The following is a 55,121-nucleotide window of genomic DNA, read 5'->3' on the forward strand; positions in this document are numbered from 1 at the left end:
CCGAGGTCGACGCGCGCTCGATCGGCTACGACCTCATGCGCGGCACCGCCGTGTTCACCCGGAGCCGGCGGCAGGTGGTCGTGGCCGACGACGGTGAGGACCCGCTGGACCACATCCGCTCCGAGCAGCGGGCCAACGCCGCCCATGACGTCATCGTCGATCCGTCCACCGGCGAGGTCTTCACCGTCAGTCAGTTGCGCGGAGCCGAGGACCGGCCCGGAGCCGACGACCGGCCCGGTGACGGGCAACGGGCAGGCGAGTCGGGTGGAGTCGGAGTCGGAGTCGGAGCCGCGGCGGGTGGGCCGGAGAGTGCCGGCGGGACACTCGGCATGAGCACCGACGGCGCCCGCTCCGGTGCCGTCGGCGCAGTGGGGTCGGGCGGTCCCGCCGGGTCAGGTGAGCCCGCGGGGTCGGGTGAGCCCGTGGGGCCGATCCGGTCAGCGGGCGCGGCCGGGAGGGCGGCATCGGGCGGGCCGGCGTCCGGCGCGTCGGCCAGCCATGATGGGGCGCCGGACGCCGAGCCCGCCGCAAGGCGGCCCAGAACGACCCGCGCTTCGGCGCGAGCCAAGGAGCCGACCGGCGTGGCGGGCTGAAAACCCGAATTCAGCAGCCACCGTCCCATGATCATCGGCGATCGGCACCACCATGGCGGGGTGGATCGCCGATGATCACGGGAGGCTCAGGTCAGCGGATGTCGAGACCGCGTACACGGGCCCGCCGGCGACGCAGTGCGCCCCGTCGGCGGCGCCCGCCCGGGTGGCAGTTCGCCCCTCATCGCAACCGACGTAGGCTCCGGCGGGGCATGCGCAGGAACGACAGTCGGCAGGTGGTCGTCGGCATGGTCGCCGAGGCCGTACTCTTGGAGGCGTTATGGCGGACTTCATTTACTCCATGCGTAAGGCGCGTAAGGCGCACGGCGACAAGGTCATCCTCGACGACGTCACGCTGTACTTCCTCCCCGGGGCGAAGATCGGTGTCGTCGGGCCGAACGGCGCCGGCAAGTCGAGCATCCTGAAGATCATGGCCGGCGAGGACCAGCCGTCCAACGGCGATGCTCAGCTCGCGCCCGGCGCCACGGTTGGCTACCTGGCGCAGGAGCCTGCGCTCAACGAGGACAAGACCGTGCTGGGCAACGTCCAGGAGGGCGTCGCCGAGACCATCGAGATGCTCGAGCGGTTCAACGAGATCACCGAGAAGATGGCCGTCGACTACTCCGACGAGCTTCTCGAGGAGATGGGCAAGCTGCAGGAGCAGCTCGACCATCGCAACGCGTGGGAGCTGGACTCCCAACTCGAGCAGGCCATGGACGCGCTGCGCTGTCCGCCTCCGGACGCCGACGTCAAGGTGCTCTCCGGTGGTGAGCGCCGCCGCGTCGCGCTGTGCAGGTTGCTGCTGCAGCAGCCTGACCTGCTGTTGCTGGACGAGCCCACCAACCACCTGGACGCCGAGAGCGTGCTCTGGCTGGAGCAGCACCTCGAGAAGTACCCGGGCGCCATCATCGCCGTCACACACGACCGTTATTTCCTCGACCACGTGGCGCAGTGGATCGCCGAGGTCGACCGTGGGCGCGTCCACGGCTACGAGGGCAACTACACCACGTACCTCGAGACCAAGGAGGCTCGCCTCAAGGTCGAGGGGCAGAAGGACGCCAAGCGGCAGCGCCGGCTGCGCGAGGAGCTGGAATGGGTCCGCTCCAACGCCAAGGGCCGCCAGACCAAGCAGCGCGCCCGCCTCGAGCGGTACGAGGAGATGGCTTCGGAGGCGGAGAAGACCCGCAAGCTCGACTTCGAGGAAATCCAGATCCCGCCGGGTCCGCGCCTGGGCAACCTGGTGGTCGAGGCCCAGAAGGTCACCAAGGGTTTCGGCGACCGCGTGCTGATGCGCGATCTGTCGTTCACGCTGCCCCGCAACGGCATCGTCGGTGTCATCGGCCCGAACGGTGTCGGTAAGACCACGCTGTTCAAGATGATCGTCGGGCAGGAGACGCCGGACTCCGGCGAGTTCCGCATCGGCGACACCGTCAGGCTGTCCTACGTCGACCAGACGCGTGGCGGCATCGATCCGAAGAAGAACGTCTGGCAGGTCGTCTCCGACGAGCTCGACCACATCAAGGTCGGCCAGGTGGAGATGCCCAGCCGCGCCTACGTGTCGGCGTTCGGCTTCAAGGGTCCGGACCAGCAGAAGCCGGCCGGGGTGCTCTCCGGAGGCGAGCGCAACCGCCTCAACCTGGCATTGACGCTGAAGCTGGGCGGCAACCTGATCCTGCTGGACGAGCCGACCAACGACCTCGATGTCGAGACGTTGCAGTCGCTGGAGAACGCTCTGCTGGAGTTCCCTGGTTGCGCGGTCATCACCTCGCACGACAGGTGGTTCCTCGACCGCGTCGCCACCCACATCCTGGCGTGGGAGGGTGACGAGGAAGACCCGGCCAAGTGGTTCTGGTTCGAGGGCAACTTCGAGAGCTATGAGAAGAACAAGGTGGAGCGGCTCGGAGCCGAGGCCGCGCGCCCGCACCGGGTCACCTACCGCAAGCTCAGCCGCGACTAGGCATCGCGGTGCCCAGACACGTCACGCTCGTCCCCCTGCGCTGGGCGGACATGGACGCGTACGGCCACGTGAACAACGTCGTCTATCTGCGCTATCTGCAGGAGGCGCGCGTGGACATGCTGTTCGTGCACGCGCCGAAGCAGGGGGCCGAGCAGTTGGCGGAGGGCGTCGTGGTCGCCCGCCACGAGATCAGCTACCACGCTCCACTGCGTTTCCGGGCCGCGCCGGTCCAGGTCGAGACGTGGGTGCGGCGGGTCGGCAACTCGTCATTCGAGCTGGGTTACGAGATCCTGGACGTCGACGGCGATGCTGGCCGGACGGTGTACGCGGTGGCGTCCACGGTCCTGGTCCCGTACGACCTCGACGACGCCCGCCCGCGCCGGGTCGCCGCCGAGGAGCGCGCGGTGCTGGAGTCGTTCGTCGAGCTCGACGGCCCGGTTCCGGGGAAGGCGGCCGCATGAGGCACGTCTACGAGTGCTCCGTGCGCTTCGACGACCTCGACGCGTTCGGCCACGTCAACAACGTGACGTTCGCCGAGTACCTGCAGGAGGCGCGGGTCGACTTCGCTCACCGCCACCTCGTCACCGGCGACGCCCCGCACGAAGGATCCGTCGTCGTCCACCAGAGCATCGAGTACCTCGCGCCGGTTCCGTTCCGTACCGAACCGCTGCAGGTCCACGTGTGGGTCACCCGCATCGGCACGTCGTCGTTCGAGGTCGCCTACGAGGTCAGCGACGCCTCGACGCTCTTCGCGCGAGCCACGGGTGTGTTGGTCGCGTACGACGTCAAGGGCGACCGGCCGCGCCCGGTCAGCGCGGCGGAACGCGATATCCTCGAACGTTTCCTGGAGCCGGCCGCATGACGTCGTTCGTTCCTGCGCATCCGGCCGCCGCGGCCGACCTGGCCCTGTTCGCCCGCCGGGTGTCGAAGTTCGAGGCAGACGCCGTGGTGCGGGTCGTCGGTTACGGAGCCGTCGCCGGCTGCTTCGCCGAGACACCGTTCGACGCACTGGCCTTGCGTGCGGTGGCGTTGGCCGAACCGGCCGAGTTCGACGTCGTCGTCGAGGCCGGAACCCTAGCCGCCAGGGCGGTCGGCGCGGCCGGCGAGTTCGAACTGCCTCCGGCGCTGCCCGCGCTGCGTTGGGCCAGCAGCCTGCCGCCCCGCTCGGGGTGGACCGAGTTGGCGCGGCTGAAGCTCACCGAGGTGGTCGCCGACGTCGACCGCGGCGTCGAGGAGTTCCGCCAGCGCGCGGCGTCCGTCGCCGACGGTCAGACGCTACGGGCCGGCCGGGCCGCCCTCGAAGGTCTGGCGGCGGAGATCTGGGACCGCGAACTCGCCGCCGGGGTGCCGTTGCGGTTGGCGCACGCGGCCTCGTCGTATGGCTTCCTCAGCGCCCCCGACGACACCGGCGAGGTCGTGCTGCGCTCCGTCGGTGCCTGGTGGCGCCTCGACGCTCCCAACGGCACCATGCTCGCCCGCACCGGTCTGGCCCTCTTCGCCCTCTGAACCGCGGCGATATTGTTCCGGCGGTCACATCAGGGGCCGAAGCTGTCACGAACGCGATGCCTGCTCAGTCGTAGGGGGTGAGAGCACAAGGAGGCAGCGATGCGCAGGATCCTGATCGTGGGCGGCGGGTACGCCGGGTTCTACACCGCGTGGCGGTTGGAGAAGAAGCTCCGCCGGCGCGAAGCGGAGGTGACACTCGTCGACCCGCGGCCGTACATGACGTATCAGCCGTTCTTGCCCGAGGTCACCGCCGGCTCCGTCGAGGCCAGGCATGTCGCGGTGTCGTTGCGCCGGAACCTGCGCCGCACCCACCTGATCGCGGGCAGCGTCGTTCACATCGACCACGCCAGCCGGACCGCGACCGTCCGGCCGCCCGACGGTCCCGAGCGCGAGCTCCATTACGACACCATCGTGATCACGGCGGGAGCGGTGACCCGTACCTTCCCGATCCCGGGCGTCGCCGACGAGGCGATCGGGCTCAAACACGTCGAGGAGGCCGTGGCCATCCGCGACCGGCTGCTGACCGCGTTCGAGCGTGCGGCCGCCCTGCCACCTGGACCGGAGCGGCGCAGGCTGCTGACGGTGACTTTCGTCGGCGGCGGGTTCACCGGCGTCGAGGGATTCGGCGAGCTGCTGTCGCTGGCCACCGCCCTGCTGAAGTACTACCCGGAACTCAGCGCCGGCGATCTCTGGTTCCACCTGGTCGAAGCGCGCGACCGAATCCTGCCCGAGGTCACAGACGAGCCGGGACGGTGGGTGGTGCGGCACCTGGAGGAGCGCGGCGCGCACGTCCACCTCGGCACCAAGCTGGTCTCGGCCGACGACGGCCACATCGTGCTGTCGGACGGGGCGGAGTACGACAACCACCTGCTGGTCTGGACTGCCGGCAACCAGAGCAACCCGGTCGTCGCCCGGCACACGGACCTGCCGGTGGACGAAAGCGGCCTGTTCCGGGTCCGAGCGGACCTGCGTATCGGGACGGGCGACGCCCCGGTGCCGGACGCGTGGGCGGCCGGCGACAACGCCGCTGTCCCCGACCTCGCGTCGGACCTCCCGGGTGCGCTCACCGTCCCGAACGCCCAGAACGCCGTCCGGCAGGGCAAGCGGCTGGCCGCCAACCTCGTCGCCGACCTACGCGGGCGGAAGGCGAAGCCGTACGTGCACCACAGCCTCGGCACGGTGGCGACCCTGGGGCTGGGCAAGGGGATCTTCCAGTACCGGCGGATCGTCGTCACGGGCCTGCTCGCCTGGCTGATGCACCGCGGCTACCACGTGCTGGCTGTCCCGACGTGGGAACGGAAGGTCCGCGTGCTGCTCGTCTGGATCGCCGCCTTGATCCACGGGCGCGACATCGTGTCGCTGCAGTCGGTGCAGCATCCGCGGGAGGCGTTCGTCGCGGCCACGCTCGGGGCACGCGATCGCCGTGGCACCACCGCAGGGGCACCGGAGTGATCGACAGGGAGCCGCTACCGCTCCAGGGGTAGCGGCTCCCTGTCGATCATCGGTACGCGCCTAGATCGCCAGCCAGGCGGCCGTGTCGGTGGGCAACGCCCCGTCCTCGGTCAGCGGCCCGCTGGTCAGCAGTACTTCCCGGTGCGCCGGCAGCGTGGCGGGCGCCTCACCGAAGTTCACGACGCAGGCGAAGCTGCCGCCGCGCTGGAACGCCAGCACCTCGGCGTCGGTGTCGACCCAGCTCAGCGGCTCGACGGCCGGGATGGACCGGCGTAGCCGCAGGGCGGTCCGGTACAGCGCGAGCATGGAGTCCGGGTCCGCCTCGGCTGCCTCGACCGACCGCGAACCCCAACCGGCCGGCTGCGGCAGCCACGACCCGTTCGACCCGAAGCCGTTCGAGGACCCGTCGACGGTCCACGGCAGCGGCACCCGGCAGCCGTCGCGGCCCCGCTCGGTGTGACCGGAACGTTCCCACACCGGGTCCTGCAGCGACTCCTCCGGCAGGTCCAGTACCTCGGGCAGGCCCAGCTCCTGGCCCTGGTAGATGTAGGCGCCGCCGGGAAGCGACAGCATGAGCAGCGCGGCGGCGCGCGCCCGGTGCGTGCCCAGGTCCAGGTCGGTGGGGCCGATGGCGATACGGGTGGAGCCGGTGCCGGCGCCGGTGTTGTCGCGGCCGTACCGGGTGACGACCCGTTCCACGTCGTGGTTCTCGAGCACCCAGGTGGCCGGGGCGCCGACCGAGGCCAGCACGGTGATGGAGCTGTCGATCGAGCGGCGCAGCTCGGCGGCGGACCAGGCGGACTTCAAGTACTCGAAGTTGAACGCGCTGTGCAGTTCGTCGTCGCGCAGGTAGCGGGCCAGCCGCTCGGCCGGCTCGACCCACGCCTCGGCGACGTAGAGCCTCGGCGGGTCGTAGGAGTCGGCGATCTCGCGCCAGCCGCGGTAGATGTCGTGTACGCCGTCGCGGTCGAAGAAGGGGTGATCGGCGATGCTCGGGCGGTCGAGCAGGCCGGAGTCCTCATACGGCAGGTCGGGCCCGTCCATGTCCTTGACCATGCCGTGCGCGACGTCGATGCGGAACCCGTCGACGCCGAGGTCGAACCAGAACCGCAAGATGTCCAGGAACTCGGTCCTGACCTCGGGGTTCTCCCAGTCGAAGTCGGGCTGGGAGACGTCGAAGATGTGGAAGTACCACTGGCCGGGGGAGCCGTCGGGCTCGGTCACCCGCTCCCACGCCGGCCCGCCGAACACGCTGCGCCAGTTGTTCGGCGGCTGGCTGCCGTCGGGGCCGGTGCCGTCGCGGAAGATGTAGCGCTGCCGCTCGGGCGACCCCGGCCCGGCCGCGAGGGCATCCTTGAACCACTGGTGGTCCCACGAGCTGTGGTTGGGCACGATGTCCAGCAGGATCTTCAGGCCCAGCCCGTGTGCCTCGTCGAGCAGCGACTTGGCCTGGGCCAGGTCGCCGAAGCGCGGGTCGATGTCGCGGAAGTCGGCGACGTCGTAGCCACCGTCGTTGAGCGGCGACGGGTACCACGGGTTGATCCACAGCGCGTCGACGCCGAGGTCACGTAGGTAGGGGAGCCGGTCACGGAGACCGGCGATGTCGCCTTCGCCGTCGCCGGTGCCGTCTGCGAAGGAGCGGATGTAGACCTGGTAGATGATGGCGTCTCTCCACCAGTCACGGGAAGCCTGAGTCACGGAACACCACCCTAGAACAGCTTCCCGGCCATTCGTGAAGTCCGCTGCGCCTGCGGCGTCCAGCCGCAGCACGTGCGGTGGGTGTGGTGTCATGGCCAGGACGCACACCATCACCCACGGAGGAGCAACCCACGTGAGAGCTTCTGACGTGCTCGTCGACGGCTTCGGCCGGATCCGGGAACGGGTTCACGACGTGGTCGGCGGGCTGACGCCGGACGAGCTGGCATTCCGGGTCGACGACGACGCCAACTCCATTGCCTGGCTGGTCTGGCACCTGACCCGCGTCCAGGACGACCACGTGGCCGAGGCCGCCGGCCACGAGCAGCGGTGGACGGCCGGCGGCTGGGCGGAGCGGTTCGGGCTGCCGTTCCCGCCGGGGGCGACCGGCTACGGGCACCGCAGCCAGGACGTCGCCGCCGTGACAGTGTCCGACCCGGCGCTGCTGACCGACTACCACGACGCGGTGCACGAGGCCACCGTCGCCTATGTGCGGCAGCTCACGGACGCCGACCTCGACCGGATCGTCGACGAACGCTGGGACCCACCGGTGAGCCTCGGCGTCCGGCTGGTCAGCGTCATCGACGACGACGCGCAGCATGTCGGCCAGGCGGCGTTCATCCGCGGCGTCGTCACCCGCGGCCGCTAGCCGCGTCGGCCCGCCCCAGGCGTTCTCCCACTCTGATGGGCAAGCATGCCTGGTGAAGCGAACACACCCATGCCGAACGTGATCATTTGGGGGTGGCGGGGGGAGGTGCCGCGTCGGCCGGCACGTACGCGCCCACCACCGTCACCGGGACGGGGGTGTCGTCGCCGGTGAGAGGACGTAGCTCCAGAGTGTCGCCGACGGCGATGCCCAACGCCTCCAGCGCGGAACGGTACACCGCCGCCTCGACGACCGGAGCGCCGTCGTCCGGCCACCGCCCGTCGGCCAGGTCGGCGTGCGCGCCGGAGTCCTCGACGTAGGCCACCGCGAGCCGTTGGTCGTCGGGAAGCCCGGGCGCGGAGTAGGCGGTGCTGGTGCCGGTGGCGACAACGGATCCGACGACGCCGGACTCCGTGGCCGCCGCGCGGATTCGCTCGTCCAAGCCGGCCCACTCGTCGTCCATGCCGGTGGACGCGGTCAGCTGGCCCTCGTCGGTGTCAGCGGCGGCCAGGGTACGCTCGAGCGCGCTCTCCGCGTCGCCCGGCGCCAGCACCGTCGCCGACACCAGCAGGACCCCGGTGACGAGCGCCGTCAGCAGGACGCCGACGTGCCGGACGGCACGCCGGCGCACGAGCGGGGCATTTCCGAGCAATGCGGACCCTTTCCGGAGGGTCCGTAGACCTTACTCGAACGTATTCACCATGGAATGTGCGGCGCGCTCCAGGTAATCCCACAGCGTGGCCCGGTAGACCGGCGGCAGGTCCAGCTCGTCGACGGCGACCTTCATGTGGTGCAGCCAGCGGTCGCGAGCGTCCGGATTGACCGTGAAGGGCGCGTGCCGCATCCGCAACCGTGGGTGGCCGCGCTGCTCGGAATAGGTGGTGGGACCGCCCCAGTACTGCTCCAGGAACAGCAGCAAGCGTTCCTCGGCGGGTCCGAGATCCTCCTCGGGATACATCGGGCGGAGCAGGGGGTCATCGGCGACGCCCTCGTAGAAGCGGTGCACGAGGCGCGCGAACGTCTCGCGGCCTCCGACGGCGTCGTAGAAGTTGTCCAGGCGCGTGGTCACGTCTTCCATAGTCGTCGCGCCGGGGTGTGTCGTGCAAAGCGGCCTTCGTCACCCGGCCGGTCGCGGTGCGGCGTCGTACCGGAGCAGGGCGAGCTCGGAATCGTCCAGCCGCCGCGCCTCCAGCAGCCGTAGCGCCGCCCGCGGGTGCCCCTCGAACACCGGTACACCGTCACCCAGCAGCGCCGAGCCGACCAACAGGTGCAGCTCGTCGACCAGCCCGGCGGCGAGCAGGCCGTTCCACATCACGTGACTGCCGAAGACGAGGACGTCGGCGCCGTCGCCGCTCTTGAGCTGCTTCACCTGGGCGTGGGCGTCGGCGCGCCGGACGATGCGGGTGTCGGTCCACGGCGCGGTCTGGTCCGGCGCCAGCGAGTCGGAGATCACGACCTTCTCCGTCGACGTCAGCTGGCGCGAGACCTCCCGCTCGACCGGCCGCGCGCTGCCGTCGTCGGCGACCTGTGGCCAGAAGGCCCTGAAACCCTCGAACGAGCGCCGCCCGAGCAGCACGGTGTCCGCGGCCCGGAGCCGTTCGGCGTTGTAGTCGTCGAAGACGGCGTCGAACGGCATGGCCATGACGTCGTCGCCGGGACCGGCGTAACGGCCGTCCGGAGTGACGATGTTGGTGACGACGAGCGTGCGCATGGGTGGCTCCTTCGGTCGCAGGGCCTCGGCCCGAGCCTACGACCAGCTCAGACGATCACGTCGAGCATGGCCCACCCATCTCACGACACCTGCTCGAATCGTGAGGCGAGGGAACGCCTGGTGAACTCCGGTGGGGCGGCCTGATCACGGCGGGCCGGGCAGGAGAGGATAGGGCCGGACTCGGAAACGTCACACCACGAGAGGACAGGTCATGGCAGCGACCCGCACCGCCACCACGCACTGGGAGGGCTCCCTGTTCGAGGGCGCCGGCCGCGTCACGCTGGAATCGTCGGGCCTCGGCACGTACGACGTCAGCTGGCCGGCCCGCACGGAGGCACCCAACGGCAAGACCTCGCCGGAAGAGCTGATCGCGGCCGCACACTCGGCCTGCTTCTCGATGGCCTTCTCCAACGGTCTGGCCAAGGCCGGCACCCCGCCGACCTCGCTGGAGACCTCGGCCGACGTGACGTTCCAGCCGGGCGAGGGCATCACCGGCATCAAGATCACGGTGCGCGGCGTGGTTCCGGGCATGTCGGCCGAGGACTTCGTCGCCGCGGCCGAGGAAGCGAAGGTCAACTGTCCGGTGAGCCAGGCGCTGACCGGCACCACCATCACCCTGGACGCCGCGCTCGCCTGAGGCGGCGATTCGGCCGTGCGGTGGGCCGGTCGCGGCAGGCCGGCATCCGGCAGGGCGGCATCCGGCAGACCGGCGACGGCGGGGCCAGCGTGATCAGGCGCCCCCCGCCTCGCCGGCCGGCGGACGTTGCGCCTTGCGTTCCTGCTCGTCGTGTGAATCGGCCGTCCGTACCGACGGTGCCGGCGCTGTCGCGCTCGCGCCGTCCTTGATCCACAGCGACCGTTGCGGGAACGGGATCTCGATGCCTTCGGCGTCGAACCGCCGTTTGATCCGTTCGCGCAGCTCGCGGCCGACCTTCCACTGCTCCAGCGGCCGGGTCTTCACGACCAGCCTGATGACGATGCTGTCTGCGGCGAGCTGCTCGACGCCCCACACCTCCGGCTGTTCCAGGATGAGGTCGCTCCACTCGTCCTCCTCCGCGAGGTGCGTCGCGATCTCCTCGAGCAACCGCCGGACCGCCGTGGTGTCGGAGTCGTAGGCGACGCTCACGTCGACCACCGCACGCGCCCAGTCCTGGCTGGAGTTGCCCAGCCGCATCACCTCGCCGTTGCGGACGTACCAGACTGTGCCGTCCACGGAGCGCAGCCGGGTGACGCGCAGGCTCACCGCTTCGACGACGCCGGAGGCCTCGCCCATGTCGACCACGTCTCCCACGCCGAACTGGTCCTCGAGCAGCATGGAGGCGCCGGCGAGGAAGTCCTTCACCAGGTTCTGGGCGCCGAAGCCCAGCGCGACGCCGGCGATCCCGGCCGAGGCGAGCAGCGGCCCCACCGAGTAGCCCAGGATCTCCAGGGCCATGACGACGGCGATGCTCCCGATGACCACCGTGGTGATGCTGCGCAGGACGGAGCCGAGTGTCTCGGCCCGCAGCGCCCGCCGCTCGGAGTAGGCGCCCGTTCCGCCGAAGACGATCTTGGCCGCGCGGGCGGAGCCGAGGACGGCCGCCGGCGGCGTACGCTCGACCGATCGTCGCACCATGCGGGTGATGACCTTGTGCAGGACATAGCGCAGGATCACCGCCCCCATGAAGAGCACGACCAGGCGCAGCGGCACGTCGAGCAGGACGTCGGCCCACCATTCACCGGAGAATCGATCCGCGTCGGTGACGTCGGTGGCAGACAGCGCCGCGGCTGGAACAACCGCAGCCGCGGCGATCACGGCGGGAGGGATCATCCGGCCTCCATACCCAGCTGGGCGGCCAGAAAGCTCAGCTGGTCGGCGCTGAGGTCGACGGTGCGCGAGACGGCCCGGGCGCCGTGCCCGACGTTGCCCTCGGCGCGCAGCAGGATGGGTCGCTCGGCGGGGTCGCCGGCCGTGGCGGCCTGCAGCGCTGCGGCCATCTTGCGGGCGTGCAGGGTGTCGACGCGGCTGTCGCCGTCGAACACGGTGAACAGCACCGACGGGTAGACGGTGCCGTCATGGACGTGGTGGTACGGCGAGTAGCCGAGCAGCCAGCGCAGCTCTTCGGGGTCGGCGGCGGTGCCGTACTCGTCGTTCCACGTCGCGCCGAGGCCGAACTTCTCGTAGCGCACCATGTCCAGCAGCGGCGCGGAGCAGACGACCGCTCGGAAGAGCTCGGGCCGTTGGGTCAGCGCGGCGCCGACCAGCAGGCCGCCGTTGGAGCCGCCGCTGATGCCCAGCTGCTCCGGCGTGGTCCAGCCCTGCGCGACCAGGTACTCGGCGGCCGCGGTGAAGTCGTCGAACACGTTCTGCTTGTTCGCACGCATGCCCGCGCGATGCCACTGTTCGCCCTCCTCGGAGCCGCCGCGCAGGTTGGCGACCGCCCAGACGCCGCCGGCCTCGACCCAGGCGAGGATGCTGGCCGAGTAGGCCGGGGTGAGCGCGATGTTGAAGCCGCCGTAGCCGTACAGGACGGTGGGGCGCGGGCCGGTGTGTGCGTCGGACGGAGACACGATGACCATGCGGACCTCGGTGCCGTCCTTGGACCGGTAGGTCACCTGCTTCGAGGTGATGGCCCGTACGTCGATCTTGCCCGGCGCGTCCGCCCACGTGGTGACGGCCCGGTTGCGGGCGTCGTAGTGCAGCACCCGTACCGCGACGGTGTGATCGGTATAGCCGAACCAGGCCTCGTGGCCGCCCTCGGGGCGCTCGGAGATGCCGCCGACGCTGCCGATGCCGGGCAGTTCCAGCGTGTGCAGGGCCTGGCCGGTGCCGAGATCGTGCGCGGTGACCTCGGACACGGCGTGCCGGGTGCGCGCGGCGAGCAGCACCGGCCGGTCGAGCTCGGGGCCGTCGAGCAGCGCGAAGTCCTCGAGGACCGCCTCCGGGTCCTCTGGCAGCAGGTCACGCCAGTGCTCGGGTTCCGGGGTGGTGGGGTCGGTGACGGCGAGCCGGCCGCGCGGGGCGTCGAGGTCGGTGAAGACGTAGAGCCGGCCGTCCCGGCCGACGTGCAGGCCGGTCTTGGCGTCGGCGCCGACGATGACGGGGCGCAGCAGCGGCGCAGCCGGGTCGGCGCCGTCCGCGGCGAGGTCTGCGATCCAGACGTCGTTGCGCGGAGCGGTGCCCTGGGCGGCGCTGATGACCAGCCACCGGCCATCGCGGCTGACCGAGACGCCGTAGTAGTTGGTCTTGTGCTTGCCGGCGCCGAAGACCTCGACGTCGTCGGCCGGATCGGTGCCGAGCCGGTGCAGGTAGACGCGGCGGTGGAACTGGTCCTCGTCGGGCGGGACGGAGCCCGCGGGCAGCCGGCGCACGTAGTAGAACGCCGTGCCGCCGGGCAGCCACGCGACCGGGGAGTAGCGGGCTCGGTCGATCGGCCCGTCGACCACCTCACCGGTGACGACGTCGAGCACCCGCAGGACCGACTCCTCGGTGCCGCCCTCGGAGACCTGGTAGGCCAGCAGGTCGCCCTCCTTGGACGGCTGCCAGGCGTCCAGCGTGGTCGCGCCGGTGGGGTCGAGTGCGACCGGGTCGACGAGCACTCGCTCGGCACCGTCGGCACCCGTGGCGAGCAGGACCGCGTGCTCCTGGTCGGGGGCGCGACGGGTGTGGAAGCGCCGCTCGCCGCGCCACACCGGAGAGCCGACGGAGCCCGAACGCAGCAGCTCGCCCAGCCGGGCGTGGAAGCGTTCGCGCTGACCCCAGCGGGCGCGGTGCTCGTCGAGCAGGACGGCCTGCGCCTTGGACCACGCCTGCGTCGCCGGGTCGGCCTCGTCTTCGAGCGTGCGGTACGGATCGGGCACCGTGATGCCGTGCAGGACGTCGGCGTCGTCACCGCGCGGCGCGGGCGGATAGGTCGAGATGTCGGAAGCCACGTGTTCGACCTTAACCGGGGGAACTGACGGGCTCGCGCCACATGGCGGTCAGGGTGGGGCCGCCGGGCAACACGATGTCGCGGGTGGGCCGGAAGCCGAACCGCTCGTAGATGGGGACGTTGGCCGGCGACGACGACTCCAGGTACGTCGGCAGTCCGTCGGCGTCGGCCCGGGCCAGGCCGTGGCGCAGCAACGCGCCGCCGACGCCGCGGCCGGGCACCGCGGCGCCGAGAGTCTGCAGATACCAGTGCCGTGGCGACTTCGGGTGGGCGGACTCGATGACCTGCAGCCCCCGGTATGCGGCCGGAAGCGCCCGGCCGAACGCGCGGAGCAGCAACGGACTGTGCCGCAGCGTCGCCAGCAGCCCCGGCTTGTGGCCCGGGAGGCCCCACAGCGCGGCGCCGGCGATGGCCCCGTCGGCGACGGCCACCCACGACCCGCGCGGGGCGAGCAGCGTCTCGAAGGCGAACAGCGACGTCACCCGGCGGCGATAGTCCTGAGCGGGAACCATGTGACGGGTGACGGGGTCCGCATCGAACGCCGTAGCCAAGGCGCCGGCGACGGCGCCGACCTCGGAGCGCAGCGGGCGGCGGATCTCGAGCGTCGGTGCCTGCATCTACCGATGATGCGGCATCGACGACGGTGGACGGGCCACGGGCTGTCGGTCACCACTGGTCCGGCCCGGTCGAGGGGCAGTGGCTCGGCGCGTGATCATCGACGATCGAGGACATCACCAGCTGTTCTACCGCTTCACCATGCGTCATTCCTGGTGGCCCGCGCACGGGCCGCCCTTTCGTGTACCTGTCGGCCGCGTGCAGGTTTGAGGGCGTGTGCGCGTTCAGTTCGTGGGCGCTCGTGATCGGCCGGTCACATGCTGGTGACCAGGTTCGATGCCGAGGTGGGTCCGAGGGGCGCGGGCGGCGGGCGGGTGCGGCTCGCGGGCGGGCCGAGCGTTCGGGCGCAGCTCGGTGCGCGCCGGGTTCGTCGGCAGCGCGATCGCTGAGGGCGCGCCTGCTCTCAAACCTGCACGCGGCCGGCCGGTACCTCTCAGTGCCCGCCGCCGGCGGGAGCGGCGACAGGAGCGTCGTCCCGCGTGTCGATCGGGGTTGGCCGTTCGAGCGGGCGTGTCCGGCGCGGCGGCGCCGTGCTCGCCCGGCACCGTGCTCGCCCGGCACCGTGTCGCGGGGGTGCACCTGGTCATTCCGGGCGCCACACCCGTCTGGCCGTACGCCTACGCGGTGCATCCCGAGCTGGTCCGAACCAGCGCACTTGGCTTGACATCTTCGAACGCGCGTTCGACCATGAGCGAGTGATGAATCGGGGGCGTGAACAGGCCGAGGCGGCGCTGGCGAACGCGGGTCTCGCGGTCGAGCCGGTCGACCACATCTCGGTGCTGCCCGCCTTGCACAAGGTTCTCACCGGATTGCGTCGCGGTCAGGTGGTCACCGTGGACGGCGCCGGCATGTTGCCGTTGGCGCTCCTGGCGGGGGCGTCGGCGGCCGGCGCATGGTGCGCGGTGGTCGGGATGCTCGATGTGGGTGTGCTGGCCGCGGTGGACATGGGGGCCGATCTGGACCGGGTCGTGGTGGTCGCCGATCCGGGTGAGCAGTGGGCCGACGCGGTCGCTGTGTTGCTGACCGCGGTCGAGGTGGTCATGGTGCGCCCGCCGGTCCAGGTGTCGGGTCATCTGGCCCGCAGGCTCGTGGCTCTGGCTCGCCGGCACGGGGCGGTGCTGATCGTGCTCGGCGAGTGGGAGGGGGCGCAGACCCGGTTGCGGGTGGCCTCGTCGTTGTGGGTGGGGGTCGGCCAGGGCGGCGGTCATCTGCGTGGCCGGCGGGTGAAGGTCGAGGCGTCCGGGCGCGGTGCCAGCGCTCGTCCACGGTCGGCGTGGTTGTGGCTTCCCGGGCCGGACGGGTCGGTGTCGGGGGCCGAGCTGGAAGCGCTGGAGGTGGCCGGGTGAGCGAGGGCCGCAAGCGCCGGGTGCTGGTGGTGTGGTGTCCGGACTGGCCGGTGGTGGCGGCGATGGCCGAGGAAGGCATCCGGACGGAGCAGCCGGTCGCCGTGCTCGCGCACAACACGGTCGTGGCCTGCAACGAGGCGGCTCGACACGAAGGCGTACGCCGGGCTATGCGGCGCCGAGACGCCCAGTCGCGCTGCCCCGAGCTCATCCTCGTCGACGACAACCCCGACCGCGACGCGCGCGTGTTCGAGCCCGTGCTGGTGGCGGTGGAGGAGCTGCGGCCGGGAGTCGCGCCGCTACGGCCAGGTTTGCTGGCGGTCCACGCGCCGGGGCGTTTCTACGGTGGCGAGCTCGCCGCGGGGGCGATGATCGCCGAACGGCTGGTCGAGTCGGGCGTGTGGGACTGCCGGATCGGCGTGGCCGACGACCTGTTCACCGCCGAGCAGGCGGCCAGACGAGCCGAACCCCAGGACACCCACGTGGTCGATACCGGCGGGTCGGCGGCGTTCCTGCGTGACCTCCCGATCGGGGTCATCGACGACGCCGACGTGGCCGGCCTGCTGCGCCGGCTGGGGCTGCGCACTCTCGGTGACTTCGCCCAGGTGCCCGGCCGTGACGTCCAGGCTCGGTTCGGCAGGTACGGCGCCAAGATCCACAGCCTCGCCCGTGGCGACGACACCTCACTCCTCGGCTCCCGCACCCCGCCACCCGACCTTGCCTGCCAGGTCCGCTTCGAACCCGCGCTGACCACGGTCGAGGCCGTGTGCTTCAGCGTGCGTCAGACCGCGGAGCGGTTCGCCGCCCAGCTGGCCGACCGAGGGCTGGTCTGCACCGAGGTGCGGATCGAAGCCGAGTGCGACCACGACGTGACCTCCGCGCGCTGCTGGGCGCATTCGCGGTGGTTCGGCGCCGCCGATCTGGTCGACCGCGTGCACTGGCAGCTGCGTGGGCAGCTCCAGGGCATGCCGGGCGGGCCAGGAGTCAGCGCGCCGGTCGAACTGGTGCGCTTCGTTCCCGAGACCGTCGAGCCCACGGCCGCTCACGCCGATGGGTTGTGGGGCGGTGGCACCGACGAACGCGTCGAGCGGGCGGTGGCGCGGGTACAGGGCATGTTGGGTCATCAAGCCGTGGCCGTGCCGGCGGTGCAGGGTGGCCGGGCGCCGGCCGATCGGCAAGCACTGGTCCCGTGGGGCGAACGGCCGCTCGGGCTCCGCTCGGCGGAGCTGCCGTGGCCCGGGAGTCTGCCGCCACCGGAGCCGGCCCGGGTCTTCACCGATCCGCTGCCGGTCACCGTCGTGGACGACGCCGGGCGCACCGTGTGGGTCACCGCTCGGGGCGCGGTGAGTGGGCCGCCGGCCCGGTTCCGGCCGGTCACCGCCGGTCCGGGTGGCCCGTCCAGCCCCCGCCGGCCGGCTCGGCGAGGCGTTGGGGGAGCCGAGGAGTGGCAGCCGATCACGGCCTGGGCGGGTCCATGGCCGGTGGAGGAGTTGTGGTGGGAAGAACCCGCGCGCTGGGTGGCTCGGTTCCAGATCGTCGGCCTGGACGGGCGTGCCTGGTTGATGAGATACGCCGACGGCAGCTGGTGTATCGAGGCGGGCTATGACTAGGCCCGGGTCCAGCACGGGTGACATCGACGACGTCGAACCGTCCGGAGGGTGAACCATGGGGTGGACCAACCCGCCGATGCCGTGGCGGGAACTGGAGAGCCGGTTGTCCGACCGGCCGTCGGTGCCGCCGGAGCAGGGGCCGATCTCGCGGAAGAAGAAGACCCACCGCCTCAAGGCCGGGGTGCGTCGCCCGGGCGACCCGATCACGCCGTACGCGGAGTTGCACTGTCACAGCAATTTCAGCTTCCTCGACGGGGCGAGCGGGCCGGACCGGTTGGTGGAGAAGGCCATCGAACTGGGGCTGTACGGGGTGGCGCTGACCGACCACGACGGCTTCTATGGTGCGCCGCTGTTCGCGGAGGTCGCGCAGCAGTACGCCGCCGCGAACCTGAAGACCATCTACGGGGCCGAGCTGTCCCTGGGGCTGGACGGCCCGCAGAACGGCGTGCCCGATCCGCAGGGCAGGCACCTGCTGGTGCTGGCGCGTGGCGTCGAGGGCTACCACCGGCTGGCCGCGGCGATGACCGAGGCGCATCTGCGCGGAGACGAGAAGGGCAAGCCCGACTACCGACTCGATGAGCTCGTGGAGCTGGGTCGCGGACACTGGGTGGTGCTCACCGGGTGCCGCAAGGGCCCGGTCCGGGCCGCTCTCGCCGAGGGCGGCCACGCGTCCGCCGCGGCGGAGCTGGACCGGCTGGTGGAACTGTTCGGGCATGACCACGTGGTGGTCGAGCTGATCGACCACGGCCACCCACTCGACGACGACACCAACCAGGCACTGGCCGGGCTGGCTGCCGACCGCGGCCTGCCCGTCGTGGCCACCAACAACGTGCACTACGCCGATCCGGACGAGTACCGGCTGGCCACGGCGATGGCGGCCATCCGGGCGCGGCGCAGCCTGGCGGAGATGAACGGCTGGCTGCCGGCGTGGTCCGCGGCCTGCCTGCGGACGGGGGAGGAGATGACCGCCCGGTTCGCCGGCTACCCCGGCGCGGTCGCCCGGACGGTCGAGTTGGCCGACGAGCTCGCCTTCGACCTGCACAAGGCCAGCCCGCGCTTGCCCAAACACCGCATCCCGGCAGGGCACACGGCGATGAGCTGGCTGCGGGTCCTGGTGGAGGAGGGCTTCGAGCGGTACTACCGCGGCCGGCCGCACGAAAAGGAGGCCAGGGAGCGCATCGAGCGGGAACTGCGGATCATCGGTGAGAAGGACTTCGCGGGCTACTTCGTCATCGTCCACGACATCGTCGACTACGCCCGCTCCAAGGGCATCCTCTGCCAGGGCCGGGGCTCGGCGGCCAGTTCGGCGGTCTGCTACGCCCTCGGGGTCACCGTGATCGACTCGGTCTTCTACGGCCTGCCGTTCGAACGGTTCATCTCGGCCAACCGCGACGAGGAACCCGACATCGACGTCGACTTCGACTCCGACCGGCGCGAGGACGTCATCCAGTGGGTGTACGAGCAATATGGCCGGCGCAACGCCGCCCAGGTCGCCAACGTCATCAGCTACCGCCCCAAGATGGCCATCCGCGACGCGGCCAAGGCGCTGGGCTTTTCGCCTGGCCAGCAGGACGCCTGGTCCAAGCAGACCGACAGCTGGGCATCGGTCGCCCAGGACGACACCGCCGGCCATGAGATCCCCACCCCGGTGGTCGACCTGGCCAACCAGCTGATGCGGGCACCACGTCATCTGGGTATCCACTCCGGCGGCATGGTCCTCACCGAGCGGCCCATCGGCGAGGTGTGCCCGATCGAGCGGGCTCGCATGGACAAACGCACCGTGCTGCAGTGGGACAAGGACGCTTGCGAGTCGATGGGACTGGTCAAGTTCGACCTGCTCGGCCTGGGCATGTTGAGTGCGCTCAACCACGTGTTCACCATGGTGGCCGGGCACCTCGGCGAGCCCTGGGAGCTGCAGAGCGTCCCGAAGGAGGAACCCGCCGTCTACGACATGCTCTGCCGGGGCGACTCCATCGGGGTGTTCCAGGTGGAGAGCCGCGCCCAGATCGGCACCCTGCCCAGGCTGCGGCCGCGGAGGTTCTACGACCTCGCCATCGAGATCGCGCTCATCCGCCCCGGCCCGATCCAGGGCGGCGCCGTCCACCCGTACATCCGCCGTGCCACCCGCCAGGAGAAGGTCACGTACCCGCATCCCGACCTCGAGCCGGTGTTGGAACGCACGCTGGGCGTGCCGCTGTTCCAGGAGCAGCTCATGCAGATGGCCATCGCGGTGGGGGACTGCACCCCCGACGACGCCGACCTGCTGCGTCGCGCCATGGGCTCCAAACGCGGCATCGAACGCATCGAGAGCATCAAGGACAAGCTCTACGTCGGCATGGCCAAACGCGGCATCACCGGGGCCGACGCCGACCAGCTGTATACGAAGATCCTCTCGTTCGCCAACTTCGGGTTCGCCGAGAGCCACGCGCTCAGCTTCGCCAAGCTCGTCTACGTCAGCTCCTGGTTCAAGCTGCACTACCCGGCCGCCTTCCTCGCCGCTCTGCTGCGCGCCCAGCCGATGGGGTTCTACTCCTCGCAGTCCTTGGTCGGCGACGCCCGCCGGCACGGCGTGCGCGTTCTGCGCCCCGACATCACGGCGTCCGGTGCCGTGGCCGACCTCGAGCTGGACGGCTCACCCGGGCCGACCGGACGCGACGACTGCCTGAAACCGTCGCACGAGCCCAGCGCATGGGTGCCCGGCACGCCCGATCCCACCCCCGAGCACCGCCGCGACACCGGGTACGCGGTCCGGCTGGGCCTGGACTCCGTCCGTGGCATCGGCACCGACGTCGCCGCCGCCATCGTCGCCGCACGTGAGGAGCGGCCGTTCAGCGACATGGCCGACCTGTCCCGCCGGGCCGGCCTGGACCCCCGCCAGATGGAGGCCCTGGCGACCGCGGGGGCCTTCGACGGCTTCGGTTTCACCCGCCGGGAGGCGCTGTGGAACGCCGGCTACACCGAGGCCGCCGGCCAGCTCGAAGCGGTCACGGCATCTCCCGCGCCGCCGCCGCTGCCCGGGATGAGTGACGTGGAGCTGACCCTGGCCGACCTGTGGGCCACCTCGATCTCACCGGACGACCACCCGCTCACCCACCTGCGCCCGCTCCTGCGCCGGGAGGGAGTGCTGTCCATCGACGACCTCGCCCTCGCCGAGCCGGGCCGCCGGCTCTCCGTCGCCGGCATGGTCACGCATCGGCAACGTCCCGGCACCGCCGGTGGCGTCACCTTTCTCAACCTCGAGGACGAGACCGGGATGCTCAACGTCGTCTGCGGGTCCGGGCTCTGGCAACGGCACCGCCGCGTCGCCCGCACGGCGTCCTGCATGGTCGTGCGGGGGGTGCTCGAGCGCCAGGACGGCGTCACCAACCTCGTCGCGGACAAGCTGGCATCGCTTGACGAGCTGCACCCCGAGGCCGCTCGTGCCCTCAACGCCCGGCACCAGTCCCGCGACTTCCACTGACTCAGCCCATCAGCCGGGATCGGTGACCCACCAGACGACGGGGTGTTCGCCGAGCCCGGACGGTGGGTCGCTGACCACGGCGACCAAGGCTTTGTGGAGCTTGTTCAGGCCAGCCCGGGTCCGAAGGAAGCGGGCGTGATGACAATAGAGGACACCGACGTGCGCCGGTACCGCGGCGATGGCGGCGCCGAACGTGGTGACATCCTCGGTCACGACGACCCGGTGCTCGGCGACGGCGACTTCGAGTACCCGGGTGTCATCGACGCCCCGTAAGTGGGGCCGGTGTGCGATCAGCGCCACGGTGTCGATGCCGTCCGCGGTCAAGTTCTCCGCGAGCCAGGCCGGATAGTGCTCGTCCAGGAGGAACTGGATCACCGGCCGGTCAGATGGCATCGAGCGTCCGCCGTCGCTCCCACATCGCGAGTGCCTCGTCCTGGGCGGCATGCTCGCGTTCGATCAGCTCATCGATCTCATCGCGGTAGTCGGCCCAGTACGCCAACGCGGTTTCGACATCGGCCACGGCCAGCCCGAGCGCGTCAGCGACGACCGCGGCGGAGCGCTCCTCTCGGTCGTGTTGGAGCCACGACTCAGCGACCGTCCAGACCTGCGGCCCCGACGCCAGAGCCGCCCGGCGTTCGCCGGTGACCGTCGTGACGAAGACGATGCCCGGATGGCTCTCCATGCGAAGCCACTCCCGCACCGCGCCGACCACCACCGTCGACTTCTTCGAACCCGACCTGCGGGCGTAGTCGGTCAGGCTGCGGTCCACCTGAGCGGGGAAGCGAACATTCGTGGGCGACGTCATGCACTACAGCGTAGCAACGGTTGCCCGATGTGGTCTGTCTCACTCGGCGCCACGCCAGCTCTCGCGTACCGTCAGCACGGGATGAAGCGCCGGGCCGAGGACGACGGCGGCGCTGACCGGGTAACGTCGTGCCTCGTGCGTCTCGTCATCGCCACCTGCAGTGTGGACTACGCCGGCCGGCTGACCGCTCACCTGCCCCTCGCCACGCGGCTCATCATGGTCAAGGCGGACGGCAGCGTGCTGGTGCACTCCGACGGCGGCTCGTACAAGCCGCTGAACTGGATGAGCCCGCCGTGCACGCTCACCGTCGCCGAGCCAGACGACGCCGCAAGGGACGAGGGCGTCACGGCCGTGTGGACGGTGCAGAACAGCAAGAGCGACGACCGCCTCGTCGTGCGGCTGCACGAGGTGCTGCATAATTCCAGTCACGACCTCGGGGTCGACCCCGGGCTGGTGAAGGACGGCGTCGAGGCGCACCTGCAGGTGCTGCTCGCCGAGCAGATCGAGACGTTCGGGGCCGGTTGGCGGCTGGTGCGACGCGAGTACCCGACCCCCATCGGACCGGTGGACCTGCTGTGCCGGGACGACCAGGGCGTCGCCGTCGCCGTCGAGGTGAAGCGGCGCGGGGAGATCGACGGCGTCGAACAGCTCACCCGCTACCTCGAACTGCTCAACCGCGACCCGTTGCTGGCGCCGGTGCGCGGCATCTTCGCCGCGCAGGAGATCAAGCCGCAAGCCCGCACCCTCGCCGTCGACCGCGGGATCACCTGTCTGACCGTCGACTACGACGCCCTGCGCGGCGTCGACGACCCGAGCGCCCGGCTGTTCTGAGTGGCGGGCTGAGGCGCACGATGGTCGTCCTTCCGTTCGTCGGCGTGGCCGCGCTGCTGCTGACGGTGCCGGCCGACGACGGTGTCGCACTCCACGTGGTGTGCTACGCCGTCGCGGCGGTGTCGTTCGCCGCGTGCTTCTTCGGCGACCAGAACCGCCTGGTCTTCCTCGGGCGCCGCTGGAGCATGCAGGGCGAGCCGCAGCTGTCCGAGGCGGGCTACACGGCCGCGCGGGCCGGCTGGCTGGTGCTGGCGACGCTGGCCGCGATCCTCGGCGCGGTCGACGTGTCGTCGCTGCGCTGAGCGTGCCCTGGCCCAGCCGAGCGAGCCGGCGTCAGCCCAGGCAGGTGCTGAAGGCGTCGACGGCGACGGTGACGGTGTCGCCGGCCGCGGCGGCGTGCACCATCAGCGTCATCGTGTAGCCGTCGCGCACGATCTCGCGCACTTCGTAGAACGACGCGTCCTGATCGCTCTGGTCGGTCAGAGCCTCGCCGGCCAGGTTCATGCCCTCGCGTACGTCGAGGTCGGGGTACTCGGCCACGAAGTCGACGTAGACCCGCCGGGCCGCCTCGACGCTGCCGTCGGCCTCGGCGGGCAGGTCGAAGGTCACCTGATGCTGGGCCCGCTGGGCGTCGTCGGTGCAGCCGATGTCTGTCACACCGTCGCGGCGCACGTCACCGGGGCCGCCCGCGACGCCGGCGTACTCGTCCAGCAGTGGCGTCACGGCGGCGACGATGTCGTCCTGGGCGGTGTCCGGGTCGGTGTCGGACGAGGACTCGGTGCAGCCGGCGACGAGCACCGCCACGCACACGGCAGCGAGGCCCAGGCCGGGCCGGAGCGCACCGGCGGCTCGGGTGCTCACCGCATCGCCCCGACGAACGTGTCGACGCCGTGCGAGCCGTCGTTCCAGCCACTCTGCGCGGCGTCCGACGGGTCGTTGAGGCCGGGCGTCTCGTTGACCCAGTCGTAGAAGTCCTGCCGCAGTTGTTCGTCGGCGAAGATCTCGTCCATGGGCCGCAGTTCGCCGTCGACGAAGAGGCCGGGAGGAGCGCTGGAGATGGACTCCTCGGCCACACCGTTCGCGAGCATCGCCTGGACGGTCATGTACCAGCGCATCGACTGCGCGTCCGCGTTCTCGGACACGACCTGGTCCTCCATGCCGGGGCCGCCGCTCACCCAGTCGCTGAGCTTGTCGTTGGCGACGACCTGGAAGCCCCAGTACGCGTAGTGCCCCGCGCCCGGTACCGGGATGATGGCCATGCCGCTGCTGTAGAACTGCGCGACACCAGCGCGGCGGGCCTCTTCCTGAGCGTCGAAGTCCGCGGCGTACTCGCGGCGAGCGAGGTAGTGCATCTGCGACATCCCGCCGAACAGCGCCATCACCTGCTGGGTGCGGTTGCCCCCGCCCTCGCCGGCGTTATCGGCCTGGATGGCGGCGTCGAGTTGCTCGCTCAGCAGCGTACCCATCGCCTCGTCGAACGGCTGGGACAGATGGAGCTCGTCCTGGAAGCTGCCGATGAACTGGTAGGTCACCTCGGGGCTGAGGTAGAAGGACGGGTTCAACCCCGTGCCCCCGGGGAAGTCGTTCGGTACGGCGTCCATCGACGAGACACGGTCGCCCGGCAGCTCGCCGTCGTCGACGTAGGAGCCCGCGACCATCTCGTGGACGTAGGCCGCCGCGATGTTGCCAAGCGAGTCCTTGATCATGTACGGGACGTCGTCGTGGCCGGCCGAGGCGTTGATGAACTCGAAGGCGAAGGCCGACTCCTCCTCGGTGTGCTCGGTGGGCGGCGGGTCGCCCTGGGAGCCGGTCCCGGCCTCGATGGCCACGCCGAACGCGTCGACCAGGCCATGCCGGTCGTGCGGGTAGTCGCCGGCTTCGTAGACGCGGTCGACGAAATCGGACAGCGGGAAGTCCTCGTAGCCGCTGAGCGCCTGCCGGGACGCCTCCGGATTGTTGCCCAGCGCCAGGAACCCCATCTCGCTGATGTTCGACGGAAGGTCGACCGGCATCTGGTGCTCGTGCGGGTGCAGGCCCATGTTCGAGATGTTCTGCGGGTCGGCCCAGTCGTCCTGCACGAACGCGTCCAGTGCCGTTCCTTCGACGGTCATCTGGACGAACAGCTGCGAGTCGGAGAAGTCGCCGTACTGCAGCAGCGCCAGCCGGCCCCAGGCGACCATGGGATCGTCGGTCGCGTCCCAGAAGTCGTTCATGTCGTACCAGTCGCCCGGACGGGTCTCGTCCTTCATCGCGGTGCCGAGGCCGATGCTCATCAGCTCGAGATAGCGCTGGGAGTTGTCGCCGGCGTTATTGCCGGGGTAGCCGAGGTTCGCGGCGAACCGGGCCGCCAGCTCCGGGCCGAGCTCGGAATAGAAGCCCGACATGGCGTCGGGGTCGTTGGCCAGCTCCTCGAAGTCCTCCATGAGGTCGTCGAAGCCGTCGTTGACGCCGCCGAGCTCCTCGAACCGCTCGGCCAGCTCGCGGCCGCGCGACTCCGCTTCTTCAGAGCTCATCGCGTCGACGAGGTCCTCGTCGACGCGGACGAGGGCGGAGTCCGGCGACTGCTGCTGCAGGCCACGGGCCAGGTTGAGGCGCCGCCGCAGCTCCGGGAGCGACTCGTCGTGGATCCAGTTCTGGATGGTGGTCAGCGTCCGCATGGCGTCGGAGGAGACGCCCAGCTCGTTCATGTCGTCCTTGATCGAGCTGTAGCCGAGCTGACCGGTGAACGAGTCGATGGTCATCATGGCGGACTGCATCTTGGAGACGAGATCCTCCAGGCCTTCCACCGACACGTGGGAGTACGTGCCCATGTCAGCCGCCGCTCTCGTCGGAGGCGGGCTCGGCCGCTACCGCGTCGTCGATGTCGCCCATCAGCGTGTCCGCGGCGGTCTGGAGGTCGGTACGGCGGTAACCGATGTCCTCACCGAACGTGTCGGCCCTGGTCCCTTGCCACGCGTCACCGTCGGACATGACCGTGCGCGGGCCGTCGAGGGCTTCCTTCAGATCATCGAGCTTGCCGGAGACCCGACTCTGCAGCATCTCCAGCTGTTCCCGGCGGTCGCTCACCCCGAAATGCCTCTCGTCGCTGTTGCCATGCCCGCCGGGACATTCTAGGGGGAGGACCGCCTGCCGGGTGTGCGCGGACTGGGCCACGGGACACCCCCTAGGCTGTGCATCATGAGTGCGCACTTCGATGTCGTCGTCCTGGGCGCCGGTCCCGGCGGGTACACCGCGGCCGTACGGGCAGCCCAGCTGGGCAAGTCGGTGGCCGTCGTCGAGGCCAAGTACTGGGGTGGCGTCTGCCTCAACGTGGGCTGCATCCCGAGCAAGGCGCTGCTGCGCAACGCCGAGCTGGCCCACATCATCAAGAACGAGGCCCAGAAGACCTTCGGCATCACGATCGAGGGCGAGGTCACGGCCGACTACTCGAAGGCGTACGAGCGCAGCCGCAGCGTCGCCGACGGCCGGGTCAAGGGAATCCACTATCTGATGAAGAAGAACGGCATCACCGAGATCGACGGGTGGGGCACGTTCACCGACGCCAAGACCCTCGACGTCAAGCTGAACGACGGCGGTAGCGAGACGGTCACCTTCGAGCACTGCATCATCGCCGCCGGCGCCACGACGCGGCTGCTGCCGGGCACGCAGCTCAGCGAACGTGTCGTCACCTACGAGGAGCAGATCCTCGAGAGCGAGCTGCCGGGCAGCATCATCATCGCCGGCGCGGGCGCCATCGGCGTCGAGTTCGCCTACGTGCTGGCGAACTACGGCGTCGACGTCACCATCGTCGAGTTCCTCGACCGGATGCTCCCGCTGGAAGACCCGGACGTCTCCAAGGAGCTGGCCCGCCAGTACAAGAAGCTCGGCGTCGACGTGCGCACCTCGACCCGGGTCGACGCCATCGACGATTCCGGCGACAAGGTTCGCGTGACCGTGACGTCGGGGGACAAGCAGGAGGTCCTCGAGGCCGACAAGGTCCTGCAGGCCATCGGCTTCGCCCCGCGGGTCGAGGGCTACGGTCTGGACAAGGCCGGCGTCAACCTCACCGAGCGCGGCGCCATCGAGGTCGACGAATACCTGCGCACCAGCGTGCCCAGCATCTACGCCATCGGCGACGTCACCGGCAAGCTCCTGCTGGCCCACGCGGCCGAGGCCATGGCCGTCGTCGCCGCCGAGACCATCGCGGGCGCGGACACCATGGCCATCGACTACGACATGATCCCGCGCGCCACCTACTGCCAGCCGCAGGTGGCCAGCTTCGGCTATACCGAGGAGCAGGCGAAGAAGCTCGGCCACGAGGTCAAGGTCTCGAAGTTCCCGTTCATGGCCAACGGCAAGGCGCACGGCCTCGGCGAACCGGTCGGCTTCGTCAAGATCGTCGCCGACGCCGCCCACAACGAGCTCCTCGGGGCCCACCTGATCGGCCCGGACGTCACCGAGCTGCTGCCGGAGCTCACGCTGGCGCAGCAGTGGGACCTGACGGCGGACGAGGTCGGCCGCAACATCCACGCCCACCCGACTCTGTCCGAGGCCGTCAAGGAAGCCGTCCACGGCATCTCCGGCCACATGATCAACATGTAGGTCCCGACATGACCAGCAGGTTCACCGACCTTGCGATCGACTGTGCCGATCCCCACGGTCTCGCCCGGTTCTGGTGCTCGGTCCTCGGCTACGAGGTGCAGGACGTCGAGGACGGCCTTGTCACCATCGGCTCCGGTACGGCCCCTGAAGGCGAGAACCGTCGCGGCCCAGCGCCGCCGACGTTGACGTTCGCGCGCGTGCCCGAGGGCAAGACCGTCAAGAACCGGCTCCACGTGGACCTCAACCCGACCGACCGGGGGCAGGACGAAGAGGTCCGTCGCCTGCTCGACCTGGGTGCTCGACACGCCGACGTCGGTCAGGGCGATGAGAGCTGGGTCGTACTCGCCGACCCCGAGGGGAACGAGTTCTGCGTCCTGGCCGACCGCCGCCCCTGACCGGGGGCCGCAGCCCCACGTGACGCGAGCGCGTCAGTCGTCGGTGTCGGTGCGGATCTCCGGCTCGACGGCGCCGTCGACGCAGCGCAGCCGGACCTCGATCTCGGTCCGGTCGTTCTCGAACTTCACCGAGGGGTGGTCGTCGTCATCGTCGTCGGCGTCGACGTCGTAGCCCTGGGCGGGGGCCGCGGACTGGATCTCGACCAGGCCGCCGGAGACGCAGCGGGCGACCACCGTGCCGGCGCCGGTGTCGATCACGCGGGACTCGCCGGCCGTGGGGGTGGCGGTCGGCGTCGGCGTCGGTGTATCGGTCGGCGACGGCCGGTTCGGCGGCGGCTCGGACGAGGACGGAGGGGGAGACGACGGCGGGGTGGTTCCGGTGGGTTCCGGGGTGGCCAGCCGCTGTTCGACCTCGGCCTGGGTGAGCGGTTCCTGGCTGGAGCCGAAGATGTCGCTGCCGATCATCCCGACGGCGGCCATGCCGACGGCCGTGGCACCGGCCGCGGCGGCGAGCCACAGCAGCGCCACCGTCCCGATACGCACCCACCGCGACCTGGTCATGTGCGGCAGTATGCCCGTGGTCCGGGTTAAGACGCCCCTAACGCGGCCCTATGCGAGCCCGTCGCGCGCCGACAGGGCGCTGCGGTGCCCTATCGTTCCCGGCATGGCGCAGGTACTCGTCGTGGAGGACGACGCGACCATCCGCTCGGCGCTGATCCGCGGCCTGACCGAGCGGGGGCACGCGGTGCGGTCGGCGCCGACGGCGATGTCCGGGCTGGAGCAGGCGGTCGGTGAGCGTCCCGACGTCGTCGTGCTCGATCTTGGACTGCCCGATCTCGACGGGACGGCGATGCTGCGGATGCTGCGCGGCGTCAGCGACGTGCCGGTGATCGTGGCGACGGCACGCGACGACGAGAGCGAGGTCGTCGCCGTCCTGGACGCCGGCGCCGACGACTACGTGACCAAGCCGTTCGGCGTCGCTCAGCTGGACGCCCGCATCCGGGCCGTCCTGCGCCGCGGCGGCGAGGAGCAGCGGGAGCAGGCCGTCAGCGTCGGCGGGCTGCGGGTCGACCCGCGCAGCAGGGAGGCGACGCTGGACGGCGCGCTGCTGGAGCTGACCCCGCGCGAGTTCGACCTGCTGCACTACCTGGCCGCCCGGGCCGGCGAGGTGGTGAGCAAGCGCGACCTGCTCACCGAGGTCTGGCAGCTGCCCTACGGCGGGGCGGACAAGACCGTCGACGTCCATCTGTCCTGGCTGCGCCGCAAGCTCGGCGAGACCGCGCAGGAGCCCCGCTACCTGCATGCCGTTCGCGGCGTCGGGGTCCGGCTCAGCCCACCGGTGGAGTGACGGCCCGTGCGCCGCCGGCTGCTCGTCCTCGTCACCGCCACCACGCTGCTCGTGCTGGTGGCGTTCCTGGTGCCGCTGGCACTGCTGGTGCGCGGCGTCGCGGCCGACCGGGCGGTGCAGGCGGCGACCGTCGAGGCGCAGACGCTGACCTCGCTGGTCGCGACGATGGATCGGGCGTCGCTCGGTCTCGTGGTGGAGCAGCTCGACGCGACGTCTCGGTTCGACGTGACGGTGTTCCTGCCCGGCGGCGACCCGCTCGGCGCCCCGGCGGACCGGTCGTCGCTGGTGGAGCTGGCGGAGCGGGGGACCAGCGCGTCGGCGCAGGCGCCCGGTGGCCGGGAGATCGTGTTCGCCGTCGACGGGCCGGCCGGCAGCGTCGGCGTCATCCGCACGTTCGTCCCCGACGACGAGCTGAACCGTGGCGTCGGCCGCGCGTGGCTGCTGCTGGCTGGGCTGGGGGTGGCTCTGCTGCTGGTGAGCCTCGTGGTGGCGGACCGGCTGGCCCGGCGGTTGGTCCGGTCGGCGACGGAGCTCGCGGCGGTCTCGCACCGGCTGGGCCGTGGCGAGCTGGACGCCCGGGCCGACACGTCCGCGCCGGGCGAACTGGGTGTGGTGGCCGGTGCGCTGAACGGGCTGGCGCGGCGCATCACCGGCCTGCTGCGCGAGGAGCGCGAGACCATCGCCGACCTGTCGCACCGGGTGCGCACCCCGTTGACGACGCTGCGGATGGACGCCGAGGCCGTGCCGGACCCCGACCAGTCCGAACGGCTCGTCGCCGGCGTCGACGCGGTGAACCGGGCCGTGACGGAGGCGATCCAGCAGGCCCGCACCCGTGGCTCGGACGCAGCGGCCGCGGACGCCGCCGACGTGGTACGGGAACGGGTCGCGTTCTGGTCCGTGCTGGCCGAGGACACCGAGCGGGACCTGACGGTGGACGTGGCACCCGGACCGCTGCCGGTGGCGCTGAACCGCGTCGACCTCGAGGCCTGCGTCGACGCACTGCTCGGCAACGTCTTCGCGCACACCCCGCACGGCACGGCCTTCACGGTCCGGCTGCGCGCCGGGGACACGGGCGGTGCCACGCTCGTCGTCGCCGACCAGGGTCCCGGCCTGCCCGACGGACCCACGACCGGCGTGCTGCGCCGCGGCGTCAGCGGTTCCGGCTCCAGCGGACTCGGCGTCGACATCGTGCGCCGGACCGCGGAGCGCAGCGGCGGCACGCTCCGCCTGGAGCCGACGCCCGGCGGCGGCCTCACCGTCGTCGTCGACCTCGGCCAGCGCTCCATGCCCGACTGAGCGCCGCGCCCCGGCAGCGACGACGAATCAGCCCAGATCCAGAGGCGGATGCGCCTGGGATCCCGGTATGCCGCGCCCAGGTCCGTGCGCTGGGGTGTGCCACCTGATCGTCGTTGTGTCACCTGATCGTCGCGGCGTGGACGATCAGGTGTTCCGCGCGGTGGGCACGAGCGCCTGTGGTGCACCTGATCGTCGCCAGCAGGTGGACACGAAACGATCAGGCGACGTCGACGCGCTGATGAGGGCCGGGACGTCACCTGATCACCAGGTCATGGCCGCATCGCCGGTCCGGTCGTGACCCATTCCGCGCGGGCCTTAGCCGCGCCTTAACCACCGGGCAGCGCGGCGCTAGGCCGATCGGCGCGAACGTGGTGGTCATTCGAGAGAAACGATTCGAGGGAGACCATCATGACCAGGAACCGTATGCTCGCCGCCGCGGCCGCCGCCGGTGCGCTGGTGATCACCGCCGGCACCGCGTTCGCGCTGAACGACGACGATACGGGCCCGGCGGGTTCGCCGGCCGCCGTGACCGCGACGCCGGACGACTCGCCCAGCCCGAGCGCCTCCGGCACGCCGGACGACACGCCGTCGCAGCCGCCGAGCACCATGCCGAGCGAACCCGACACCACGGCCATCAGCAGCGACGACGCCGCGCAGATCGCCGTCGGCCACGTCGGTGGCGGTGACGTCCACGAGATCGAGCGGGAGATGGAGCACGGCCGGCTGGAGTGGAAGGTCGAGGTCGTGCTCGACGGGGTCGAGCACGACGTCCGAGTCGACGCCGGAACGGGTGAGATCACCCGGGTCGACGTGGACGACGACAACGACGACCGGCGCGACGACGACGACGATCACGACGACCGGCGCGACGACGACGATCACGACGACCGGCATGACGACGACCGGCATGACGACGACCACGACGACCGGGACGACGACGATCACGACGATCACGACGACAAGTGAGGCGATACCAGGGCGAACCGGCGGTCTCTTCCGGCCCGGCGGAAGAGACCGCCGGTGGCTGACATAGTGAAGCCACTCTGACGCGTCTGTGAGGGAGGACGTCACCACCGGAGGAGAGGACGAGTGTGGATTCTCGAGCAGAGCGCGAGTTCAGGGAGTTCGTGGACTCCCGCTCGCTGGCCCTGCGCCGTACCGCGTACGCCCTGACCGGCGACCTGGACACGGCGGAGGACCTGGTTCAGGGCGCACTGGTCAAGCTGGTCCGGCGGTGGCACAAGGTCGACAACCCCGAGGCCTACGTGCGGCGCACCATCTACAACGACCGGGCCAGCCGGTGGCGTCGGCGTTCGGTGATCCGTGAGGACTCCGTGGAGGTCACGCCTGACCGGCCGGTCGCGGACACGGCTGGTGACGTCGACGCCCGGCTCGACCTGCGGCAGGCGTTGTTGCGGTTGGCGCCGCGGCAACGGGCCGTCGTGGTCCTGCGGTTCTACGAGGACCTGGGCGAGCGCGAGGTCGCCGAGCTCCTGGGCTGTTCGGTGGGCACGGTGCGCAGTCAGACCGCCCGGGCACTGGCCCGGCTGCGGCTCGTCGCACCGGAGCTGGCCGCCGACGCCGCTCTTCCCACTCCCGAGGAGGCATCAGCATGACCATCGAGGACCAGCTGCGCGACGCGCTGGACGACTACACCGCTCGGGTGCGGCCGCGTGCGGGTCTCGCCGACGAGGTGTTGCGGCAGGCCAAGCGGCGCCGGACGGTGACGGGGCTGGCGACGGCTGGCGGCACCGCCGTGGCGGTCGCGGCCGGCACGCTGTTCGTCGTCGCCGACCCGCTCGCCACCGACTCCCCGGATCTGGGTTCGGTCGGCCCGGCGGCCGGTGGCGAGGATGCTGGTGAGACCACGCCGCAGGAGCCGGCCGGTGAGGTGACGGTGCCGCTGGACCCGGGCGCGCTGCCGGCCGGAACGGTGCCGGCGGTGCCGTACTACGACGGCGGAGTGGTGCACGTCGGCGACTGGGAGGTCCCGTTCGGGGACGTCTACGCGTTCCGCGTGCTGACGGAGGTGGCCGGCGGGCTGGTCGGCCTTGCCGACCCCGTGCCCGTGGAGGGCGCCGAGGAGCAGGGTGACCACGTGCTCTGGCTGGCCGCGCGCGACGGCGAGCCGATGGAGCTGGGCTCGGGCCAGATCTACGACATCGGGGTCTCCGCCGACGGAACCCAGGTGGCGTGGGCCGAGCACGACTGGTCCACCGAGACCGAGGACGCCGGGCCGGGTCGCACGGTGGTCTACGTGGCCGACACCCGGACCGGTGCGGTGCTGCACGAGCTGGAGCAGACCGGTGCCGACGGTCCCGTCGGCACCGTGAAGGGCTTCCTGGCCGACGGCCGGGTGGTCCTGGACAGCGCCACCAACGCGCCGGGCGGGATCCACCTGTGGGATCCGGCGGCGGGCACGGTCACACCGTGGACCGATTTCGGATTCGTCAACGCGCTGGCACCAGGAGGTGACGTGGCGGTGCTCCACCCGGGGGGCGTGGAGGACCGCCCGGCGGTCGTCGACACCGTCACCGGTGAGGCCGTACGGGAGCTCGGCGTTCGCGAGCACGCCGGCCGGGATGCGTTCTCTCCGGACGGCCGTCATCTGGCGCTGATCGTCGCGAACCCGGACACCCCCGAGCTCGGGGTGGTCACGCCGAGCGACCCGACCGGTGCCGACGGGGGCGGGGCGGCCGCGCTGCCCGGCACGCTCGTCGTCTCGGATGTCCATACCGGCGAACCGGTCCTGACTCTGGACGGCGGCGACCCGGGCAGCGTCGTCTGGGAGCCCGACGGCAGCCTGCTGGTCGAGATGTGGGCCGACAACCGCACCCGTGCCAGCGTGGTGCGCTGCGATCTCGCCGGGCAGTGCGAGGCGGCCCTGCCCGAGGACGAGGCGCGCGACACCGGTTACCCGCTGCTGTACACGGGCCGCTGACGCATCAGAAGACCGGCTTGCCCCCGGTGACGCCCAGCACGGTCCCCGAGACGTAGCTGGCGTCGCCGGGGGAGGCCAGGAACACGAAGGCCGGCGCCACCTCGGCCGGCTGCCCGGCTCGGCCGAGCGGGGTGTCCTGGCCGAACTTCTGCACCTTCTCCTCCGGCTGGGTGGCCGGCTGGAGCGGCGTCCAGATGGGTCCCGGCGCGACGGCGTTGACGCGGATGCCGCGGGGGCCGAGCTCGGCCGCCAGGTTGACGGTGGCGTTGTTGATCGCGGCCTTGGTGGCGGCGTAGTCCAGCAGCGACACCGACGGGTCGTAGGCCTGGATCGAGGAGTTGTTGATGACGCAGCTGCCGGCCTTCAGGTGCGGCAGCGCCGCCTGGGTCATCCAGAACAGCGCGTACAGGTTGGTCTTCATGACCCGGTCGAGCCGCTCCGGGCTGATGCTCTCGATGCCGCCCTCGCGGGCCATCTGGTAGCCGGCGTTGTTCACCAGCACATCGAGGCCACCCAGCTCGGACGCGGCGCGGTTCACCACGTCCTGGCAGGCGTCCTGGGTGCGCAGGTCGGCGTCGTACGCCACGCCCTTGCGGCCGGCGTCGGTGACCAGCGCGACGGTGGCGTCGGCGTCGTCGGCCTCCTCCGGCAGGTGCGTGATGGCGACGTCGGCGCCTTCGCGGGCGAAGGCGATGGCCACGGCGCGACCGATGCCGGAGTCGCCTCCGGTGATCAGCGTGCGCAACCCGGTCATCCGGCCGGAGCCGCGGTAGGTCTCCTCGCCGTGGTCGGGCGTCGGTGTCATCGCCGCGGTGGAGCCGGGCGGCTCCTGTTGTTGCGGCGGGAACTCGCTGGGGCGTTCAGCACGATCCGTAGACATGCCGGTCATCTACCCGGCAGCCGTGACCGCAAACGCCCATGATCATCAACGATTAGGCGCGGCATCACCCGCCGAACCGTTGATGATCATGGCGGAGAGGGGTCAGTCGACCAGGCGGGTCAGCACGAAGACCGGGATCACCCGGCTGGTCTTTGTCTGGTAGTCCGCGTAGTCGGGCCAGAGCTCGACGGCCCGCTGCCACCACAGGTCGCGCTCCTCGCCGTGGACCTCGCGGGCGAGGTAGTCGTGCTTCTCCGGACCGTCCTGCAGTTCGACGTGCGGGTCGGCGACGAGGTTGTGGTACCAGACCGGGTGCTTCGGCGCGCCACCGAGTGAGGCTACGACGGCGTACTCGCCCTCGTGCTCCACCCGCATGAGCGCCGTCTTGCGCAGCTTGCCGGTCCTGGCGCCGACCGAGGTCAGGATGACGACGGGCTTGCCGCGCAGAGTGGTGGCGGTGATGCCGCCGGACTCCTCGTACTTCTCGGCCTGGTCGCGGGCCCAGTCAGACGTGCTCGGTTCGTACTCTCCGGTGAGGGGCATGCCCACGCCAACCCCACCTGCGGCGCGGGCTATTCCCCGTCGCGCGGCTGCGGTAGAGCAGCCAGACGAAGTACGGCGCGCCGACGATCGCGGTGACCAGGCCGGCCGGCAGCTGGGCCGGCGCGATCACCGTCCGGCCGAGGGTGTCGGCGGCACAGACCAGAGTGGCGCCGAGCAGCGCCGCCACGGGCAGGGCCCGGGTGTGCCGCCGCCCGACCAGAGCGCGGGCGGCGTGCGGGGCGACCAGGCCGACGAAGCCGATGACGCCGACGCCGGCGACCGACGCCCCGGTCAGGACGACAGCGCAGGCCAGCAGCACCAGGCGGGTCCGCGGCACGTGGACGCCGAGCACCCGGGGCGTGTGGTCGTCGACGGAGACCAGGTCCAGCGAGTGCCGCAACCAGAACAGCACCGGGACGACGGCCAGCAGCGCCAGCGTCATCGGCACCAAGTGCTCGAAGGACCGCCCGTAGGTGGAGCCGGCCAGCCAGGTCAGCGCCTTGGCCTCGTTCCACGGGTCGGTGAGCGTGATGACGACGACGATCAGCGCCTGGGTGCCTGCCGACACCGCGACACCGATGAGCACCAGCCGGTCGCTGGCGAACCCGCCCTTCGCCGCCAGTGCGAACACCAGCGCCGCGGCGAGCGCGGCCCCGACGCCGGCCATACCGGCCATCGCCCAGAATCCGGCGAGCGGCACCAACGTGATGGTGAGGACGGCACCGAGCCCCGCGCCGCCGGCCACGCCGATGATGCCCGGCTCGGCCAGGGGGTTGCGGCTGACGGCCTGGATGACGGCGCCGGCCAGCGCCAGCGAGGCGCCGGCGAGCAGCGCCGCGGCGACCCGGGGGAGCCGGGTGTCCATGACGTTGCTGACGATCGGCCCGGCCTGCCCGGACAGCCAGTTCGCGATGTCACCGAGCAGCAGCTGCGTGTCGCCGAGGAGGGTCCCGCCCACCGTCGCGGCGAGCGTCACGACGATCAATGTGGTCAGCAGGACGGCGTAGCGGCGCGGGGTGACCCCGCCGCGCACTCCGGCGGCGGGAGGTTCGCGGACTGCGTCGGACACCCGGATCCGTCGGGCCAGCGCGACCAGGAAGATCGCCCCGAAGATGGTGGTGACCACGCCGGTGGGGACCTCGAGCGCGCCCTGCGCACCGATGACCGCGCGCAGCACGACATCGGAGGCGAGCAGCAGGAACACGCCGGTGCCCGCCGCCACCGGGAGCAGGACGGCGTGCTTGTGCAGGCCCGGGACGGCGGAGGTGGCCAGCCGCACCAACGCGGGGGCGGCCAGGCCCACGAAGCCGATCGGCCCGGCGAGGGTGACGGCGGCCGCGGACAGCATCACCGCGAGCACGACGGCGCCGGCGCGGACCCGCCGTACGTTGACACCGAGCATGCGGGCGTGGTCGTCGCCGAGGTAGACCAGGTCGAGCTTGCGGCTCAGCACCATCAATGCGGCGAACGTGACGGCGGCGAGCAGGCCGAGTGTGCGCACCCCGCCGAGACCGTTCTGTCCCAGCGAGCCGGAGCCCCAGGCGAACAGGCCCCGGGTCTCCTCGGCGAACAGGATGATCAGCGTGCTGGTCATCGCTTGGAACGCCAGTGCGATGGCGGAACCGGCGAGCACCAGCCGGACCGCGCCGGTCCCGCCGACACCGGACAGCGCGAGCACCAGGGCCGCGGCGCCGAGGCCGCCGGCGAACGCCACCCCGGCCGCGCCCAGCAGCGGCAGCGCGACCCCGACCGTCGCGCCGGTGACCAGCGCCAGGTGCGCACCGGCATTGACCGCGAGGGTGTCGGGGGAGGCCATCAGGTTGCGCGACACCGACTGCATGGCAGCGCCCGCGGCGCCCAGCGCGGCGCCGACCACGATGGCGGCGAGCAGCCGGGGCAGCCGCGAGGCCAGCACCACCGCGCTGGCGTCGTCGTCGCCGCGCCCGAGCGCCCACCGCAGCACGTCGCCGGCGCCGACCGGGGCGGTGCCCTGGGTAAGATGCACCACCGCGGCCACGCCGACGAGCACCGTGAGACCGGTGACCACGAGTGCCAGCCGGCCGTAGCGGGCGGGAGGGTCGGACTGCGCCGGTTCCGACGGAGCCGGCGCACCCGGCTGGGGAGCCGGGGACGACGGCGCCGTCGCGGTGGTGGCGGTCATGGCGGCGGGCGGGTCAGCCGAGCGCGTCGACGGCGGCGTCGACGAACTGCATCATCGAGGTCGGTCCGCCGAACATCCACAGCGAGTCGGGGAAGCGGTGCACGTTGCCGGCCTGGACGAACGGCAGCGACTCCCAGATCGCGTTGCCGGCCAGGTTCTCCGCGAACGGGTCGCCGTACGCTTCGGCGTCGTTGGCGATGTACCAGAAGCGGACGTCGTCGCCCAGCACGGTGAGGCCTTCGACGTCGGCCTGGGCCAGCCCGTAGGCGGGGTCGCCCTCCATCGGCCACGGGTTCTCCAGCCCGATCTCGGCGAACACCTCCGAGACCAGTGAACCCTCGGCGAACGGCCGGATGCTCACCGTCCCGGCGTCCACCCAGCCGTCGGCGAACGCGACCTCGGTGCCGGCGGCGCCGGCCTCCTCGACGGCCGCCCGGCCCTCCTCCAGCTTGGCGTCGAACTGTTCGCGCAACTCGGCCGCCGCATCCTGGGTGCCGGTGAGCTCGGCGATGAGGTCGACGTTCTCCCACATCTGGCCTATGTTGTCCTCGACGTCACCGCCCGGGACGACGACCACCGGGGTGGTCCGCTCGATCTGCTCGATGGCGCCCTCGACCAGGCTGTCGGTGACGAGGACGAGATCGAGATCGAGGGTGGCCAGCGTGTCGAGGCTGGGCTCGCCGCGGGTCCCGATGTCGGTGGCGGTGTCGTCCAGCGGCGCGTTGCTGACCCAGGTGTTGTAGCCGGCGATGTCGGAGACGCCGACCGGCTGGACACCCAGCGAGACCAGGTGCTCGACGACGTTCCATTCGGTGCCGGCGACCCGGACGGCCGGCTCGTCGAGCGTGACCTCGACGCCACGGGCGTCGGTGACGGTGATGGGCCCGCCGCCGGTGTCACCGGTCGAGCCGGCTCCGGTGGTCTCGTCGCCGTCGGAGGTGGCCTCGGTGGTTCCGCAGGCGGCGGCGAGCAGCACGAACGCCGTCGACAGCGCGGCGAATGCGCGCCTTGTGCTCATGGTGACCTCGTCATCTCGTGGTAGCGGTGGGCCGCTCGTTGTGGCGGCCGACGGCGCGGGTGTGGATCCGGCCGTCCTGGGGGTCGACGTGGACGTCGACGCGGATCCCGTAGGCCCGGCTGAGGTGCTCGGGCGTCAGGACGTCAGCGGGCGCGCCGTCGGCGGTGACGCGGCCGGCTTCGAGCAACAGGACCCGATCGGCCACGGCGGCCGCCTGGTCGAGGTCGTGCAGCACCAGCCCGACGCCGATGCCGTGGTCGTCGGCGAGCTCCCGGACGACGTCGAGAATCTCGATCTGGTAGCGCAGGTCGAGGAACGTCGTCGGCTCGTCGAGCAGAAGGAGGCCGGTGTCCTGTGCCAGGCAGCTGGCCAGCCACACGCGCTGCGCCTGACCGCCGGAGAGCGCCTGCACCGGCCGGTCGGCAAGGGTGTCGACACCGGTCAGCCGCATGGCGCGGTCGATCGCGGCCGGCCCCTCCGGGTCGCGGCCGCTCCACCGGGCGCGGTGCGGGTGCCGGCCGAACTCGACCAGCTCGCGCACGGACAGCCCGCCCGGCGTGGTGCGGCTCTGTGCCAGCAGGGTGATGCGCCGGGCGAGCTCGCGACCCTCGAGGGTGAGGACGTCCGCACCGTCGGCGAAGCTGATGGCGCCGGCCGTCGGCAGGTGCAGCCGGGCCAGTGCCCGCAGCAGGGTGGACTTCCCGCTGCCGTTGGGTCCGATGAGCGCGGTCACCGTGCCGGCGCGCAGCGAGATCGACGCGGCGTGCACCACGACGTCCTGCCCATAGGCGAGGTCGACGTCGCGGGCGGCCAGGCCCGCTGGCGGCAAAGTCGGCGAAACGGTCACGGCGATAATGTAAGGACTGCCTAAGCTAATAAGCAAGCCGGCCCTAGGATGCGGGGCATGGCTGGTGTGATCACCCGTGTCGGAGTCGTCGGACTGGGCACCATGGGCGCAGGCATCGCGGAGGTCTTCGCCCGCGCCGGCCTCGACGTCGTCGGGGTCGAACGTGACGACGCGGCGCTGAGCGCGGGCCAAGGACACCTGCGCTCGTCCACCGACCGGGCGGTGCGCCGAGGCAAGCTCAGTCCGCAGGACCAGGCCGCGCTGATCGGGCGGATCACGTTCACCACCTCGATGGACGACCTCGCCGGCGCCGACCTGGTGGTCGAGGCCGTCCCGGAGCGGCTCGACCTCAAGCGCGAGCTGTTCAGCCGGCTCGACGCCGTCGTCGGGCCCGGCACCGTCCTGGCCACCAACACGTCGTCGCTGTCGGTCACGTCCATCAGCGCCGCGGTGTCGCGGCCGGAGCGCGTCGTAGGCCTGCACTTCTTCAACCCCGCGCCGGTCCAGGAACTGGTCGAGGTGGTCCGTACCGTGGTGACGGCGCCGGATGTCGTCGCCGCCGCCACGGAGCTGGCCCGCCGGCTGGGCAAGACGCCGGTCGCGTGCGGCGACCGCGCCGGCTTCGTCACCAACGCGCTGCTGTTCGGCTACCTCAACCGCGCCGCCGTCATGGTCGAGACCGGGCACGCCACCCGCGAGGACATCGACGCCGCGATGACCGCCGGCTGCGGTTACCCCATGGGCCCGCTGGCGCTGCTCGACCTGATCGGCCTCGACACCGCCCAGGAGATCCTCGAGACCATGTACCGGCAGGGCGGCGACCGCCTGCACGCCCCGGCGCCGGTGCTCGGCCAGCTGGTCGCGCTGGGCATGCTGGGCCGCAAGACCGGTCGCGGCTTCTACGGCGCCGAGGCCGCCGCCGCGCAGCCGCCGGCCGGGCGAGACGTCGGGCGGGTGGCCGTGCTCGACCCGGCGCTGGCCGACTCGCTCGGCGAGCCGCTGGCCGCGGCCGGCCTGGACGTGGTGTCCGACGAGGACGGTGCCGCCGCGGCGCAGCTGGTGGTCGCGCCCGCCGACCCGGCGCTGCTCGGCCGGCTGGACGGGCGCCTGGTGCCGGACGCCGTGGTCGCGGTCACCGGGACCGGTCCCGTCGTGGCCTCCGCCGCCGCGACCTCCCGTGCGGCCGACGTCGTCGGACTGCACCTGGCCGGGTATGCGCCGGGGGCCGGCGTCGCCGAAGTGGTCCGCTCCGCGGTGGCCGCACCGGACGCCGTCGCCACCGTCGCCGCCGTGTGCCGCGCCGCCGGCCTCATCCCCGTCACGTGCGCGGACCGGGCCGGGTTCCTCGTCGACGCGCTGCTGTTCCCGTACCTGGGTGACGCGGTGCGCATGGTCGAGACGAACTACGCCCGCGTCGCCGACGTCGACACCGCGATGCGGCTGGGCTGCCGGCTGCCCGCGGGACCGTTCGAGCTGCTCGACGCGATCGGCCCGGGCGTGGTGCTGGAGACCCTGCGCCGGATGCACGGCGAGGTGCGCGAACCCGGGCTGGCCCCGCCACCGCTCCTGGAGCACCTCGTCACCGCCGGCCTCACCTTCCGCGACCTGTAAATGATCACGTGGGGCGTGGGTGCTCCCGCCCCACCATGCATGCTTGCCCCGTGCAGCGGGAGAACGCCTACGGGTGTCCGCGCAGCAGCTCGAAGGGCGACAGCGACCCGTCGGAGTGGCGGCCCGAGAACCAGAACTGGTGGTGCTACCACGCCCGGCACTGCACCGACGTGAAATCCGACTGGGACCTCACCGTCACGTCGGCGGAGAAGACCGCACTGGAGGAGATGCTGGCCACCTGCTGACACCATGGTGGTGTGCACGAAAGCATCGAGACCGGCCCGGACGGCGACTGGGTGGTCCGTCGCATCACCGGCAGCTCGTCCACCAAGGCGTACCGCTGCCCGGGCTGCGACCAGCTGATCCGCCCGGCCACGCCACACGTCGTGGCCTGGCCGGTGATCAGCACGTCCTTCACCGGCGACGGCATCGACGAGCGGCGGCACTGGCACACCGGCTGCTGGAACGCCCGGAGCCGCCGCGCCCGCCGCTGACGACGCCCGGACGCCGCCCGTGCCCCGGTTAGGGTCGCATCGTGACTCTTCCGTTGGTACTGCTGCACGCGTTCCCGATCACCTCGGAGCTGTTCGACGGCGTGGTGGACCGGCTGCCAGGGCTGCAGGTGATCCGCCCGGACCTGCGCGGCTTCGGCGCGGCACCGGATCCGGGCAACGACGAACCGGACGTCGACAGGTACGCCGACGACGTCGCCGCGGCGCTGGACCGCGCGGAGGTCGAGCGGGCCGTCGTCGCCGGACTGTCGCTGGGCGGGTACGTGACGATGGCGATGCTGCGCCGGCATCCGGACCGGGTGGCCGGGGTGATCCTCATGGACACCAAGGCCAGCGCCGACTCCGGCGAAGCGCGGGCGAACCGCGAACGCATCGCCGCGGCCGTCCTGGAGCACGGCACCCGGGCGCTGCGGCCGATGCTCGACACACTGCTCGGCGACACGACGCGGCGGGAACGGCCCGACGTGGTGGCGCGCGTGACGGGGTGGCTCGATGCCGCCCGGCCGGCCGGCGTCGCCTGGGCGCAGCGCGCGATGGCCGCGCGGCCGGCGTCGTTCGACACCCTGCGCGCGGCCAGCGCCGCGGGCGTGCGGGGTGCCGTCGTCGTCGGTTCCGAGGACACCCTCACCGACCAGGACGACGCGACCGCGATGGCACGGGCGTTCCAGCCGGCCGCGCCGGTGCACGTGATCCCGGCGGCCGGGCACCTGAGCGCGGTGGAGAACCCGGAACCGGTGGCCACCGCCCTTCGAGCGATCACGAGCGCCTGGGAGGATCTGGGCCGTACCTGACCGCTCGAACCCGCCCCGAACCCGAGGAGTTCGCGTGACCAGCGACGACCGGCACGCGTCTGCACCGGCCAGCCCGCCGCCCGCACCGCCCACCCGCGCCTGCGCGTGGCGGTGCACGGCCAACGTGGTCGAGGCCATCCGGGCCGAGCTGGGCAGCCCGGAGGCGGTGACCGCTGTCGTGAAGATCACCGTGTTCGTGGCCAGTGCGCCCGGTTTCATCGAGCAGCACCTGGTGGCCGACCCCGCCTCGGCCTACCTCAAACACGTCTTCGGCGACGAGATCGGGCAACACTCGCGCAGCGCGATCGGCGTCGCCGAACTGCCCACCGGCAGCCCGGTCGAGGTGGAGGCACTGGTCCGCGTCGCCGGCTAGCCCTTCCAGAAATCGCGCTCGCGGGGCCCGTACACGAACGAGGGTGGGCACCGAGCCGGCGCCCACCCCTCGTGCAGTGCGGTTCTGACTACTTGTCCTGCGAGGGGTCGTCGACCAGCTCGGCGTCGACGACGTCGTCGGACTTGCCGGACTCGACCGCGGGTGCCGGGTCCGTTGGCGCCACGCCGCCCAGCAGGCTGCGCAGCTGGCTGAGGTGCGCGGTGATGCTGTCGCGCTGCCGGTTGAGCTCGGCCACCTCGCGCTTGGCCGCGGTGAGCGTGGAGGACGCCTCACCCTTGGCGTCGGCGACCATGGACTCCGCGTGCGCCTTGGCCTCGGCCACCAGCTGCTCGGCGTTGCGCTTGGCACCGGCCACCAGGGCCTTCGCCTGCTCGTCGGCCTCCCGCCGGACCTTCTCGGCCCGCTCGTGGGCGGCCGCGGCGCGGGACTCGGCGTCGTTGGCGCGGTTCTCGGCGTCGTTGACCAGCTTCTGGGTCTCGGCGACGGAGGCCTCGTAGCGCTCGTTGATCTCACGCTCGAGCTCTTCGCGCTTGGAGACCAGGAGCAGTTCGTGCTCGGTGTTCTCCTTCTCGGCCTTGAGCTGCGCCTCGTCGAGGATGGCCTGCGCCTTGGCCCGCATGGCCTCGGCCTCGCGCTTGGCGGTGGTCCGCTGGTCGTCGACCTCGCGCTTGGCGGTGGCGCGCATCTCGGTGACCTCGCGCTCGGCAACCGCGCGCATACGGCTCAGCTCGCGCTCGGCCTGGGCCCGCCGCTCGCTGGTCTCGTGGTCGATCGAGGAGCGGACCTTGGCCGCCTCGCGCTTGGCGGTCTCGACCAGGTTGGATGCCTCGCGGTTGGCCGCGGAGCGGACCTCTTCGGCCTCGATCCGGGCCTCGTCGATGAGTTCGTCGGCGCTGCGCTTGGCGTTGGCCTGCAGCTCGCTCGCCTCGTTCTCGGCGGCGGTACGCAGCTCGGTGGCGAGCACCTGGGCCTCGGCGCGGGTCTCGCTGGCCTCGGCGTCGGCCTGGGCGATCAGCTCGCTCGCCTGCTCCTCGGCCAGCCGGAGCAGCTGCTCGATGCGGGCGCCCAGCCCGGAGTACGACGGACGCTCGACCTCGCGGAGCTCGGTACTGGCCTGGGCGAGCTCCTGACGGAGCCGGACGACCTGCTTGTCCAGCTCGTTGGCGCGGCTGCGCGTCTGCGCCAGCGTCGCCTCGAGTTGCCGCACGTGCTGCTCGACCTGGACCCGGTCGTAGCCACGCATCGCGATGGTGAACCCGCCCGTCGGCGAGCCGTCGAAGATCGACAGGCCGTCCGTGCCCGTCTCCCTGACCGCTACTTCTCTTACCTCGCTCATTTTCTCCCTCATCGGGGGTGCGACCACCGGTGGTGTCGGCACACGTCTCTCGGTTCAGTCGATTTCCGTCGAGGCGCTATGCCCGGGTCTTCCCCGTCACGGACGCCGAGCCCCTCGCGTGGAACGCAGAGTACTCCGGTTCCGCGCGACAGCCGATGGCGGTGGACGTCCGCACACCGCGGGCTGGTGGCTTGATGGGGCTCGGTTGGTTCGGGGTCCGCCTGTCACGTCCTCAGGAGATCAACATCTGGCCTCCAAGGTCTTCACGTTAGTTGCCCGAGTGCGAACTCACCACCGGTTGGGACACATCCGCCGATATCTCTTGCTCCGGACTCGTCCGCGTAATCTTCTGGGCATGGCCGTGTTCACGACGATCGACCACGTCGGCGTCGCCGTCGGGGATCTCGACACCGCCGTCGCCTGGTACCGCGAGCACTTCGGCATGGAGCTGGAGCACGAGGAGACCAACGAGGACCAGGGCGTCCGCGAGGCGATGCTGCGCGTCTCCGACGGCGACGACGGGCCCAGGCTGCAGTTGCTCGCCCCCCTGCGGCCGGACTCGCCGATCGCACGATTCCTCGACACCCGTGGCCCGGGCATCCAGCAGCTGGCCTATCGGGTCGACGACGTCGAGGCGGCGGCCGCGACGCTGCGGGCCCGGGGCCTGCGGCTGCTCTACGACACCGCGCGCCGGGGGACCGGTGGTTCGCTGGTCAACTTCGTGCACCCCAAGGACGCCGGGGGCGTGCTGGTCGAGCTGGTCCAACCGGCCTGAGCGCCGTGTGATCGACAAAGCTCTGGTACCCCTTTGGGGACAGCAGCGTCCTGTCGATCACGGGGGTGGGTGACGGCCGGGTTACCGTTGGGTGCAGGGACACGTCGAGGAGGACGCATGGCCGTCATCGCCGGTGGGGCGCGCACCCCGATCGGAAAGCTGCTGGGCTCGCTGTCCGGCTTTTCCGCCACCGACCTGGGCGGCTTCGCCATCTCCGCCGCGCTCGGCCGGTCCGGCGTGGCGCCGGAGCAGGTCGACTACGTGATCATGGGCCAGGTGCTGCAGGCCGGCTGCGGGCAGATCCCGGCCAGGCAGGCCGCCGTCAAGGCCGGCGTCCCGATGACCGTCCCGGCGCTGACGGTGAACAAGGTGTGTCTGTCCGGCATCGACGCCATCGCGCTGGCGGCCCAGCTGGTCCGCGCGGGCGAGTTCGACGTCGTCGTCGCCGGCGGCATGGAGTCCATGACCAACGCGCCGCACCTGCTCCCGGGCTCGCGCGCCGGCCACAAGTTCGGCGACGTCACCCTGCTGGACCACATGTCCTACGACGGGCTGTACGACATCTTCACCGACCAGGCCATGGGCGCGCTGACCGAGTCGGCCAACCGCACGCTCACCCGCGAGGAGCAGGACGAGTTCTCCGCCGCCTCGCACCAGCGGGCCGCCGCGGCCTGGAAGAACGGCCTGTTCACGGAGGAGGTCGTGCCGGTGGAGGTGCCGCAACGCGGCAAATCGGACGCGTCGGCCACCGTTGACCATGACGAAGGCATCCGCGCCGACACCACTGCCGAGTCGCTGGCCCGGCTCAAGCCCAGCTTCCGCCCCGACGGCACCATCACCGCCGGCTCGGCCTCCCAGCTGTCCGACGGGGCCTGCGCGGTGGTCGTCATGAGCGAAGCCAAGGCGGCCGAGCTCGGCGTCATCCCGATCGCCCACGTCGGCGCACACGGCGTCGTCGCCGGGCCGGACTCCACGCTGCAGAGCCAGCCCGCGGCGGCCATCCGGGCCGCCTGCGCGAAGGAGGGCATCGAGCCCGGCGACCTCGACCTGGTGGAGATCAACGAGGCGTTCGCGGCCGTCGGCATCGCCAGCACCCGCGAGCTTGGCCTCGACCCGAGCCGCGTCAACGTCAACGGCGGCGCCATCGCCGTCGGCCACCCGATCGGCATGTCCGGCGCGCGGCTGGTGCTGCACCTGGCCCTCGAGCTGGGCCGGCGCGGCGGCGGTGTGGGTGCCGCGGCCCTGTGCGGTGGCGGCGGCCAGGGCGACGCCCTCGTGCTGCGAGTGCCGTGACGTCCGTCGACCACCTCGTCACCCGGGCACTGGACGGCGACCCGCGCGCGGTGGCGCGGCTGGTGTCCTTGGTCGAGAACGGGGCGGACGAGCTGCGCGAGGTGGCGGCGCTGCTGACCCCGTACGCCGGCGGGTCCTTCGTCCTCGGCATCACCGGCGCGCCCGGCGTCGGCAAGTCCACCACCACCTCGGCACTGGTCAGCGCCTTCCGGGCGCGGGGCGACCGGGTCGGCGTGCTGGCCGTCGACCCGTCGTCGCCCTTCACCGGCGGCGCGTTGCTGGGCGACCGGGTCCGGATGCAGGAGCACGCCACCGACGCCGGGGTGTTCATCCGGTCCATGGCCACCCGCGGTCATCTCGGCGGGCTGTCCTGGGCCACCCCGCAGGCGGTCCGGGTGCTCGCCGCCGCCGGCTGCGACGTCGTGCTGGTCGAGACCGTCGGCGTCGGCCAGTCCGAGGTCGACGTCGCCGCGCTGGCCGACACCACCGTCGTGCTGCTCGCCCCGGGCCTCGGCGACGGCGTGCAGGCGGCCAAGGCCGGCATCCTCGAGGTGGGTGACGTCTTCGTCGTCAACAAGGCCGACCGCGAGGGCGCCGACCAGGTGGTCCGCGACCTCCGCAGCATGGTGCGGATGACCGAGCACCCGCCTGGCGCCTGGCGACAGCCGATCATCCCCACCGTCGCCTCCCGCGGCGAGGGCCTCGAGGAGGTCGTCGACGCCATCGAGAAGCACCGCGCCTGGTCGACGCAGAGCGGTGCGGCCGAGCAGCGCCGGGTCCGCCGGGCCCGCGACGAGATCGAGGCCATCGCCCTCACCGGGCTGCGGCGCCGGTTCGCCGGGCTGCACGGCGACGCCCGGCTGGACGAGCTGGCCGCCAGTGTCGTCGCCGGCGAGCAGGATCCCTACACGGCCGCCGAGAAGATCGTCGCCGCGTTGTCGTGATCCGGCGTGGCGTTATGGATCACGGCCCGATCTGGGGTACAAAGTCTTCAAGCACCGCGCGCGGCGGACCCGTACGCGCGTCCCGGTACGAAAGGATGATGCAGTGAGGAAAGCGCTCATCATCCTGGGCATCGCGTTTCTGGTCTACTTCGTGCTCACCGAGCCGGAGGGTCTGGCCGATCTGCTCGGCGAGATCGGTGGCGGCATCGCCGACTTCTTCGAGGCCGTCATGACCTTCTTCACCGAGCTGTTCTAGCACTCGGCCACCATGTGGACCCCGCGCAGGACGGTCGACGGTCTCACTGACGGTTTCGTTCGTTGGCTGGACCGGGTGGCCGAGGACGGCCTGCTGCGGATGTTCTGGCGCAACTTCACGTCGTGGTTCGGGCATCGCCTGGTCAAGCGGAAGCTGGTGGCCGGCGAGGAGATCGTCGCCGAGTGCAAGCACAGCATGATCCTGTACGCGCTGCCGGCGCTGGCCGCGCTGGGCGGTTTCGCCCTGCTGGTGGCCACGCCGTTCATCCAGGCGCGGCTGGCCTGGCTTCCGTTGGCCGCCGCGGCGGGGCTGCTCGGGTACGCGCTGATCAAATCGCTGTACGTTGCCCGTGACCGGTTCGTCGTCACCGACTCCCGGGTGTTCCGGGTGTGGGGGCTCTTCACCCTCAACGAGGCGGAGATGGAGATCGTCCGGCTGCTCGACATCACCGTTGAGCGGCCGTGGTGGCTGCGACCGTTCTTCTCCGGGCACATGGTGCTGGAGAACGCCGCCCAGGAGCAGGGCCTCCGCGAGATCCACTACATCCCGCGGCCGGCCGACGTGGCCCGGGTCATCCATGCCCTGCGCCGTGAGGCCACGGGTGCGTCGGCGCCGGCGGCCGAGGAGCCGAAGAAGCCCAACCCACGCCGGCCGGACCACCCGCGCACTCCGGGCCCGGTCACGGCTCGCCGGCGGCAGGGCGTCCACTAGGGTCGTTCTTCATGGCGGAGCCATTGGACCTGGACTTCGACCCGATCGACCGTGCCGCGTCGATCTGGCGGGATCGCTTCGGCCCTTCCGGCGCGATGGCCGCGGCCACCTCGATCATGCGCGTGCAGCAGTTGCTGATCGGCGAGTTCGACCGCATCTGCCGGCCCTACGGCCTCACCTTCGCCCGATACGAGGCGCTCGTCCTGCTCAGCTTCAGCCGCACCGGTGCGCTGCCGATGGCGAAGATCGGCGAGCGGCTGATGGTGCATCCCACCAGCGTCACCAACACCATCCAGCGGCTGGAGACGGCGGGCTTCGTCACCCGCGAGCCCAACCCCCGCGACGGCCGGGGCACGCTCGCCCGCATCACCCAGTCCGGCCGCGACGCCGTCGACCGGGTGACGACGGAGCTGATGGAGGCCGAGTTCGGGCTACGCGCCCTCGGCGAGGACGAACGCAAGCTGGTGTTCGACCTGTTGCGCGGGCTACGGGTGGCCGCCGGCGACTTCCGCGACTGACGCCGGCGTGGCGGGCGCGGTCAGCGCGCTGAAGCCGTCGGCGTAGTCGGCGACCTCGACACCGAAGAGATGGTGCTGCGCCACGAAGCCGACCATGAGGCCGTACAGGGCGCGGGCGATCTTGTGCGGGTCGGCGTCGGCCGGGACATAGCCCACGTCGCGCCAGCGCTCGGCCAGCTGGACCCACCGGGCGATCAGCCGGTCGGCGATCACGGTGACGATCTGGTTGATCTCCGGATTGCGCAGGGCCTCCGACCACACGTGCAGGGCGACCTTGGTGCGGTCGGTCGCCCCTTGGGCGGCCATGCCGACGATGTGTCCGAGAGCGCTGCGCAGTGCCTGATCGGGCCGGGGGGGTGGGTCGGCCTCGAGCAGTTGCTGGAAGACGTCGTCGGCGATGCCCGCGATGCCCTCCGCCGTGGTGCGCACCAGGTCGGCCTTGCTGGGGAAGTACCGGTACACCGCCCCGGCCGACAACCCTGACTCGGCGAACACGTCCTGCATGGACGTGGCGTGGAAGCCTTGCTGGGAGAAGCAGCGCCAGGCCGCTTCGAGGATCTGCTGGCGGCGGGCCGCCAGATGGGCATCGGACACACGGGGCATAGGGGAATTGTAAAACGAACGCCCGTTCTTGACAGAACGGGACGCGGCGGCAACCATAAGAGAACGGTTGTTCGTTTTGCGACGGAGGAAACATCATGCGCAGGGTCATCGGCATCGCGCTGGGCCTGTCGGTCGTCATCGGCGTCCTGGTCACGGCATTCGTCTGGCCGAGTTCGGAGGTGGCTCCACGTGACGTGCCGATCGCCGTCGCCGGGCCGCCGGAAGCCGTCGCCCAGGTCGAGGAACAACTCGCGGAAGCCATGCCGGACGCCTTCGACGTGTCGCAGCTGGCCGACGCCGACGCGGCCCGGGCGGCCATCGAGGACCGCGACGTCTACGGAGCCGTCGTCCTCGATCCGGCCGGGCCGCCGCGGGTGCTGACCGCGTCGGCGGCCGGGCCGGCCGTGGCGCAGTTGCTGCAGGGGCTGGCTGCCGAGCTGTCCGCGCAGGCCGGGGGTGCCGAAGCGGCGCCCGCGGTGGCCGTGGACGACGTGGCGCCGCTGCCGGACGGCGACCCCCGCGGCATCGGGTTCAACTCCGGTGCGCTCCCGATGGTCATGGGCGGGCTGGCCATCGGCGTGGCCATGGTGTTCACCGTCGCCGGCGTCTGGCGGCGGGTGGCCGGTGCGGCCCTGGCGGCGGCCGGTGGCGGCGCCGTCGCGATGCTGGTGATGCAGAGCTGGCTCGGCATCCTGGAGGGGAACTGGTGGGCCAACGCGGGCGTGTTCACGCTCACGGTTGCGGCCGTGGCGCTCACCGTCGTCGGAGTGCACTCCCTGGTCGGCGAGGCCGGCATCGGCCTGAGTGCGCTGGTCATGCTCATCGTGGGCAACCCGCTGTCCGGGGTGACCTCGGCGCCGGAGATGCTGCCGTCGGGCTGGGGCGCGTTCGGACAGCTCCTGCCGCCCGGCGCCGGCGGCAGCCTCCTGCGGTCGACCGCCTACTTCGACGGCGCGGCGGCCGGCCGTCCGCTGCTGGTCCTCGTGAGCTGGCTGGCGTTCGGCCTGCTGCTCGCGGCTCTGGGCACTCGGGTGGCAGCCCGCCGTTCCGCCGAGGGCGGCGCCTCCGACGCGGTGCGGGACGCGGATGAGCCGGCGGTGGGCGCCGGACGCTGACCCCCATGATCATCGGCGATCCACCCCGCCATGACGGGGTGGATCGCCGATGATCATGAGAGGGGTCTGGTCAGCGGCGCGCCCAGGAGTCCGGGCGTGCCTGCAGGGCGGTGACGTGGTCGGGCAGGCGGTCGGCCATGACGTCGGCGACGGTTGTGGCCTCGAGCACGTCGCGCAAGCTGGCCCGGACCGCGACCCACACGCGGGTGAGCGGCGCCGCCGGGCCTGGATAGACGGTGTCCTCCGGTGGCATGCCGCGAACCGCGGCCAGCGGGCCTTCGGTGGCCCGGACGATGTCGGCCAGAGTGATCTCGGCCGGTGACTTGGTGAGGCGGTAGCCGCCGGTGGCGCCGCGCTGGGCGTCGAGCATGCCGGCGCGTCGCAGGTCGCCCAGGATGGTTTCGAGGAACTTCCCCGGGATCTCCTGGGCCTCGGCGAGCTGCTGCCGGGTGGCCGAGGCCGGCTGGAGCGAAGCGAGCTGGACCACGGCCCGGACGGCGTAGTCGGCGCGAGCTGTGATGTGCACGACCCGATCCTGCCACTGTGGGTAAGATGGAGCCAGTTACTTGGACGTCCAACTAAATGGAGACCCCATCATGGACGCGCACGAGATCGATGCCGGACGCCGGCGCTGGCAGCAACGACTCGACGCGGCGGTGGCCGCCGGCCGGGTGCGCGACGCGGACTTCACCACCTTGTCCGGTGTCGGGGTGGACCCGGTGTACGGCCCGCCCGAGGGCACTGACGACCCGCGATTCGAGCGCATCGGCTGGCCGGGCGAGTTCCCCTTCACCCGCGGCCTGTACCCCACCGGCTACCGCGGCCGGCCCTGGACCATCCGGCAGTTCGCCGGCTTCGGCAACGCCACGCAGACCAACGAGCGCTACAAGATGATCCTGCGCTCGGGCGGCGGCGGGCTGTCGGTCGCCTTCGACATGCCCACCCTGATGGGCCGCGACTCCGACGACCCCCGCAGCCTCGGCGAGGTCGGGCACTGCGGTGTCGCCATCGACTCCGCGGCCGACATGGAGGAGCTGTTCGCCGGCATCCCCCTGGACGAGGTCACCACGTCCATGACCATCAGCGGCCCGGCCGTCCCGATCTTCTGCATGTACGTCGTGGCCGCTGAGAGGCAGGGCGCGACAGTCGGATCGCTCAACGGCACGCTGCAGACGGACATCTTCAAGGAGTACATCGCCCAGAAGGAGTGGCTGTTCGAACCGGAGCCGCACCTGCGTCTCATCGGCGACCTGATGGAGTACTGCGTCCAGAACGTCCCGGCGTACAAGCCGCTGTCGGTGTCGGGCTACCACATCCGCGAGGCCGGCTCGACGGCCGCGCAGGAACTGGCGTTCACCCTGGCCGACGGGTTCGGCTACGTCGAACTGGGCCAGTCCCGCGGTCTCGACGTCGACGTGTTCGCGCCGGGGCTGTCGTTCTTCTTCGACGCGCACGTCGACTTCTTCGAGGAGATCGCGAAGTTCCGCGCCGCCCGCCGCATCTGGGCCCGCTGGTTGCGCGACGTCTACGGCGCCACCACCGAGAAGGCGCAGTGGCTGCGGTTCCACACCCAGACCGCCGGGGTGTCACTCACCGGTCAGCAGCCGTACAACAACGTCGTCCGGACGGCGGTCGAGGCGCTGGCCGCGGTGCTGGGCGGCACCAACTCACTGCACACCAACGCCCTGGACGAGGTGCTGGCGCTCCCGACGGAGTCAGCGGCCGAGATCGCGCTACGCACCCAGCAGGTGCTGCTCGAGGAGACCGGCGTCGCGAACGTCGCCGACCCGCTCGGTGGCTCCTGGTACGTCGAGGCGCTCACCGACCGGCTGGAGGCCGAAGCGGAAGCGATCTTCACGCGGATCCGCGAGATGGGCGACGGCACCAGCATGACGTCGGGCATCCTGCGCGGCATCGAGGACGGCTGGTTCACCGGCGAGATCGCCGACGCCGCCTTCCATCACCAGCAGCGGCTGGAGAAGGGCGACAAACGGGTCGTCGGCGTCAACGTCCACACCGACACCATCACCGGCGAGCTCGACATCCTGCGGGTCTCCCACGAGGTAGAGGGCGAACAGCGGCGGGTGCTGGCGGCGCGCCGCGCGGACCGCGACGACGACACCGTCCGGGCCGCGCTCGCGGCCATGGTCGACGTGGCCCGCACCGACGAGAACCTGGTGCCGGCCATGCTCGACGCCGTCCGGGCGGAGGCCACGCTGGGCGAGATCTGCGACGTCCTGCGCGCGGAGTGGGGCGTCTACACCGAGCCCGCCCGCTTCTGAACGATCACGTCGCCTCTGGTGGCGGGCTCGGCGATCTGTCACCATGCGTGCAACGGCGTCCGTGCGGACCGGGAGGCATCATGATCGTGCCGATCCTGCTCGTGGCCATGGTGGCCATCCTCCTCGTGCACGGCTATGTCCTTCGCAAACGCACCAGCTACGACGAACACGCCCTCTTCTTCGACGTGAACGGGTCGCACGACCAGACGTTCGTCGGCCTGCTGCAGGATTTCGCCCCGTCTCCGCGCAGCCGCGGCTTCGACACCAAGCATTTCACCAGCATCTACTGGGGGTGAACCGCACAGCGGGAACCCGTGTGGCACGCGGCGCGGTGATCGGGGGAGGATAGGCGCATGAGCTCGCAGAGTTTCAGCCGCCCCGGCGCCGTCGACCTGTCCGCGCTGAGCGCTGGGCAGCCGCAGGCGTCGCGGCCCGCCGCCGGTGCAGGCGGCTTCGTCATCGACGTCACCGAGGCGACGTTCCAGTCCGAGGTCCTCACCCGGTCCATGTCGGTGCCCGTGGTCATCGACTTCTGGGCCACCTGGTGCGAGCCGTGCAAGACGCTGTCGCCCATCCTGGAGCGCCTCGCCGCCCAGTACGAGGGCCGGTTCGTGCTGGCCAAGATCGATGTCGACGCCAACCAGGCCATCGCGCAGGCCGCCCAGGTGCAGAGCATTCCCACCGTCGTCGCCGTGTTGCGCGGCCAGCTGGTGCCGCTGTTCCAGGGCGCCATCCCGGAGGCGCAGGCCCAGCAGGTCATCGAGCAGCTGCTGCAGATGGCCGTCGCCAACGGCGTGGCCGGCCGGGCCGACCCGATCCCGGGCGCCGGGCCGGAGCCCGTTGAGGACGAGGTGGCCGAGGAGCCGATCGACCCTCGGTTCGAGGCCGCGTACGACGCCATCAACGCCGGCGACTTCGACAAGGCCGCGGCGGCGTACCAGGCGGTGCTCGCCGAGTCGCCGGCCGACGCCGACGCGAAGGCCGGCTTGGCCCAGGTCGAGCTGTTGCGCCGCACTGCCGGGGTCGACCAGGCGGCCGCTCGCACCCAGGCCGACGCCGAGCCGACCAACGTCGACGCCCAGCTGCTGGTCGCCGACCTCGACCTCGCCACCGGCAACGCCGAGGCCGCGTTCGACCGGCTCATCGGTACCGTCCGGCGCGTCTTCGGCGACGATCGCGAGCGGGTCCGCACCCGCGTGGTCGAGCTGTTCGAGGTGGTCGGCAGTGCTGACCCCCGGGTGGTCAAGGCCCGGTCGGCGCTGGCGAGCGCGCTGTTCTGACCCCGCGACGCCGCCTCGGGTGATCGACAGGGAGCCGAATCCCTTCCAAGGGGTGTGCGTTCCGGGGACATCGGTGACTATGTGTTCGGGGACATGGGCGACAGTTCGGGTGTTTGGCTTCCCCGTTGTTGAGTGTGCGCCTTGGTTCGCTGGTGTCAAGGTCGTTCGTCCTCGCTGCGCTGCGGGCGCTGCACCTTGACGCCTGCTCGCCGCGGCGCGTGCGGCGGTGACGGGGAACCGCCGGGGACGATGAAGGTGGTGATCTCGGCGGCGCCGTAGTAGACGTGCAGGCGGGCGCCGTGCTGGAGCAGGCCGACCTGGACGCCGGCGAATCGGCTGCCCAGCTCGTAGTGCCGGTTGCGGTAGCTGAACCCGCCGCCGTGGTTGGTGTGGCGCAGCACGGCGGCGGCGGGGAATGCCTCGGCGGGGTCGAGTTCGACGTGGGGCAGCAGCACCGGGGTGCCGCGGCGGTAGATCCGGGCGGGCACGTCACCGTCGAGTTCGTCGTGCGGGCGGGCGTGGTTGTACTCGTCGCGGTGCCGGTCCAGCAGGACCTGCAGCGCCGGTAGAGTGGCCGCGGGCGGTTGGTCTTGCAGCCATTCCCGCACGGTGGCGTGGCTGCGTTCGGCCTTGCCCTGGGTCTGCGGATGCCAGGCCCGGCCGTGACTCAACTCGATCCCGGCCGCCCGGGCCTGGCGTTCGAACTTCACCGTTGCGCCCTTCGTGCGGCCGGTGAAGGCCATGTCGTTGTCGGTCAGCAGCCGCGCCGGCAGCCCGACCGCGGCGACGGTGTCGGTCAGCAGGTGCCACGCCAGTTCGGTGCTCACCGTGTCCACCGCCCGGGACGCGATCAGGTACCGGGAGTGGTCGTCGAGGATGTCCAGCACCCACGCCAGCCTCGCGTCATCCAGGACGTAGGCCCAGGCGTCGAGCTGCCACAGCAGGTTCGGCGCCCGGGCCCGGAACCGCCGCCACGCCTGCCCGGCGTTGCGCGCGGTGACGCCGGCGCCCAGCGCCTCGCCGTGGCGGACCAGCACCTGGTGGATCGTGGAGGCCGCAGGCAGCCGGCACCCGTCCAGCCGATCCGGTTCGGCCTGCAGTGCCCAGCGGATCTTCCGCGCGCCCCACCGCGGATGCTCCTTGCGCACCCGCAGGATCTCGTCTTCGACCCATTGCGGCAGCATCCACGGTGAGGACAACGGCCGACGCGAGCGCGGCACCAGCCCGGCCACCCCATCGTCGCGGTACCGCGACACATACCGTTGCATCGTCTGCCGGCACACCCCCAGACAGGCCGCTGCTTCGGCACAGGTCAGCTCCCGCCGCAGCACCAAATCGACCAGATTCGCTCGAACGTCCACGACGTCCCACATCCCCACAGGTCCCATCCCTCCAGGATCGGACCATGATCAGGAACTGTCGCGTATGTCTCCGAACGTCCTGTCACACAAGTCCTCGGAACACACAATCCCTTCCAAGGGGTGTGGACCCCTGTCGATCACCCCGGGCGTCGGCTCACGACTCGTCCCACTCGTCGGCGCCGAACCGTCCCCGTCGCCCGGGCACTTCGATAGCCGAGCGCCACTTCGATAGTGACAGTCGCGCCATCGCGTCGATCCTGTCGCCGCGGCACGCCCGCGGCTATTGAGGTCGCGTCACGCTATTCAGGAGGCCGTGCGGTGGCGTGGGCGGTGGCGGATCGGGAAGCGGTTGCCGGTCACGGGTTCGTATCGGCCACTTGACGGGGCCGTGTCGGGCGCGGTCCAATGGCAGCCACATCCCGGAAACGTTTCCCGCCGCGCGCCACGGGCTCGCTCGGAAACGGTTCCGCGCCACGCCGGGGAGGAGGTCCGAGCGCATGAACCAGCGTCGTCGTCCGACGATCCACGAGGTCGCCAGGGTGGCCGGTGTGTCGATCTCCTCGGTCTCGCGCGCGCTGAACGGCAACACGTCCAACGCCGACATGGTGGCCCGGGTGAACGCGGCCGTTCAGGAAGTCGGCTACGCGCCCAGCGTGGTCGCCCAGTCGCTCAAGACGAAGCACACCGGTCAGGTCGCGTTCGCGATGGAGGACATCGGCAACGCCGCCTACCTGGAGATGGTCCGGCGCATCCAGCCGACGCTGCGCGACGAGGGCTACCGGCTGTTGCTGCACAGCACCGGCGCCGACGTCGAGGACGAGCTCGGCGTGCTGGCCAGCCTCAGCCAGAACTACGTCGACGGGCTCATCCTCTGCCCGCTGCGGGTCACCGACCGGCACGTCGAGGCGCTGCGGGCCACCGCCGTGCCGGTGGTGGTCATCGGCCTGCTGCCCGACGACGTACCCGTCGACAACGTGCGGGCCGACTCCCGTGTGGGCGCGAGGGCCGCGGTCGAGCATCTGCACGAGACCGGCGCCCGGCGCATCGCGTTCATCGACGGCCCACTCGACACCGTGCCCGGCCGGGCACGCTACGACGGCTACCGGATGGGCCTGGAGGCGTGCGGGCTGACGCCGGACGACCGGCTCATCCGGTTCGCCGACTTCCAGTTCGATGCGGGCCGGCACAGCGCCCGCG

General features: G+C 71.4%; 58 protein-coding genes (2 of these 58 running past the window's edge). 36 read left to right on the forward strand and 22 right to left on the reverse strand.

Features of this window, described 5'->3' with window-relative positions; all coding sequences use genetic code 11:
* From JIAGA_RS32930 to JIAGA_RS0108225, 6 genes are all read left to right on the forward strand, one after another.
* A protein-coding gene (locus JIAGA_RS32930) for a single-stranded DNA-binding protein (protein WP_051425863.1) crosses the window boundary here: on the forward strand, positions 1-593 show its 3' portion. Its footprint begins 289 nt before the window's first position; the window shows 593 of its 882 coding nt (coding positions 290-882); its start codon lies off the left edge, out of view; the stop codon is at positions 591-593.
* 277 nt (positions 594-870) lie between these two features.
* The gene (gene ettA, locus JIAGA_RS0108205; protein ID WP_026875285.1) at positions 871-2,547 is read left to right on the forward strand and encodes an energy-dependent translational throttle protein EttA; all 1,677 of its coding nucleotides are present in this window, start codon (positions 871-873) and stop codon (positions 2,545-2,547) included.
* An 8-nt stretch (positions 2,548-2,555) separates the two neighbouring features.
* On the forward strand, positions 2,556-3,008 hold the full coding sequence (locus tag JIAGA_RS0108210; RefSeq protein ID WP_026875286.1) for an acyl-CoA thioesterase: 453 nt from the start codon (positions 2,556-2,558) through the stop codon (positions 3,006-3,008).
* A complete protein-coding gene (locus JIAGA_RS0108215; RefSeq protein ID WP_026875287.1) occupies positions 3,005-3,409 on the forward strand; it encodes an acyl-CoA thioesterase in 405 nt (134 codons plus the stop codon). The genes JIAGA_RS0108210 and JIAGA_RS0108215 overlap by 4 nt, the downstream gene beginning before the upstream one ends.
* Positions 3,406-4,053, forward strand: a complete 648-nt coding sequence (locus JIAGA_RS28375) for a DUF8185 domain-containing protein (RefSeq protein WP_051425864.1) — start codon at positions 3,406-3,408, stop codon at positions 4,051-4,053. Before JIAGA_RS0108215 ends, JIAGA_RS28375 begins: the two co-directional genes overlap by 4 nt.
* 99 nt (positions 4,054-4,152) lie before the next feature.
* Positions 4,153-5,505: an NAD(P)/FAD-dependent oxidoreductase gene (locus tag JIAGA_RS0108225; RefSeq protein ID WP_026875288.1), complete on the forward strand. Its 1,353-nt coding sequence runs from the start codon at positions 4,153-4,155 to the stop codon at positions 5,503-5,505.
* Positions 5,506-5,565: 60 nt separating this feature from the next.
* Here JIAGA_RS0108225 and JIAGA_RS0108230 read toward each other — a convergent pair whose 3' ends face one another.
* Positions 5,566-7,203: a glycoside hydrolase family 13 protein gene (locus tag JIAGA_RS0108230; RefSeq protein ID WP_026875289.1), complete on the reverse strand. Its 1,638-nt coding sequence runs from the start codon at positions 7,201-7,203 to the stop codon at positions 5,566-5,568.
* Positions 7,204-7,336: 133 nt separating this feature from the next.
* Between JIAGA_RS0108230 and JIAGA_RS0108235 the strand changes: the two genes are divergently transcribed.
* A complete protein-coding gene (locus tag JIAGA_RS0108235) occupies positions 7,337-7,849 on the forward strand; it encodes a mycothiol transferase (RefSeq protein ID WP_026875290.1) in 513 nt (170 codons plus the stop codon).
* 82 nt (positions 7,850-7,931) lie between these two features.
* Here JIAGA_RS0108235 and JIAGA_RS0108240 read toward each other — a convergent pair whose 3' ends face one another.
* From JIAGA_RS0108240 to JIAGA_RS0108250, 3 genes are read right to left on the reverse strand one after another with little or no spacing between them, the layout of a single operon-like run.
* Positions 7,932-8,477 (reverse strand): hypothetical protein, encoded by a 546-nt coding sequence (locus JIAGA_RS0108240; protein ID WP_026875291.1) that lies wholly within the window; start codon positions 8,475-8,477, stop codon positions 7,932-7,934.
* A 51-nt stretch (positions 8,478-8,528) separates the two neighbouring features.
* A complete protein-coding gene (locus JIAGA_RS0108245; protein WP_245597134.1) occupies positions 8,529-8,915 on the reverse strand; it encodes a globin in 387 nt (128 codons plus the stop codon).
* 48 nt (positions 8,916-8,963) lie between these two features.
* Positions 8,964-9,557 (reverse strand): dihydrofolate reductase family protein, encoded by a 594-nt coding sequence (locus tag JIAGA_RS0108250; RefSeq protein ID WP_026875293.1) that lies wholly within the window; start codon positions 9,555-9,557, stop codon positions 8,964-8,966.
* A 211-nt stretch (positions 9,558-9,768) separates the two neighbouring features.
* Between JIAGA_RS0108250 and JIAGA_RS0108255 the strand changes: the two genes are divergently transcribed.
* Positions 9,769-10,194, forward strand: coding sequence for an OsmC family protein (locus tag JIAGA_RS0108255; RefSeq protein WP_026875294.1), 426 nt, complete (start codon positions 9,769-9,771; stop codon positions 10,192-10,194).
* A 93-nt stretch (positions 10,195-10,287) separates the two neighbouring features.
* On the opposite strand, the gene JIAGA_RS28380 is transcribed toward JIAGA_RS0108255, so the two are convergent.
* The 3 genes from JIAGA_RS28380 to JIAGA_RS0108270 are packed head-to-tail and all read right to left on the reverse strand — an operon-like array spanning position 10,288 to position 14,085.
* Entirely contained in the window at positions 10,288-11,367 is a 1,080-nt protein-coding gene (locus tag JIAGA_RS28380; protein ID WP_084469557.1) for a mechanosensitive ion channel family protein, read from the reverse strand.
* Positions 11,364-13,469: a prolyl oligopeptidase family serine peptidase gene (locus tag JIAGA_RS0108265; protein ID WP_026875295.1), complete on the reverse strand. Its 2,106-nt coding sequence runs from the start codon at positions 13,467-13,469 to the stop codon at positions 11,364-11,366. The genes JIAGA_RS28380 and JIAGA_RS0108265 overlap by 4 nt, the downstream gene beginning before the upstream one ends.
* Before the next feature lie 10 nt (positions 13,470-13,479).
* Positions 13,480-14,085 carry a GNAT family N-acetyltransferase gene (locus tag JIAGA_RS0108270; RefSeq protein ID WP_035812265.1) on the reverse strand — a complete coding sequence of 202 codons (606 nt, stop codon included), beginning with the start codon at positions 14,083-14,085 and terminating at the stop codon, positions 13,480-13,482.
* A gap of 696 nt (positions 14,086-14,781) precedes the next feature.
* Here JIAGA_RS0108270 and JIAGA_RS28385 point away from each other — a divergent pair.
* From JIAGA_RS28385 to JIAGA_RS0108290, 3 genes are read left to right on the forward strand one after another with little or no spacing between them, the layout of a single operon-like run.
* A complete protein-coding gene (locus tag JIAGA_RS28385) occupies positions 14,782-15,429 on the forward strand; it encodes a hypothetical protein (protein ID WP_211239573.1) in 648 nt (215 codons plus the stop codon).
* Complete coding sequence (locus JIAGA_RS0108285) at positions 15,426-17,036, forward strand: Y-family DNA polymerase (protein ID WP_026875298.1); 1,611 nt, start codon at positions 15,426-15,428, stop codon at positions 17,034-17,036. Before JIAGA_RS28385 ends, JIAGA_RS0108285 begins: the two co-directional genes overlap by 4 nt.
* A 55-nt stretch (positions 17,037-17,091) precedes the next feature.
* Entirely contained in the window at positions 17,092-20,496 is a 3,405-nt protein-coding gene (locus JIAGA_RS0108290; protein WP_026875299.1) for an error-prone DNA polymerase, read from the forward strand.
* A gap of 9 nt (positions 20,497-20,505) precedes the next feature.
* On the opposite strand, the gene JIAGA_RS0108295 is transcribed toward JIAGA_RS0108290, so the two are convergent.
* On the reverse strand, positions 20,506-20,889 hold the full coding sequence (locus JIAGA_RS0108295; RefSeq protein WP_157552885.1) for a DUF5615 family PIN-like protein: 384 nt from the start codon (positions 20,887-20,889) through the stop codon (positions 20,506-20,508).
* Positions 20,879-21,301: a hypothetical protein gene (locus JIAGA_RS0108300; protein WP_026875301.1), complete on the reverse strand. Its 423-nt coding sequence runs from the start codon at positions 21,299-21,301 to the stop codon at positions 20,879-20,881. The genes JIAGA_RS0108295 and JIAGA_RS0108300 overlap by 11 nt, the downstream gene beginning before the upstream one ends.
* 135 nt (positions 21,302-21,436) lie before the next feature.
* On the opposite strand from JIAGA_RS0108300, the gene nucS reads away from it, so the two are divergent.
* Entirely contained in the window at positions 21,437-22,132 is a 696-nt protein-coding gene (gene nucS / locus JIAGA_RS0108305) for an endonuclease NucS (protein WP_026875302.1), read from the forward strand.
* Positions 22,133-22,152: 20 nt separating this feature from the next.
* Positions 22,153-22,434: a hypothetical protein gene (locus JIAGA_RS0108310; protein ID WP_026875303.1), complete on the forward strand. Its 282-nt coding sequence runs from the start codon at positions 22,153-22,155 to the stop codon at positions 22,432-22,434.
* A gap of 31 nt (positions 22,435-22,465) precedes the next feature.
* Here the strand turns inward: JIAGA_RS0108310 and JIAGA_RS0108315 are convergent, their stop codons facing one another.
* Genes JIAGA_RS0108315 through JIAGA_RS0108325 form a run of 3 tightly spaced genes read right to left on the reverse strand, consistent with a single transcriptional unit; the run spans position 22,466 to position 25,198 of the window.
* Positions 22,466-22,993 (reverse strand): hypothetical protein, encoded by a 528-nt coding sequence (locus JIAGA_RS0108315; protein WP_026875304.1) that lies wholly within the window; start codon positions 22,991-22,993, stop codon positions 22,466-22,468.
* Positions 22,990-24,942 carry a hypothetical protein gene (locus tag JIAGA_RS0108320; protein ID WP_026875305.1) on the reverse strand — a complete coding sequence of 651 codons (1,953 nt, stop codon included), beginning with the start codon at positions 24,940-24,942 and terminating at the stop codon, positions 22,990-22,992. The genes JIAGA_RS0108315 and JIAGA_RS0108320 overlap by 4 nt, the downstream gene beginning before the upstream one ends.
* 1 nt (position 24,943) lies before the next feature.
* A complete protein-coding gene (locus JIAGA_RS0108325; RefSeq protein ID WP_026875306.1) occupies positions 24,944-25,198 on the reverse strand; it encodes a hypothetical protein in 255 nt (84 codons plus the stop codon).
* Between the two features lie 111 nt (positions 25,199-25,309).
* Between JIAGA_RS0108325 and lpdA the strand changes: the two genes are divergently transcribed.
* Together lpdA and JIAGA_RS0108335 are read left to right on the forward strand one after the other, a co-directional pair.
* A complete protein-coding gene (gene lpdA / locus JIAGA_RS0108330; protein WP_026875307.1) occupies positions 25,310-26,713 on the forward strand; it encodes a dihydrolipoyl dehydrogenase in 1,404 nt (467 codons plus the stop codon).
* 8 nt (positions 26,714-26,721) lie between these two features.
* Positions 26,722-27,108, forward strand: a complete 387-nt coding sequence (locus tag JIAGA_RS0108335; RefSeq protein WP_026875308.1) for a VOC family protein — start codon at positions 26,722-26,724, stop codon at positions 27,106-27,108.
* A gap of 33 nt (positions 27,109-27,141) precedes the next feature.
* Here the strand turns inward: JIAGA_RS0108335 and JIAGA_RS0108340 are convergent, their stop codons facing one another.
* Positions 27,142-27,669: a septum formation initiator gene (locus JIAGA_RS0108340; protein WP_157552888.1), complete on the reverse strand. Its 528-nt coding sequence runs from the start codon at positions 27,667-27,669 to the stop codon at positions 27,142-27,144.
* Between the two features lie 103 nt (positions 27,670-27,772).
* On the opposite strand from JIAGA_RS0108340, the gene JIAGA_RS0108345 reads away from it, so the two are divergent.
* The 5 genes from JIAGA_RS0108345 (at position 27,773) to JIAGA_RS0108365 (ending at position 32,693) form a co-directional block, all read left to right on the forward strand.
* Positions 27,773-28,456, forward strand: a complete 684-nt coding sequence (locus tag JIAGA_RS0108345; RefSeq protein ID WP_026875310.1) for a response regulator transcription factor — start codon at positions 27,773-27,775, stop codon at positions 28,454-28,456.
* Between the two features lie 6 nt (positions 28,457-28,462).
* Entirely contained in the window at positions 28,463-29,752 is a 1,290-nt protein-coding gene (locus JIAGA_RS0108350) for a HAMP domain-containing sensor histidine kinase (RefSeq protein WP_026875311.1), read from the forward strand.
* 408 nt (positions 29,753-30,160) lie between these two features.
* On the forward strand, positions 30,161-30,718 hold the full coding sequence (locus JIAGA_RS32935) for a PepSY domain-containing protein (RefSeq protein WP_084469558.1): 558 nt from the start codon (positions 30,161-30,163) through the stop codon (positions 30,716-30,718).
* A gap of 125 nt (positions 30,719-30,843) precedes the next feature.
* Positions 30,844-31,368 (forward strand): SigE family RNA polymerase sigma factor, encoded by a 525-nt coding sequence (locus JIAGA_RS28395; protein ID WP_051425867.1) that lies wholly within the window; start codon positions 30,844-30,846, stop codon positions 31,366-31,368.
* Positions 31,365-32,693, forward strand: a complete 1,329-nt coding sequence (locus JIAGA_RS0108365) for a WD40 repeat domain-containing protein (protein WP_026875313.1) — start codon at positions 31,365-31,367, stop codon at positions 32,691-32,693. The genes JIAGA_RS28395 and JIAGA_RS0108365 overlap by 4 nt, the downstream gene beginning before the upstream one ends.
* A 4-nt stretch (positions 32,694-32,697) precedes the next feature.
* Here the strand turns inward: JIAGA_RS0108365 and JIAGA_RS0108370 are convergent, their stop codons facing one another.
* The 5 genes from JIAGA_RS0108370 to JIAGA_RS0108390 all read right to left on the reverse strand — a co-directional run bounded on the left by JIAGA_RS0108370 (position 32,698) and on the right by JIAGA_RS0108390 (position 38,142).
* Positions 32,698-33,573, reverse strand: coding sequence for an SDR family oxidoreductase (locus JIAGA_RS0108370; RefSeq protein WP_026875314.1), 876 nt, complete (start codon positions 33,571-33,573; stop codon positions 32,698-32,700).
* Between the two features lie 102 nt (positions 33,574-33,675).
* On the reverse strand, positions 33,676-34,116 hold the full coding sequence (locus tag JIAGA_RS0108375; RefSeq protein WP_026875315.1) for a nitroreductase family deazaflavin-dependent oxidoreductase: 441 nt from the start codon (positions 34,114-34,116) through the stop codon (positions 33,676-33,678).
* Positions 34,079-36,277, reverse strand: coding sequence for an iron ABC transporter permease (locus tag JIAGA_RS28400; protein WP_084469559.1), 2,199 nt, complete (start codon positions 36,275-36,277; stop codon positions 34,079-34,081). The genes JIAGA_RS0108375 and JIAGA_RS28400 overlap by 38 nt, the downstream gene beginning before the upstream one ends.
* 13 nt (positions 36,278-36,290) lie before the next feature.
* Positions 36,291-37,295, reverse strand: a complete 1,005-nt coding sequence (locus JIAGA_RS0108385) for an ABC transporter substrate-binding protein (protein WP_026875316.1) — start codon at positions 37,293-37,295, stop codon at positions 36,291-36,293.
* 10 nt (positions 37,296-37,305) lie between these two features.
* A complete protein-coding gene (locus tag JIAGA_RS0108390; protein ID WP_026875317.1) occupies positions 37,306-38,142 on the reverse strand; it encodes an ABC transporter ATP-binding protein in 837 nt (278 codons plus the stop codon).
* Between the two features lie 57 nt (positions 38,143-38,199).
* Here JIAGA_RS0108390 and JIAGA_RS0108395 point away from each other — a divergent pair, with 57 nt between their 5' ends.
* Genes JIAGA_RS0108395 through JIAGA_RS28410 form a run of 5 tightly spaced genes read left to right on the forward strand, consistent with a single transcriptional unit; the run spans position 38,200 to position 41,429 of the window.
* A complete protein-coding gene (locus tag JIAGA_RS0108395) occupies positions 38,200-39,753 on the forward strand; it encodes a 3-hydroxyacyl-CoA dehydrogenase family protein (protein ID WP_026875318.1) in 1,554 nt (517 codons plus the stop codon).
* Between the two features lie 50 nt (positions 39,754-39,803).
* Positions 39,804-39,998: a hypothetical protein gene (locus tag JIAGA_RS0108400; RefSeq protein ID WP_026875319.1), complete on the forward strand. Its 195-nt coding sequence runs from the start codon at positions 39,804-39,806 to the stop codon at positions 39,996-39,998.
* Between the two features lie 12 nt (positions 39,999-40,010).
* Positions 40,011-40,247, forward strand: coding sequence for a hypothetical protein (locus tag JIAGA_RS0108405; RefSeq protein WP_026875320.1), 237 nt, complete (start codon positions 40,011-40,013; stop codon positions 40,245-40,247).
* A gap of 41 nt (positions 40,248-40,288) precedes the next feature.
* A complete protein-coding gene (locus JIAGA_RS28405) occupies positions 40,289-41,056 on the forward strand; it encodes an alpha/beta fold hydrolase (RefSeq protein WP_211239575.1) in 768 nt (255 codons plus the stop codon).
* Positions 41,057-41,090: 34 nt separating this feature from the next.
* Positions 41,091-41,429 carry a RidA family protein gene (locus JIAGA_RS28410; protein WP_051425868.1) on the forward strand — a complete coding sequence of 113 codons (339 nt, stop codon included), beginning with the start codon at positions 41,091-41,093 and terminating at the stop codon, positions 41,427-41,429.
* An 88-nt stretch (positions 41,430-41,517) separates the two neighbouring features.
* On the opposite strand, the gene JIAGA_RS28415 is transcribed toward JIAGA_RS28410, so the two are convergent.
* Positions 41,518-42,786 carry a coiled-coil domain-containing protein gene (locus JIAGA_RS28415; protein ID WP_051425869.1) on the reverse strand — a complete coding sequence of 423 codons (1,269 nt, stop codon included), beginning with the start codon at positions 42,784-42,786 and terminating at the stop codon, positions 41,518-41,520.
* A gap of 355 nt (positions 42,787-43,141) precedes the next feature.
* Here JIAGA_RS28415 and mce point away from each other — a divergent pair, with 355 nt between their 5' ends.
* The 6 genes from mce to JIAGA_RS0108450 all read left to right on the forward strand — a co-directional run bounded on the left by mce (position 43,142) and on the right by JIAGA_RS0108450 (position 47,283).
* A complete protein-coding gene (mce, locus tag JIAGA_RS0108425) occupies positions 43,142-43,561 on the forward strand; it encodes a methylmalonyl-CoA epimerase (protein ID WP_035812271.1) in 420 nt (139 codons plus the stop codon).
* A 117-nt stretch (positions 43,562-43,678) separates the two neighbouring features.
* A complete protein-coding gene (locus tag JIAGA_RS0108430) occupies positions 43,679-44,854 on the forward strand; it encodes an acetyl-CoA C-acetyltransferase (RefSeq protein ID WP_026875322.1) in 1,176 nt (391 codons plus the stop codon).
* The gene (meaB, locus tag JIAGA_RS0108435; protein ID WP_026875323.1) at positions 44,851-45,798 is read left to right on the forward strand and encodes a methylmalonyl Co-A mutase-associated GTPase MeaB; all 948 of its coding nucleotides are present in this window, start codon (positions 44,851-44,853) and stop codon (positions 45,796-45,798) included. Before JIAGA_RS0108430 ends, meaB begins: the two co-directional genes overlap by 4 nt.
* Before the next feature lie 103 nt (positions 45,799-45,901).
* On the forward strand, positions 45,902-46,054 hold the full coding sequence (locus tag JIAGA_RS34430) for a hypothetical protein (protein ID WP_157552891.1): 153 nt from the start codon (positions 45,902-45,904) through the stop codon (positions 46,052-46,054).
* Between the two features lie 12 nt (positions 46,055-46,066).
* Positions 46,067-46,765: a PH domain-containing protein gene (locus JIAGA_RS32940; protein WP_051425870.1), complete on the forward strand. Its 699-nt coding sequence runs from the start codon at positions 46,067-46,069 to the stop codon at positions 46,763-46,765.
* Between the two features lie 11 nt (positions 46,766-46,776).
* Positions 46,777-47,283 (forward strand): MarR family winged helix-turn-helix transcriptional regulator, encoded by a 507-nt coding sequence (locus tag JIAGA_RS0108450; protein ID WP_026875324.1) that lies wholly within the window; start codon positions 46,777-46,779, stop codon positions 47,281-47,283.
* On the opposite strand, the gene JIAGA_RS28425 is transcribed toward JIAGA_RS0108450, so the two are convergent.
* Complete coding sequence (locus JIAGA_RS28425; RefSeq protein WP_169738835.1) at positions 47,251-47,886, reverse strand: TetR/AcrR family transcriptional regulator; 636 nt, start codon at positions 47,884-47,886, stop codon at positions 47,251-47,253. The genes JIAGA_RS0108450 and JIAGA_RS28425 overlap by 33 nt on opposite strands.
* A gap of 95 nt (positions 47,887-47,981) precedes the next feature.
* Here JIAGA_RS28425 and JIAGA_RS0108460 point away from each other — a divergent pair, with 95 nt between their 5' ends.
* Positions 47,982-49,001, forward strand: a complete 1,020-nt coding sequence (locus tag JIAGA_RS0108460; protein ID WP_035812272.1) for a hypothetical protein — start codon at positions 47,982-47,984, stop codon at positions 48,999-49,001.
* A 70-nt stretch (positions 49,002-49,071) separates the two neighbouring features.
* Here the strand turns inward: JIAGA_RS0108460 and JIAGA_RS0108465 are convergent, their stop codons facing one another.
* A complete protein-coding gene (locus tag JIAGA_RS0108465; protein WP_026875326.1) occupies positions 49,072-49,527 on the reverse strand; it encodes an RrF2 family transcriptional regulator in 456 nt (151 codons plus the stop codon).
* A 70-nt stretch (positions 49,528-49,597) separates the two neighbouring features.
* Between JIAGA_RS0108465 and icmA the strand changes: the two genes are divergently transcribed.
* From icmA to JIAGA_RS0108480, 3 genes are all read left to right on the forward strand, one after another.
* Positions 49,598-51,283, forward strand: coding sequence for a coenzyme B12-dependent isobutyryl-CoA mutase large subunit (gene icmA, locus JIAGA_RS0108470; RefSeq protein ID WP_026875327.1), 1,686 nt, complete (start codon positions 49,598-49,600; stop codon positions 51,281-51,283).
* Positions 51,284-51,363: 80 nt separating this feature from the next.
* Complete coding sequence (locus JIAGA_RS0108475; protein ID WP_026875328.1) at positions 51,364-51,579, forward strand: hypothetical protein; 216 nt, start codon at positions 51,364-51,366, stop codon at positions 51,577-51,579.
* 57 nt (positions 51,580-51,636) lie between these two features.
* Entirely contained in the window at positions 51,637-52,563 is a 927-nt protein-coding gene (locus JIAGA_RS0108480; protein WP_026875329.1) for a tetratricopeptide repeat protein, read from the forward strand.
* Positions 52,564-52,718: 155 nt separating this feature from the next.
* Here the strand turns inward: JIAGA_RS0108480 and JIAGA_RS32945 are convergent, their stop codons facing one another.
* Positions 52,719-53,924, reverse strand: a complete 1,206-nt coding sequence (locus tag JIAGA_RS32945; protein WP_169738836.1) for an integrase core domain-containing protein — start codon at positions 53,922-53,924, stop codon at positions 52,719-52,721.
* A 497-nt stretch (positions 53,925-54,421) separates the two neighbouring features.
* Here JIAGA_RS32945 and JIAGA_RS0108490 point away from each other — a divergent pair, with 497 nt between their 5' ends.
* Positions 54,422-55,121 carry the 5' portion of a LacI family DNA-binding transcriptional regulator gene (locus tag JIAGA_RS0108490; RefSeq protein WP_026875330.1) on the forward strand. Its footprint extends 305 nt past the window's final position, so only the first 700 of its 1,005 coding nucleotides appear in the window; it begins with the start codon at positions 54,422-54,424; the stop codon falls past the right edge of the window.

The sequence above is a fragment of the Jiangella gansuensis DSM 44835 genome, from assembly GCF_000515395.1.
Lineage (GTDB): Bacteria > Actinomycetota > Actinomycetes > Jiangellales > Jiangellaceae > Jiangella > Jiangella gansuensis.

Bases quoted from the DNA above. Each gene is read 5' to 3' on its own strand.
- JIAGA_RS28375 (WP_051425864.1), top strand. From the start codon at position 3,406: ATGACGTCGTTCGTTCCTGCGCATCCGGCCGCCGCGGCCGACCTGGCC.
- JIAGA_RS0108295 (WP_157552885.1), bottom strand. From the start codon at position 20,889: ATGCCATCTGACCGGCCGGTGATCCAGTTCCTCCTGGACGAGCACTAT.
- lpdA (WP_026875307.1), top strand. From the start codon at position 25,310: ATGAGTGCGCACTTCGATGTCGTCGTCCTGGGCGCCGGTCCCGGCGGG.
- JIAGA_RS0108340 (WP_157552888.1), bottom strand. From the start codon at position 27,669: ATGACCAGGTCGCGGTGGGTGCGTATCGGGACGGTGGCGCTGCTGTGG.
- JIAGA_RS28425 (WP_169738835.1), bottom strand. From the start codon at position 47,886: ATGCCCCGTGTGTCCGATGCCCATCTGGCGGCCCGCCGCCAGCAGATC.
- JIAGA_RS0108460 (WP_035812272.1), top strand. From the start codon at position 47,982: ATGCGCAGGGTCATCGGCATCGCGCTGGGCCTGTCGGTCGTCATCGGC.
- JIAGA_RS28415 (WP_051425869.1), bottom strand. From the start codon at position 42,786: ATGAGCGAGGTAAGAGAAGTAGCGGTCAGGGAGACGGGCACGGACGGC.
- JIAGA_RS28385 (WP_211239573.1), top strand. From the start codon at position 14,782: ATGAATCGGGGGCGTGAACAGGCCGAGGCGGCGCTGGCGAACGCGGGT.
- JIAGA_RS0108310 (WP_026875303.1), top strand. From the start codon at position 22,153: ATGGTCGTCCTTCCGTTCGTCGGCGTGGCCGCGCTGCTGCTGACGGTG.
- JIAGA_RS0108450 (WP_026875324.1), top strand. From the start codon at position 46,777: ATGGCGGAGCCATTGGACCTGGACTTCGACCCGATCGACCGTGCCGCG.
- JIAGA_RS0108370 (WP_026875314.1), bottom strand. From the start codon at position 33,573: ATGTCTACGGATCGTGCTGAACGCCCCAGCGAGTTCCCGCCGCAACAA.
- JIAGA_RS0108475 (WP_026875328.1), top strand. From the start codon at position 51,364: ATGATCGTGCCGATCCTGCTCGTGGCCATGGTGGCCATCCTCCTCGTG.
- JIAGA_RS0108375 (WP_026875315.1), bottom strand. From the start codon at position 34,116: ATGCCCCTCACCGGAGAGTACGAACCGAGCACGTCTGACTGGGCCCGC.
- JIAGA_RS0108395 (WP_026875318.1), top strand. From the start codon at position 38,200: ATGGCTGGTGTGATCACCCGTGTCGGAGTCGTCGGACTGGGCACCATG.
- JIAGA_RS0108215 (WP_026875287.1), top strand. From the start codon at position 3,005: ATGAGGCACGTCTACGAGTGCTCCGTGCGCTTCGACGACCTCGACGCG.
- JIAGA_RS0108345 (WP_026875310.1), top strand. From the start codon at position 27,773: ATGGCGCAGGTACTCGTCGTGGAGGACGACGCGACCATCCGCTCGGCG.
- icmA (WP_026875327.1), top strand. From the start codon at position 49,598: ATGGACGCGCACGAGATCGATGCCGGACGCCGGCGCTGGCAGCAACGA.
- JIAGA_RS32935 (WP_084469558.1), top strand. From the start codon at position 30,161: ATGACCAGGAACCGTATGCTCGCCGCCGCGGCCGCCGCCGGTGCGCTG.
- JIAGA_RS0108225 (WP_026875288.1), top strand. From the start codon at position 4,153: ATGCGCAGGATCCTGATCGTGGGCGGCGGGTACGCCGGGTTCTACACC.
- mce (WP_035812271.1), top strand. From the start codon at position 43,142: ATGGCCGTGTTCACGACGATCGACCACGTCGGCGTCGCCGTCGGGGAT.
- JIAGA_RS28380 (WP_084469557.1), bottom strand. From the start codon at position 11,367: ATGATCCCTCCCGCCGTGATCGCCGCGGCTGCGGTTGTTCCAGCCGCG.
- ettA (WP_026875285.1), top strand. From the start codon at position 871: ATGGCGGACTTCATTTACTCCATGCGTAAGGCGCGTAAGGCGCACGGC.
- JIAGA_RS28400 (WP_084469559.1), bottom strand. From the start codon at position 36,277: ATGACCGCCACCACCGCGACGGCGCCGTCGTCCCCGGCTCCCCAGCCG.
- JIAGA_RS0108320 (WP_026875305.1), bottom strand. From the start codon at position 24,942: ATGGGCACGTACTCCCACGTGTCGGTGGAAGGCCTGGAGGATCTCGTC.
- JIAGA_RS0108250 (WP_026875293.1), bottom strand. From the start codon at position 9,557: ATGCGCACGCTCGTCGTCACCAACATCGTCACTCCGGACGGCCGTTAC.
- JIAGA_RS0108300 (WP_026875301.1), bottom strand. From the start codon at position 21,301: ATGACGTCGCCCACGAATGTTCGCTTCCCCGCTCAGGTGGACCGCAGC.
- JIAGA_RS0108480 (WP_026875329.1), top strand. From the start codon at position 51,637: ATGAGCTCGCAGAGTTTCAGCCGCCCCGGCGCCGTCGACCTGTCCGCG.
- JIAGA_RS0108290 (WP_026875299.1), top strand. From the start codon at position 17,092: ATGGGGTGGACCAACCCGCCGATGCCGTGGCGGGAACTGGAGAGCCGG.
- JIAGA_RS32940 (WP_051425870.1), top strand. From the start codon at position 46,067: ATGTGGACCCCGCGCAGGACGGTCGACGGTCTCACTGACGGTTTCGTT.
- JIAGA_RS0108365 (WP_026875313.1), top strand. From the start codon at position 31,365: ATGACCATCGAGGACCAGCTGCGCGACGCGCTGGACGACTACACCGCT.
- JIAGA_RS0108430 (WP_026875322.1), top strand. From the start codon at position 43,679: ATGGCCGTCATCGCCGGTGGGGCGCGCACCCCGATCGGAAAGCTGCTG.
- JIAGA_RS0108335 (WP_026875308.1), top strand. From the start codon at position 26,722: ATGACCAGCAGGTTCACCGACCTTGCGATCGACTGTGCCGATCCCCAC.
- JIAGA_RS0108385 (WP_026875316.1), bottom strand. From the start codon at position 37,295: ATGAGCACAAGGCGCGCATTCGCCGCGCTGTCGACGGCGTTCGTGCTG.
- JIAGA_RS0108255 (WP_026875294.1), top strand. From the start codon at position 9,769: ATGGCAGCGACCCGCACCGCCACCACGCACTGGGAGGGCTCCCTGTTC.
- JIAGA_RS0108270 (WP_035812265.1), bottom strand. From the start codon at position 14,085: ATGCAGGCACCGACGCTCGAGATCCGCCGCCCGCTGCGCTCCGAGGTC.